This window comes from Cyclobacterium jeungdonense (assembly GCF_010994275.1).
GTDB lineage: Bacteria > Bacteroidota > Bacteroidia > Cytophagales > Cyclobacteriaceae > Cyclobacterium > Cyclobacterium jeungdonense.
This window is the reverse complement of the sequence record NZ_WMCD01000002.1, coordinates 345547-403217: the sequence shown is the minus strand read 5'-3', so window position 1 is coordinate 403217 and position 57671 is coordinate 345547. Positions and strand designations below refer to the sequence as shown.

43 protein-coding genes, 1 tRNA gene and 1 pseudogene (2 of these 45 only partly in view) are annotated in these 57671 nt (G+C 43.4%); 27 read left to right on the top strand and 18 right to left on the bottom strand.

Going from position 1 to position 57671, the window contains the following annotated elements; translation table 11 throughout:
- Together GKS34_RS06750 and GKS34_RS06745 are read left to right on the top strand one after the other, a co-directional pair.
- Positions 1-174 carry the 3' end of a glycosyltransferase family 4 protein gene (locus GKS34_RS06750; protein WP_163384046.1) on the top strand. It extends 972 nt beyond the left edge of the window, so only the last 174 of its 1146 coding nucleotides appear in the window; its start codon lies off the left edge, out of view; its stop codon occupies positions 172-174.
- Positions 175-192: 18 nt separating this feature from the next.
- Entirely contained in the window at positions 193-1350 is a 1158-nt protein-coding gene (locus tag GKS34_RS06745; RefSeq protein WP_163384045.1) for a DUF1972 domain-containing protein, read from the top strand.
- A gap of 24 nt (positions 1351-1374) precedes the next feature.
- Here the strand turns inward: GKS34_RS06745 and GKS34_RS06740 are convergent, their stop codons facing one another.
- Positions 1375-2055, bottom strand: coding sequence for a class I SAM-dependent methyltransferase (locus GKS34_RS06740; protein WP_163384044.1), 681 nt, complete (start codon positions 2053-2055; stop codon positions 1375-1377).
- Positions 2056-2320: 265 nt separating this feature from the next.
- Between GKS34_RS06740 and GKS34_RS06735 the strand changes: the two genes are divergently transcribed.
- Both GKS34_RS06735 and GKS34_RS06730 read left to right on the top strand, forming a co-directional pair.
- Positions 2321-3688, top strand: coding sequence for an exopolysaccharide biosynthesis polyprenyl glycosylphosphotransferase (locus tag GKS34_RS06735; protein WP_163384043.1), 1368 nt, complete (start codon positions 2321-2323; stop codon positions 3686-3688).
- Positions 3689-3735: 47 nt separating this feature from the next.
- Positions 3736-4608, top strand: coding sequence for a class I SAM-dependent methyltransferase (locus tag GKS34_RS06730; RefSeq protein ID WP_163384042.1), 873 nt, complete (start codon positions 3736-3738; stop codon positions 4606-4608).
- A gap of 27 nt (positions 4609-4635) precedes the next feature.
- On the opposite strand, the gene GKS34_RS06725 is transcribed toward GKS34_RS06730, so the two are convergent.
- Positions 4636-5547 carry a universal stress protein gene (locus tag GKS34_RS06725; RefSeq protein ID WP_163384041.1) on the bottom strand — a complete coding sequence of 304 codons (912 nt, stop codon included), beginning with the start codon at positions 5545-5547 and terminating at the stop codon, positions 4636-4638.
- A 164-nt stretch (positions 5548-5711) separates the two neighbouring features.
- On the opposite strand from GKS34_RS06725, the gene GKS34_RS06720 reads away from it, so the two are divergent.
- From GKS34_RS06720 to GKS34_RS06710, 3 genes are all read left to right on the top strand, one after another.
- On the top strand, positions 5712-6263 hold the full coding sequence (locus GKS34_RS06720; RefSeq protein WP_163384040.1) for a 2'-5' RNA ligase family protein: 552 nt from the start codon (positions 5712-5714) through the stop codon (positions 6261-6263).
- Positions 6264-6784: 521 nt separating this feature from the next.
- The gene (locus tag GKS34_RS06715) at positions 6785-9760 is read left to right on the top strand and encodes a SusC/RagA family TonB-linked outer membrane protein (RefSeq protein WP_240459216.1); all 2976 of its coding nucleotides are present in this window, start codon (positions 6785-6787) and stop codon (positions 9758-9760) included.
- 12 nt (positions 9761-9772) lie between these two features.
- Positions 9773-11191 carry a RagB/SusD family nutrient uptake outer membrane protein gene (locus GKS34_RS06710; protein ID WP_163384038.1) on the top strand — a complete coding sequence of 473 codons (1419 nt, stop codon included), beginning with the start codon at positions 9773-9775 and terminating at the stop codon, positions 11189-11191.
- 89 nt (positions 11192-11280) lie between these two features.
- Here the strand turns inward: GKS34_RS06710 and GKS34_RS06705 are convergent, their stop codons facing one another.
- A complete protein-coding gene (locus tag GKS34_RS06705; protein WP_163384037.1) occupies positions 11281-11775 on the bottom strand; it encodes a DUF6702 family protein in 495 nt (164 codons plus the stop codon).
- 88 nt (positions 11776-11863) lie between these two features.
- Here GKS34_RS06705 and GKS34_RS06700 point away from each other — a divergent pair, with 88 nt between their 5' ends.
- Both GKS34_RS06700 and GKS34_RS06695 read left to right on the top strand, forming a co-directional pair.
- Positions 11864-12445, top strand: coding sequence for a HupE/UreJ family protein (locus GKS34_RS06700; RefSeq protein ID WP_163384036.1), 582 nt, complete (start codon positions 11864-11866; stop codon positions 12443-12445).
- A 120-nt stretch (positions 12446-12565) separates the two neighbouring features.
- Complete coding sequence (locus tag GKS34_RS06695; protein ID WP_163384035.1) at positions 12566-14887, top strand: M1 family metallopeptidase; 2322 nt, start codon at positions 12566-12568, stop codon at positions 14885-14887.
- A gap of 179 nt (positions 14888-15066) precedes the next feature.
- On the opposite strand, the gene GKS34_RS06690 is transcribed toward GKS34_RS06695, so the two are convergent.
- Both GKS34_RS06690 and GKS34_RS06685 read right to left on the bottom strand, forming a co-directional pair.
- The gene (locus tag GKS34_RS06690) at positions 15067-16299 is read right to left on the bottom strand and encodes an ammonium transporter (protein ID WP_163384034.1); all 1233 of its coding nucleotides are present in this window, start codon (positions 16297-16299) and stop codon (positions 15067-15069) included.
- Positions 16300-16360: 61 nt separating this feature from the next.
- Positions 16361-16699 carry a P-II family nitrogen regulator gene (locus GKS34_RS06685; RefSeq protein WP_163384033.1) on the bottom strand — a complete coding sequence of 113 codons (339 nt, stop codon included), beginning with the start codon at positions 16697-16699 and terminating at the stop codon, positions 16361-16363.
- A 383-nt stretch (positions 16700-17082) separates the two neighbouring features.
- On the opposite strand from GKS34_RS06685, the gene GKS34_RS06680 reads away from it, so the two are divergent.
- The gene (locus GKS34_RS06680) at positions 17083-17982 is read left to right on the top strand and encodes a nucleotidyltransferase family protein (RefSeq protein WP_163384032.1); all 900 of its coding nucleotides are present in this window, start codon (positions 17083-17085) and stop codon (positions 17980-17982) included.
- A gap of 157 nt (positions 17983-18139) precedes the next feature.
- Positions 18140-18556, top strand: a complete 417-nt coding sequence (locus tag GKS34_RS06675) for a DoxX family protein (RefSeq protein WP_163384031.1) — start codon at positions 18140-18142, stop codon at positions 18554-18556.
- Here GKS34_RS06675 and recF read toward each other — a convergent pair.
- Positions 18553-19665, bottom strand: a complete 1113-nt coding sequence (gene recF, locus GKS34_RS06670; protein ID WP_163384030.1) for a DNA replication/repair protein RecF — start codon at positions 19663-19665, stop codon at positions 18553-18555. The two genes, GKS34_RS06675 and recF, sit on opposite strands and share 4 nt — an antisense overlap.
- A 104-nt stretch (positions 19666-19769) precedes the next feature.
- Here recF and pdhA point away from each other — a divergent pair, with 104 nt between their 5' ends.
- Positions 19770-20792, top strand: coding sequence for a pyruvate dehydrogenase (acetyl-transferring) E1 component subunit alpha (gene pdhA / locus GKS34_RS06665; RefSeq protein WP_163384029.1), 1023 nt, complete (start codon positions 19770-19772; stop codon positions 20790-20792).
- Between the two features lie 325 nt (positions 20793-21117).
- Here pdhA and GKS34_RS06660 read toward each other — a convergent pair whose 3' ends face one another.
- Positions 21118-23472: an alpha-L-fucosidase gene (locus GKS34_RS06660; protein WP_163384028.1), complete on the bottom strand. Its 2355-nt coding sequence runs from the start codon at positions 23470-23472 to the stop codon at positions 21118-21120.
- Positions 23473-24138: 666 nt separating this feature from the next.
- On the opposite strand from GKS34_RS06660, the gene GKS34_RS06655 reads away from it, so the two are divergent.
- The 6 genes from GKS34_RS06655 (at position 24139) to GKS34_RS06630 (ending at position 31210) form a co-directional block, all read left to right on the top strand.
- On the top strand, positions 24139-26847 hold the full coding sequence (locus GKS34_RS06655; protein WP_163384027.1) for a T9SS type A sorting domain-containing protein: 2709 nt from the start codon (positions 24139-24141) through the stop codon (positions 26845-26847).
- Between the two features lie 460 nt (positions 26848-27307).
- A complete protein-coding gene (locus GKS34_RS06650; protein WP_163384026.1) occupies positions 27308-28615 on the top strand; it encodes a hypothetical protein in 1308 nt (435 codons plus the stop codon).
- Positions 28616-29090: 475 nt separating this feature from the next.
- Complete coding sequence (locus GKS34_RS06645) at positions 29091-29318, top strand: response regulator (RefSeq protein WP_240459215.1); 228 nt, start codon at positions 29091-29093, stop codon at positions 29316-29318.
- Positions 29319-29396: 78 nt separating this feature from the next.
- Entirely contained in the window at positions 29397-29570 is a 174-nt protein-coding gene (locus GKS34_RS23725; protein WP_163384025.1) for an adenylate/guanylate cyclase domain-containing protein, read from the top strand.
- A gap of 160 nt (positions 29571-29730) precedes the next feature.
- The gene (locus GKS34_RS06635; RefSeq protein ID WP_163384024.1) at positions 29731-30618 is read left to right on the top strand and encodes a YitT family protein; all 888 of its coding nucleotides are present in this window, start codon (positions 29731-29733) and stop codon (positions 30616-30618) included.
- A gap of 1 nt (position 30619) precedes the next feature.
- Entirely contained in the window at positions 30620-31210 is a 591-nt protein-coding gene (locus GKS34_RS06630) for an HD domain-containing protein (protein ID WP_163384023.1), read from the top strand.
- Between the two features lie 204 nt (positions 31211-31414).
- Here the strand turns inward: GKS34_RS06630 and GKS34_RS06625 are convergent, their stop codons facing one another.
- On the bottom strand, positions 31415-36559 hold the full coding sequence (locus tag GKS34_RS06625; RefSeq protein WP_163384022.1) for an adenylate/guanylate cyclase domain-containing protein: 5145 nt from the start codon (positions 36557-36559) through the stop codon (positions 31415-31417).
- Between the two features lie 234 nt (positions 36560-36793).
- On the opposite strand from GKS34_RS06625, the gene GKS34_RS06620 reads away from it, so the two are divergent.
- Entirely contained in the window at positions 36794-38353 is a 1560-nt protein-coding gene (locus GKS34_RS06620) for an SRPBCC family protein (RefSeq protein ID WP_163384021.1), read from the top strand.
- A gap of 12 nt (positions 38354-38365) precedes the next feature.
- Here GKS34_RS06620 and GKS34_RS06615 read toward each other — a convergent pair whose 3' ends face one another.
- From GKS34_RS06615 to GKS34_RS23675, 5 genes and pseudogenes are all read right to left on the bottom strand, one after another.
- On the bottom strand, positions 38366-39820 hold the full coding sequence (locus tag GKS34_RS06615) for a Dyp-type peroxidase (protein ID WP_290227691.1): 1455 nt from the start codon (positions 39818-39820) through the stop codon (positions 38366-38368).
- A 9-nt stretch (positions 39821-39829) separates the two neighbouring features.
- Positions 39830-41089: a hypothetical protein gene (locus tag GKS34_RS06610; protein WP_163384019.1), complete on the bottom strand. Its 1260-nt coding sequence runs from the start codon at positions 41087-41089 to the stop codon at positions 39830-39832.
- Positions 41090-41612: 523 nt separating this feature from the next.
- Entirely contained in the window at positions 41613-43454 is a 1842-nt protein-coding gene (locus GKS34_RS06605; protein WP_240459214.1) for a metallophosphoesterase, read from the bottom strand.
- A gap of 21 nt (positions 43455-43475) precedes the next feature.
- Entirely contained in the window at positions 43476-43724 is a 249-nt protein-coding gene (locus tag GKS34_RS06600; RefSeq protein ID WP_163384018.1) for a hypothetical protein, read from the bottom strand.
- Positions 43721-44412: pseudogene (locus GKS34_RS23675) on the bottom strand (Ca2+-dependent phosphoinositide-specific phospholipase C). The gene GKS34_RS06600 and the pseudogene GKS34_RS23675 overlap by 4 nt, the downstream one beginning before the upstream one ends.
- A 736-nt stretch (positions 44413-45148) precedes the next feature.
- Between GKS34_RS23675 and GKS34_RS06585 the strand changes: the two are divergent.
- Positions 45149-45625, top strand: a complete 477-nt coding sequence (locus tag GKS34_RS06585; protein WP_163384015.1) for a c-type cytochrome — start codon at positions 45149-45151, stop codon at positions 45623-45625.
- Positions 45626-45859: 234 nt separating this feature from the next.
- Here GKS34_RS06585 and GKS34_RS06580 read toward each other — a convergent pair.
- Positions 45860-45932: transfer RNA gene (locus tag GKS34_RS06580), tRNA-Met, on the bottom strand.
- Between the two features lie 141 nt (positions 45933-46073).
- On the opposite strand from GKS34_RS06580, the gene era reads away from it, so the two are divergent.
- Genes era through GKS34_RS06565 form a run of 3 tightly spaced genes read left to right on the top strand, consistent with a single transcriptional unit; the run spans position 46074 to position 48826 of the window.
- Positions 46074-46964, top strand: a complete 891-nt coding sequence (gene era, locus GKS34_RS06575) for a GTPase Era (protein WP_163384014.1) — start codon at positions 46074-46076, stop codon at positions 46962-46964.
- A gap of 11 nt (positions 46965-46975) precedes the next feature.
- Positions 46976-48289 carry a ribosome biogenesis GTPase Der gene (gene der, locus GKS34_RS06570; protein ID WP_163384013.1) on the top strand — a complete coding sequence of 438 codons (1314 nt, stop codon included), beginning with the start codon at positions 46976-46978 and terminating at the stop codon, positions 48287-48289.
- Positions 48290-48292: 3 nt separating this feature from the next.
- Positions 48293-48826: a hypothetical protein gene (locus tag GKS34_RS06565; protein ID WP_163384012.1), complete on the top strand. Its 534-nt coding sequence runs from the start codon at positions 48293-48295 to the stop codon at positions 48824-48826.
- Positions 48827-49014: 188 nt separating this feature from the next.
- Here the strand turns inward: GKS34_RS06565 and rsmG are convergent, their stop codons facing one another.
- Genes rsmG through GKS34_RS06550 form a run of 3 tightly spaced genes read right to left on the bottom strand, consistent with a single transcriptional unit; the run spans position 49015 to position 51389 of the window.
- Positions 49015-49656 (bottom strand): 16S rRNA (guanine(527)-N(7))-methyltransferase RsmG, encoded by a 642-nt coding sequence (gene rsmG / locus GKS34_RS06560; RefSeq protein ID WP_163384011.1) that lies wholly within the window; start codon positions 49654-49656, stop codon positions 49015-49017.
- A 3-nt stretch (positions 49657-49659) separates the two neighbouring features.
- Positions 49660-50271, bottom strand: coding sequence for an RNA polymerase sigma factor (locus GKS34_RS06555; protein ID WP_163384010.1), 612 nt, complete (start codon positions 50269-50271; stop codon positions 49660-49662).
- Positions 50262-51389 carry a glycosyltransferase gene (locus GKS34_RS06550; protein WP_163384009.1) on the bottom strand — a complete coding sequence of 376 codons (1128 nt, stop codon included), beginning with the start codon at positions 51387-51389 and terminating at the stop codon, positions 50262-50264. The genes GKS34_RS06555 and GKS34_RS06550 overlap by 10 nt, the downstream gene beginning before the upstream one ends.
- Before the next feature lie 122 nt (positions 51390-51511).
- Between GKS34_RS06550 and tgt the strand changes: the two genes are divergently transcribed.
- The 3 genes from tgt to GKS34_RS06535 all read left to right on the top strand — a co-directional run bounded on the left by tgt (position 51512) and on the right by GKS34_RS06535 (position 54811).
- Positions 51512-52642 (top strand): tRNA guanosine(34) transglycosylase Tgt, encoded by a 1131-nt coding sequence (tgt, locus tag GKS34_RS06545; RefSeq protein ID WP_163384008.1) that lies wholly within the window; start codon positions 51512-51514, stop codon positions 52640-52642.
- Positions 52643-52812: 170 nt separating this feature from the next.
- Complete coding sequence (locus GKS34_RS06540; protein WP_163384007.1) at positions 52813-53892, top strand: LptF/LptG family permease; 1080 nt, start codon at positions 52813-52815, stop codon at positions 53890-53892.
- A gap of 1 nt (position 53893) precedes the next feature.
- Entirely contained in the window at positions 53894-54811 is a 918-nt protein-coding gene (locus GKS34_RS06535; protein WP_163384006.1) for a DMT family transporter, read from the top strand.
- 1 nt (position 54812) lies between these two features.
- Here the strand turns inward: GKS34_RS06535 and ispE are convergent, their stop codons facing one another.
- A complete protein-coding gene (gene ispE, locus GKS34_RS06530; RefSeq protein WP_163384005.1) occupies positions 54813-55622 on the bottom strand; it encodes a 4-(cytidine 5'-diphospho)-2-C-methyl-D-erythritol kinase in 810 nt (269 codons plus the stop codon).
- 546 nt (positions 55623-56168) lie between these two features.
- Here ispE and ilvD point away from each other — a divergent pair.
- Positions 56169-57671 carry the 5' portion of a dihydroxy-acid dehydratase gene (gene ilvD, locus GKS34_RS06525; RefSeq protein WP_163384004.1) on the top strand. The gene runs 180 nt beyond the window's last position, so only the first 1503 of its 1683 coding nucleotides appear in the window; it begins with the start codon at positions 56169-56171; its stop codon lies off the right edge, out of view.

Sequence of the window (57671 nt, the reverse complement as noted above, 5' to 3'; positions counted from 1 at the left end):
AAGACTGGATTTCATATTCCCTGGGACAATGCTCCTGAAGCAGCAGAAATAATAGGTGATCTTGTTAAAGACAAAAGCCAAAGAGAAGTTATCGGTTTAAATGCAAGGAATAGTGTTTTAGAGAATTTTTCATTACCGGCTTACGGTAGGAATATGGTAGAAATTTTTTCTTGATAAGTAAATAGGAACAGTATGTCAAAAAACAGCAAGCCGTTGCACGTGGCGATCGTAGGAACAAGGGGTTATCCTTATGTATACGGGGGATACGAAACTTTTGTAAAAGAAATGGGCGAGCGATTGGTTCAAAGGGGTATCGAGGTGACCGTTTATTGTCATGCCCCATTGTTTGAACAAAAGCCAAAAAAAGTGAATGGGATCAATTTGGTATACATTCCCTGTGTGGAGACCAAATCCCTGAGCCAATTGACTAATTCACTTCTTTCTATGATTCACGTTTGTTTTTCAAAGGTTGATGTGGTTTTTGTAGTCAATAGTGCCAATGGCCCTTTTGGAATTCTTACAAAAATTTTCGGAAAGCCTTCCGCGATTAATGTGGATGGATTGGAATGGTTACGTCCGAAATGGAAAGGGTTGGGAGCCAGGTATTACCTTTTTGCCTCCAGGTTGGCTACCAAACTTTACGATCAATTGATTACAGACTCTGATGAAATGGAAAAAATCTATTTGGAACAGTTCAATGCGCCATCTAAAATGATTGCCTATGGCGCCAATCCAAACCTGTCTTCCGATAGCACATTAATAGAGGAGTGGGACTTGCAAAAAGAATCGTATTTTTTGATTGTGGGTCGGCTGATTCCTGATAATAATGCAGACCTAATTGTGGATGGGTTTGTTAACTCCGACTCCAAACGTAAACTGGTGATTGTAGGAGACGTTCCTTACCACGACCGTTTTGCCCAAAAAATGAAAAGTATCCCAGACAAACGCCTTGTATTTACGGGTTACGTGAGGGATCAGGAGCAGTTAGCTGCTTTGTACCATAATTGTTACGCCTATTTTCACGGTCATGAATATGGAGGCACCAATCCTGCTATGCTTAAAGCACTGGGCTTTGGCTGTGCTATTTTGGCAATGGATACCCGATTTAACCAGGAAATGCTGCAAAAGGGTAAGTTTGGATGGTATTTTGATAAAAACTCAGGCTCTGTGGTGGAAATCATTAATAAGGCCGAGAGCTCCCCTGATAAAATGGATTTTTTAAGAAAGCACTCCAGAGAGGGGCTGACACAAAAATACAATTGGGATGCCGTTACCGATGAATATGAATCCCTATTTAAGACTCTCTGTAAACGGAAAATTAAAGAAAATCTGGTTGAGATCAACTATTGAAAAAGAGCCCGGTTATTCCGGGCTTTATTTTTTTTCCAGGGTATGAAAAACAAAAGACTTGTTCAATCCCAGTATTTTTTCATAATAGATATCGGATTCGGGAAAAAGATTTTTCATTTCACTTAATGATAGTAGTCTTATTTCATTTAGGTACCCTTTTGCAAAATCAGGATCCCACTTTTGCATTCTGCTGAATTTGGTTCGTGTCAGGATAAAAAAGGCAAGGGAGGAAGGAAAGAACTGGAAAAATGGAAGCGCATAATGGGGTTCAAGAAAGAAAAACTTATTGGGGGTTTGGACAAAATAATTTTTCCCGACTCTTCGGATTTCGTGGGCCATTTTTACCTGATTGGTATAGGTAAACAAGTGCTCGATAACCGAGTTGGAAAAAACCAGGTCAAAAGACTGGTCTTCAAACTGTGACAAATCGGTGGCTGTACCCGCCATACTTTGCACATGAGGGAGTTGGGTGGTTTCTTTCTCCAAGTTTAGCAAGGTGATACTGATCCGGTCAGGCTGGATAAACGCATGGTTGGCCCAGAAACTTTCGGTTCCACCCACATCCAAAATCTTAATTTTTTCCTGGTCGCCAAAAGTTTCCGTGAAGCACTGTTCAAAAAATTTAAAACGTCGTTGCCTGAATCTACCTCCAATGGAACGTGGCTCGTCAGAAGGAGCAAAAAGTGTTTTTATTTTTTGTTTCATTTTTCGTGTTTTCAGCCACCTAACCTTAGGTGGCTACCGGGTTTGGGAGGGTAATTCCGATGGCATTTTCCCAGGTAACTATGGCTGAATGGTAATAAATTTCTAATTTTACGACAAAGTTGTACACTTTGAGGTGAATATCAAAAAATTGACTCGACATAATTCAATAAATGCAGGTTTAACTGCGAAGGGAGACTGGATGAAAAAGCAAAACCATAAAGGGTTTCTGAAACTAGCACCTTTGGTTAGGATATGAAATTGGCCCATGGCAAAACGTTTTTATAAGTATTTCCCGGTTTTATTTGTGGTGGTGGAGCTCCTGTTCCTCTGGTTGATGCTTTTCCTGGGAATGATTCTGAATGGGTATCTGGGGTACTTTAGCCAATCGCTCCTTTGGGAAATGGGACTTTTTTCAGCCGTATGGGTTGCAGTGGTGCTTTTCCGAAAAGATTATAAGCTGGGTCGTACGTCTGTTTATTGGGATACGGTCCAACAATTCTGGATCTCCTTTACATGGGTAGTGTTATTTTTCTTTTTGCTACGGGAGCAGCTTCAGCTTACTTCCGGTCGGGAAATTGGGTTTCAATTGTATCCGCTATGTCTGGCATTTTTGTCGTTTTTTCGTGTAGGGGTGCATGGAGCCCTCCGAAGGTACCGGAGTAGGGGAAAGAACTACCGAAAGGCCGTGATCTTAGGAAAGGACGAATGGAGCATTGGATTGGCGCATACCTTACAGACAGACAGTGCTTTAGGGATTAAATTCATGGGTTTCTATGACGAGCGGAAGGAAGGAAAAGATGTTCTTGGTGGATTTGATCAATTCTTTTTGCTTCGGGAGACCAATGCTTTGGATTTGGTATACCTTAGTCAGCATATTTCAGGGGATCTGGTGCGGAAGATTGTAGCCCATGCAGATGCATATCATATAAAGGTTAAAATTATTCCGGGATCCCATTTGCAGTGGAATAAGGAAATGACCTTTAGCAGGTACGGCTCTTTTGTGGTGGTTAATCTAAATGAAATCCCGTTAGACAAAGCAGTCAACCGGGTTTTAAAACGGGTTTTTGATGCTTGTTTTTCCGTGTTTGTTATCCTTTTCGTATTAAGTTGGTTGATTCCCCTTTTGGCACTGCTGATCAAATGGGAAAGTAAAGGGCCTGTCTTTTTTTTCCAAAAGCGTACCGGAGTAAACAACCTGGAGTTTTGTTGTATAAAATTCAGAACGATGGTAGCTAACCCTTGGTCAGATACCTTGCAGGCCACCAAAAATGATCCGCGAGTGACCCGTGTAGGCGCATTTTTACGCCGGTTTTCCCTGGACGAATTGCCCCAGTTTTTCAATGTTCTAAAGGGGGACATGTCTGTGGTAGGACCCAGGCCGCATGCAGTGCCCATGAATATGGTATTTAAAAAGCAAATCGACTCTTATGACAACCGGCACCGGATCAAACCTGGAATAACCGGTTTGGCACAGGTGCTGGGCTATAGGGGTGAAATTTCCAATCACTGGCAAATTCGTTCCCGCGTGCGATTGGATCATTTTTACATCCGCAACTGGTCCTTTTTTCTGGATCTAACTATTGTATACAAAACCATGGGAAAAATGATCACCGGTAAAAACGAAGTCTATTGATGGAGGGCTATTCCTGTCTTGTCTGCTTCAATGATACACGGGGCCCCGTGTACCAGATAAAAGAGATGATGTTTGGCTCAGGAGAACAATTTGCCTATACCCAATGCCCTCAGTGCGGCACTATTCAGCAGCTGGACCCTCCTCCGAACATGAGTACCTATTACCCTAAAGGCTACTACTCATTTGCTGGCTTGTCCTTATCCAATGTGCAAGTGCGTTGGATGAAAAGACTTCGATTCTTTTGGTTTCGAAAATTTGGGCTTACCCTATTTCAGCCAGTGTATGGAAACTGGATACGTATATTGGATATTGGGAAGGATCAGGCGATTGCCGATATAGGGTGTGGTAATGGGCAATTGCTATACGAAATGTATTCCTCAGGTTTTCGGAATTTATCCGGCTTTGATCCGTTTATGGATGCATCCCGCTCCATCGCCAGGGGGCTAAAATTGTATAAAAAGGACCTGGATCAAATTCATGGCTCCTACCATGCGGTGATGCTGCATCATGCATTTGAGCACATGCCCAATCCAGATGCTTCTTTTGCCCAACTGGCTAGACTCCTGAAGCCGGGAGGCAAACTCCTGATCAGGGTGCCAGTTTCGGATGGAGAGGCTTGGACCATGTATCGCGAAAACTGGGTCCAGCTGGATGCCCCCAGGCATTATTTTATTCCCAGTGTAGCGGGTATGAGAATTTTGGCCAATAGACATGGATTGGAACTCTACCACACAGAATTTGATAGTACCTCCTTTCAATTTTGGGCTAGTCAGAAGTACCAAAAGGGGCGTTCCTTACACCAACCTGGTGAGGAAGTTAGCCCTTCGGCAGATATCCTCAGGGAATTCGAAAAAAAAGCAGCATCGCTGAACAGCATTCGAAAAGGAGATCAGGCGGCATTTTATTTTCGCAAGCCCTGATAATTGAGGGTAAGGGTTAAATCGAAATTATAATTTAAATAGAGCTTCAAAGAAACTCATGTTTTCACCCTGCTCTTTCATCACCAGCATGGGGATTTCATGATTGGTATTAACCAATTTTTCTGCCACACTTCCCAGTAGTACAGCAGCGGATTTGGTCCTCCCTCTGCTCCCAATGATCAACAGATCCGTTTCTGAAGTTTGGGCATATTTCATGATATTATCGGCTTCGTCTTTTTTATCTTTTAGGATAAATTCACAGGGTAATTCGGGTAATTTATTCTCTGAAAGAAATTTCGAAAAATCTTTTCTAGCATTTTCCAGCATGATGTCCGAAAATTCCTCGAACGATTTTCCGGTTTTGGTATAGCCTCGGGGAACCTCATATAGGTGGCAGCAATGTATTTTCCCTCCTGTTTTAGCTACAATCTCTCTGGCCAGTAAAATACTAACTTTTGAATGTCTGGAAAAATCTATAGGCAGTAATAGCTTTTGGAAGGTTTCCTGAGTACGACTTTCCGGTAGCAACAGGACGGGATGCGGGTATTTCTGGGAAAGGTTATTAACGAGAGAGTCAGAAGCGGATTTACTTTTTTTTCTTCCCATCACCAGAAGATCAATGTCTTTGATTTTACTCCACCGCAGCATGGTCTCCTGGGGATTTCCTTCCTTTACAATAATTTCATAGGGAATGTCAAGGGAGGGCTTTACATTTTCTATTTCATGCTCAATTTGGGATTCAATGGTTTCGTCTACAGGTGCGATTAAGTCAGGATATGCCTCAGATATCTCTTCAGGCAAAATCAGGTTTTTGGACACGTGGACAAAATACACCTTCTCAATCCCTAAAATTGGAGCAAAGGCCTTGATTTGGTTGATCAGAATTTCATCGATAGGGGACAGGTCCAACCCGACCATTGCTTTTTTGAAGTAATTCATTGGTATTTCCCTTTTTTTGGTAGCTTGAATTATTATAAAACTTGGATTTAAAGCATGAATTTAACCTTTTGAGTACTTTAATTAAAGGTTTTTTTATTGAATTTCCGTATATCAGGAAATTGACGGTAAAAATGGAAGCCAAGAAAAGGGTAAACAGAAAAAAAATGGCAAAATCGTTAAAGAAATATTTTATAGGGATCGTTCCTGATGAGCCTTTGCGCCGGGAAATTACTGAGTTGAAGCTAGCCATTCAGGAACGGTTTGGATACAAATTTGCCCTCAAATCCCCTCCGCATATAACATTGAAAATGCCGTTTTTATTTAACGAAAATAAAGAGGAGCAGCTGGAAAATAAATTGAGAAGGTTCTTTGGAGAAGAAAAAGGGTTTTCTTTGGAAATAGAAGGTGTTGGTAGTTTTAGGGAAAAAGTAGTTTTTTTGCGGGTGAAATACCCTCCTGAATTACCGGCATTGCAGCAGCGATTGGTTACCTATGGTAAAAGGCACCTGGGGCATCAAATTGAGTTAAGTGATTTGAATTATCATCCGCACCTGACCGTCGCCTTTCGGGATATAAAAAAGGGGCAATTTGGGGATTTAATGGCTTTTCTTCGACCGCGATTTGGAAAACAGCAGATGGCGGTTAGGCAGGTGTCTTTACTAAAAAAAGCATCCAATTCCTGGCAGATTCAAAATAATTTTGATCTAATGGAATGAAATTTTTTAAGACAGCGCAATCTAATGATTTCAATATCAGTAGGGTTGGGTTTTGTTACCTGATTTTTAAAAAAGCGTTAATTTTTTTTAATTTTGTAAAATGAAGAATAACATAGAATTAATTCTGTTTTTCTTTTTTAGAATTCAGATTTCCGGACCAATGTGTGGGTAAAATGCTTACTGTAGCAGTTTACAGCAGAATAAAATATTAATAATAAGAAAAATAAGGAATAAAATTACTATCCTATAATGTGATACTCTAGTCGAAAAGCCTTTTTTATTAAAAAAAATAAATAAATAATACACTATTTAAATTTAAATACGATAAAAAAACCATTTATTAAAAATAATTCTATTTACGGAAAGTCCTGATTTTTTAATAAATCTTATTTTAAGGTAAAATACAAAATTTTTCGGTTTTGCTATTGCACTATCTGCTATTGAATATTTTGGTATTATAAATAAATTAATGGAATTTTGCATTATAACTATTGTTAAAAAACCTTAATCTATTTACTAAAATGAAACGAGTTTTACTTAGCCTCGCATTTATGCTGTTGGCGGTAATCTCCTTACAGGCTCAAAGCAGGACCGTGACCGGAATGGTCACTTCTGAGGATGAGCCGGAGGGGATACCTGGCGTAAATGTAAGTATCAAAGGAACTATGGCGGGAACCATTACCGATATTGATGGTTCCTACTCCTTGACAGTTCCGGAAGGATCCAATGTACTAGTGTTTAGTTTCGTGGGTTTTATGACCCAGGAGAAAACGGTTGGCAATCAAAGCCGTATTGATGTGGTTATGGAGCCTGATGTGAAAACATTGGGGGAAGTAGTGGTGGTAGGGTACGGTACCCAATCTGCCAAATTATCCGTTCAGAGTATTTCCACCCTGGACAATTCTCAAATTGAACGAATGCCTATATTTACGGCTCAGGAGGCCTTACAAGGTCAGGCGGCAGGAGTTCAGCTTACCGGTACATCTGGAGTTGGGGGTGCCCAGCAAAATATTCGTATTCGCGGTGTTGCCTCTCTGACAGCCGGTGGCTCCCCGCTGTTTGTAGTAGACGGGGTTCCGCTAAACGATGGTAGCAGCGATGATTACTCTAACAGCTCAGGAGCTGTAGCCTTAAATCCGTTGATGGAAATCAATCCGAACGAAATTGAATCCATTTCGGTGCTGAAAGATGCTTCTGCTGTTGCGATCTATGGATCTCGTGGAGCAAATGGGGTAATTCTGATTGAAACAAAAAAAGGGAAAAGTGGACAGTCCAGAATCAATGTTGATTACTATCAAGGCATCCAAAATCCTACTACTCTAAGACCTTATATGTCCCTGCAGCAGTACAACCAGTATCGTTCATTAAGAACCGATACGCCTGCAGCTGATTTTCCTCAGCAGGGATTCGATTGGCCGGATGCAGTGATTCAGCAAGGGTCCATTTCGAACTTAAATTTAAGTGCATCCGGTGGAAGTGAAAGTACTACCTACTTTATTTCAGGAACGTATTTCAGTCAAGATACCTATGCACTTGGCAACGAGTTAGAGCGATTTAATGGTCGTCTGAACATGACCCACAAATTTTCTGAAAAAGCCCGGTTCGGTGCTAATATAGGCTTGGCCAAAACGTACAATGACAGGATTTACTCCGACAATAGTACGTATGCACCCATGACTTCGGCTTTTCTGCATTTGCCTTATAACAGACCCTATGACGACAACGGAAATTACACCCGTTTAGGATTTGTTCCCAATTTACTTGCGATAGAGGATTTGGCAATCACCGATTATATCACCAGAAGAACCACGGCCAATACCTTTTTTGAAGTGGACATTCTTCCCGACCTGACGTTTAAAACAGACTGGGGTATCGATCAGATCCAAACAGAGGAGACTTTCAGGTTTCCGGATATCATAGAGCCTACTGGTAGCGGATATAAGCGAATTATTCAGGACTACAAGTGGTTGTCCACCAATACTCTGAATTACGAGAAATATTTTGGCGACCATTTTGTAGGAGGTTTGCTGGGTTATTCTTACGAGCAGGCTGACTTTGCCAGCATTACAGTAGAAGGATCAGGGTTTGTAAGTGACAGACTTCCCAATGTAGCCTCTGCCGCTACACCTACGATTACCAGTGCTACGGGTACTAACTGGAGGCTGGCCTCTTATTTCGCCCGTGTAAATTACCGCTTTGATGACAAGTACCTGTTTGAAGGTAGTGCCAGAAGAGACGGGTCTTCCCGATTTGGAGCGGACAACAGGTATGGTAATTTCTGGGCGCTCTCCGGAGGATGGGTGATCTCAGAGGAAGGGTTTTTGCAGGATAATAGCCTCCTGGATTACCTGAAATTAAACGTTAGCTACGGTACTGCAGGTAACGACCGGATCAGTAATTTTGAATCACTTGGTCTCTATCAGGCTGGCACCTTAGGCGACTACGCAGGTAGTCCGGGTATATATCCCAGCCAGCCAGCCAACCCGCTTCTGGGATGGGAGGAATCGGCCCAGTTTGACTTTACTGTTAATGCCAGTCTTTTGAATAATCAGCTGGAGGTTGAAGCTTCTATTTGGAATAAAGACACCAAAGGACTTCTTTTAGATGTTCCCATACCCTACACCACAGGATATGCCAGCCTTACTCAAAATGCTGGTTCCATGAGGAACAGGGGAGTAGATTTGATGATCCAATCCACCAATATCCAAACGCCCAATTTCGAATGGAGAACCATTTTAAATGCTGGATTCCTAAAAAATGAGGTTTTGGAATTACCCGGGGCTTCTGAAGATAATGAGGGCAGGCGTTTTGTTGAGGGGTCTGCCAGTCAGCGAGCCATTGAAGGACATCCAGTAAATACTTTTTATCTGGTAAGGTATCATGGAATCAACCCGGAAACGGGGGAGGCAGAATGGTTGACCAAAGAGGGTGAAACCACCACTACCTATAGCGCAAACGATCGGGTAATTGTTGGTTCTGCCATCCCTAGGCTTTCAGGAGGATTAACGAATAGCTTTACCTACAAGGGTTTGGTGCTGTCAGCTTTGATTACTTTTGTGGAGGGAAACTACATCATGTATGATGATTTAAGATTCCTGAACAATCCGAACAACCTGGACTCGTTCAACCTGGATCCCCAGTTGCTGGACTACTGGACAGAAGACAACAGAAACAGTTTTGCCCCTAAATTAAATGGGGATACCCAGTCTACTTTTGCGCAACGTTCTACGCAGCAATTAAGAAAGGGAGACCATATCCGTTTGCGGAACTTGTCCCTTACATACACGATTCCTTCTTCTGTACTGGATAACACAAAAATTATCCGAAGCGCCCGAGTTTATGGTATGTTGCAAAACTTCCTGACCTTCTCCAGCCTTGAGGATGGCCTGGAACCTGAAGTGAATGACGGTGGAGGAAATAACCAGCGACAGGGAGAGTCCTTTTTTACTCCTGCCCAGGCGAAATCCGTAACGCTGGGGGTGTCTTTAGGATTTTAAAATAACATAGACATGAAAAATTTAAGAATTATAATTTGTTTGGGCTTGCTGGCAGGAAGTTTTTCTTCCTGTGAAGATTTGGAAATCGATCCGCAGCAATCCCTATCGACCGAGTTGGCCTTTGCTGATAAGCAGGCCGTGGAGGGCTCCCTTTTGGGCGTCTACTCTCTTTCACAAGAGTTTGAAGTATTTGGGTCATTACCCCAAGTAATTGCTGATTTTCAGTCTGATAACGTGGACTTTATTGGTTCGTTTCCAACCTTACAGGATGTTCGCCTGTATGCCACTCAATCAGATAATGCCACAATCAGAGATCTTTGGAGAAGGCACTACCAAGCGATTCTGGCAGCAAACGCAGTTATTCAGTTTACCCCTGAATCTCCCGATGAATCCCTGACCCAGGAGGAAAGAGCTCAATTTGTTGCGGAAGCTAAATTCATGCGGGCATTATTGATGTTTCAAATGGTGAACCTGTTTGCGCAGCCCATACAAGTTGGGGGTGAGACTGCTCCAGGTATTCCCATCGTAACCGAACCGTTTACCGGTGAAATCGTCGGGTACCCCAGAAGTACTGTAGGTGAAGTTCATGCGTTCATTTTGGATGACCTGACCTCTGCCGTGGACGATTTACCTGTCTCCTACGAAGCGGCGAACTTTACCCGGGGAAGGGCCACGCAGGGGGCGGCTAATGCCTTGCTTTCCAGAGTGTATCTCTACCGGGGAGAATGGCAGCTTGCTGCTGATCGAGCAGAAGACGTTCTAGAAAACGAATCGCTTTACGAGCTGGCTTCCAATTATAATTTCTGGGGTGAAAATAATTCAGAATACGTTTTCTCCATTCAAAACTCTGAAATTGATAATGGTAGAACCGGTTCCGGAGGGTGGGCTTCTTATTATAATCCTGCTGAGGACGGTGCCAGAGGAGACGCTCCCTTTTCCGTATACTTGCTGGATGCTTACGGTGCCAGTGACCGAAGGTTAACAGAACTTTCTAAAGAAGGAGACAATGAACGTATCTATACGACGAAATTTCCTGATCCCGTAAATCATTCCGATAATTCTCCCATCATAAGAACCACCGAGGTCGTGCTAAACAGAGCAGAGGCCCTGGCTCAATTAGATGGGGTAAACCAGGAATCACTGGATTTGGTAAATGATTTGAGAGTCAGAGCGGGGCTGGATGAAGTGGCTGCTGCCGATTTTTCAGGAAAAGAAGACTTTGTTGACTTCATTCTCGAGGAGCGGAGAAAGGAATTGGCTTTTGAAGGGCACCGAAGGATGGATTTGTTAAGGTACGGAAGGGCCTTACGTCCGCAGGGAGATGAACAATACGAAGCATCCCAGGCAGGTCAAAACAAAACCATTTTGCCCATTCCTCAAAGAGAGTTGGACATAAATCCTGAATTGGTTCAGAACGACGGGTACAATTAAACTTACTCAACCTATTATATAGAAAAAAGCCATTCTGAAGTTACAGAGTGGCTTTTTTCAGTTAGGAGTATGAGGATCCTTAAAGACCATTAGTCTTCCAGGATTAATACTCCCCCCGTCTTGCCCTTGCGGGTAAGCAGGCTTTTTGGTTTCCGGTTTTTATAGAAATTGATGATATTTTGTTGCTCCGGAAAATCATCGATCAAAATGCCGTTGTAAATAGTAATTTGTTTTGGAGATGGAACTTTTTCAGATTCCATGTAAAACCAGGCGGCCTCTCCTTCTACCTCGTGTCCCAGGTATTGGAGTCGGACCGTATCACCCTGAATCAGGATTTGGTTATGGGCAAGCAGGTAACGGGCTATCAAACTGTCCAATTTATCTGGTTGCTGGGGAGAAAGAAAATCTACAGAAGTCTCAGTTGCATTGGATAGTGCCACCTCCATATCATTCCAAAATATTTTTTGGGCGATTTCAATGGTCTGATGCTCTTCATTGTACACCATATCCGTCAGGCTAATGTAAAAAGGATGTACTAGCCACCAAAGGGAGAGAACGGCAGTGATTGGGTTAAATAGGGGCATTTATAGTTAGGAATTTTGTTTTATGTCTGAAATATGCATTAATATTACAACAAAATTTTCAAAGCAAAAGTATTAAATCACCTGTTGTATGAACCAATTTCAGTTGTATTTTAATCTTGGAATCCAACACATTTTAGACCTGAAAGGGTTTGATCATATTCTTTTTGTCATTGCGCTTGCGGTCATTTACATGATGCGGGACTGGGGTAAAATTGTTATTTTGGTTACTGCATTTACGATCGGACATTCACTGACCTTAGCCTTGGCCACCATTCAATTGGTTCGAATCAATACTGATTTGGTAGAATTCCTGATTCCGGTGACCATTGCGATAACAGCCGCGGCCAATATTCTTAAGCCCAGGCCCTCCGGAGGGAGAGGGGTACAGCTTAATTACCTGTTTGCCCTATTTTTTGGTTTGATCCATGGATTGGGTTTCTCCAATTATCTAAGATCCTTATTAGGAAGGGAACAATCCATATTTCAGCCTTTGCTTGCTTTTAACCTGGGCTTGGAAGTGGGGCAATTGGTAATTGTGATTGGATTTCTGGTAATTTCTTCTTTGATAGTGGGTATTTTCGGTGTGAATCGAAAAGAGTGGGTACTTGTCGTTTCATCCATCGTTCTTGGAATGGCTATCATGATGATGATAGATAGCCGCTATTGGTAAGAAAGGAATATTTTTAGTCAACATAAGGTATAGAAATAAGGTTATTTTGTTAAATTCCCTTTTAGTTTCAATTTAAGTGCTTAAATCAAGTCGCTTCTTGTAATAATTCACTCGGATTTTATGAAAAAGATACTCCTATTTTTATTCATTGGAATGGCATTCCAGTTGACTGCGTTAGCTCAGGTGGACGATCAGCGCCACGGTAACCGTTTTGAGCAATTGGGCAATATGCTTCGTTCACCCAATGTTTATCGCACCGCCTCCGGTGCGCCTGGTCATCAATATTGGCAGCAAAAAGCCGATTACGAAATTGAGGTGGAATTGAATGATGACAATCAATCCATACAGGGAAAAGAGAAGGTTACCTACTACAACGAATCTCCTGATCCGCTTGATTATTTATGGGTACAACTGGATCAAAATGAACGAGATAATGATTCCGACACTCCCAAAATGAACAGTAGCAGCATTCAACCCAAAATGGGCTTGGGACAACTTCAGCGGATCCTTTGGCACGACATGGATCTGGGGTTGAAAATCTACTCCGTAAAGGATTCCCGCGGGAATGACATCCCTTCCACAGTAAATCGGACCATGATGCGTCTGGACCTGGATAAGCCACTGTTGCCGGGTGATAGCTATGAGTTTCATATAGAATGGAGTTTCTCCATTCATGACCGAATGAGTTTTATTGGTGGGAGACCCGGGTATGAATATTTTGAAGAAGATGGAAATTATTTATACACCATGGCAGAGTGGTTTCCCCGCATGGCTGTTTATTCCGATTTCGAAGGATGGCAAAACAAGCAATTTGTAGGCAGAGGGGAATTCGCCCTGGTATTCGGAGATTACGAGGTGGCCATTACTGTACCCGCAGATCATATGGTAGGGGCAACGGGTGTTTTACAGAATCCGGGCGATGTTCTCAATGCTAAGGAAATGGAACGCTGGGAGCTGGCCAAAAGCACCTTTGATGCACCAGTAATTATCCGGACTCAGGCCGAAGCAGAAAAGCTGGAAGATGGAAAGTCCGGGGAAAAGAAAACCTGGATATACCATGCAGAGAACGTTAGGGATTTTGCCTGGACATCTTCCAGAAAATTTATTTGGGACGCCATGGCTGTATCCTTAGGTGGGAAAGATGTTATGGCTATGTCTTATTATGCCAAAGAAGCCAACCCATTATGGGAACAATATTCAACGCGGGTGGTAGCCCATACCCTGAAATCTTATTCCGCACGAACCTTTGACTATCCGTATCCAGTGGCTATTTCAGTGGAAGCAACCAACGGAATGGAATATCCCATGATTTGCTTCAATTACGGGCGACCCGATACCGATGGCACCTATTCGGAAGCCATAAAATATGGGATGATATCAGTAATTATTCACGAGGTGGGGCATAATTTTTTTCCCATGATCGTAAACTCCGATGAAAGGCAATGGACCTGGATGGATGAAGGATTGAATACCTTTATGCAATTTCTGGCGGAGCAGGAATGGGAGCGGGAATACCCCTCTCGACGAGGCCCTGCACACAAGATCGCTCCTTATATGAAGAGCGAGAAGCATCTGTTGGAACCTATCATGACCAATTCCGAAAATATCATCCAATTTGGACCTAATGCGTATGCAAAGCCTGCCACTGCCTTGAACATACTCAGGGAAACGGTCATGGGTAGGGAGCTTTTTGATTATTCTTTTAAAAAATATGCCCAACGTTGGAAGTTCAAGCATCCCACACCGGCTGACTTATTCCGAACGATGGAGGATGCATCTGCTGTCGACCTGGATTGGTTTTGGAGGGGTTGGTTTTATGGAACAGAACCTGTGGATATTGCTATTCAGGATGTTTCTTGGTATAAAATTGACAGTAAAAGGCCAGCAGAGGTAAAAGCCGACGAGAGGGAGGCCTACGAACGGGAAGAGAATTATATCTCCAGAATCAGAAACGCCAGCGACATTCCGGAGACGGTGGTGGAGAAAGACCCTGAAGCTGCGGATTTTTATAATAGCTACGATCGGTTTAGTGTAGGTCCCGATGATGAAAAAGCCTATCAGGAATTCCTCTCCAGTCTCAGTGCTGAGGAAAGGGCAATGCTGGAAAGCGGATTGAATTTTTATGAAATCAGCTTCGAAAATTTGGGAGGGCTCGTAATGCCCATTATTCTCGAATTTTATTATCGGGATGGCAGTTCCGAAATCGAACGAATTCCAGCCCAGATCTGGCGGATGGACGAGTATCAGGTGAGCAAAGTCTTTGCAAAGGAGAAGGAAGTCGTCCAAATTGTGCTTGACCCCTACCGGGAGACAGCGGATATCGATGAGGAAAATAATTATTGGCCCAGGCAATTTAAACCCTCCAAATTCGAACTATTTAAGCAGCGGGCTCCTGCCAGAGGAACCTCCACCGGGCCTAATCCCATGAAAAAGAAAAAGTAACCAAACGTTAAATTTCATTCATTATTTACGTTAAAAACCGTCGAGGTCCTGAAGACCTCAACGGTTTACCCCAACCTTTGAGGTTTCAAAAAATCCCGAAGGTCTTTTTTGTGATCAGATAAAAAAAGAGGCAGGTTTTTTCTGCCTCTTTTTTACTATATAGCTGTAGTCAAAAATCCTTATTCCTTTGTTGCGAAATCGGGATAGGCATGCATGCCATGCTCGTTGATATCGAGTCCTTCTGTTTCTTCTTGTTCGTCCACGCGGATACCTACGGTTTTTTTCAGCGTAAAGAATACGAGAAAACTAAAGAGTACACAAAAGGTTCCTATCGCACCAATCCCTATAAGTTGCGATAAAATTTGTCCTCCACCGGCAAGGTCACCAAATATGCCGACAGCCAGCGTGCCCCAAATACCACAAACCAGGTGAACAGAAATGGCACCTACTGGATCATCAATTTTAATTTTATCAAAGAAGACCACCCCGAATACAACCAAAATTCCGCCAATGAAGCCGATGATCACTGCCTCTGTAGGAGTCATCAAATCTGCACCGGCGGTAATACTTACTAGCCCGGCAAGGATGCCATTAAGTACCATGGTGATGTCATAGGCTTTGAATTTCAGGTAAGATGCGAGCAAGGCTCCAAAAGCACCAGCAGCAGCAGCCAGGGCAGTAGTTACAAAGACCAGAGAAACAGCTCCGGGATCCGCAGAAAGCACCGAGCCTCCATTAAATCCAAACCAGCCGAACCAAAGCAAAAATACACCAAAGGTGGCCAGGGGAATGTTGTGGCCCGGGATAGCATTCATTTTGCCGTCTTTGTACTTCCCAATTCTAGGTCCCAGCAAATAAGCACCGATCACTGCGCCCCATCCGCCCACCGAATGAACGATGGTAGAGCCAGCAAAATCGTAGAAAGGAGTAGATAGTGTGTCCAGAAATCCTCCACCCCATTTCCACATTCCTGCTATAGGGTAACAAATCCCTACGTAGAGTAGGGAAAAGAAAATAAAAGGCCCCAATTTTATTCGCTCCGCGACGGCTCCGGAAACGATGGTGGCGGCCGTAGCAGCAAACATGGCCTGAAAGATAAAATCGGTAAAAAAAGTGTACCCTTCAGAATAGGCAACGGTATCCCAGCCCTCTGGAAGACTGAGGCCAAAACCACTCAAACCAAAGACACCACCGGAGAATGCATCTCCCGGATACATCAGGTTAAATCCTACAAAAGCGTAGGTTATTAGCCCTAATGCAGGAATGATGGTGTTTTTAAAGAGAATGTTGACGGTATTTTTTGCACGGGTAAGGCCGGCTTCAAGGGCAGCAAATCCTAAGTGCATGATAAACACCAAAATGGTGGCAACCATGATCCAAAGGTTGTTTATAGTAAATAATTCCTGAGTCATTTTAGTTGATATTAAGTATAAGTTGGAGTAATATTTAGATAATTAATAGCAAGGAGAATAATTAAAGGGCTGCTTCTCCGGTGTCATCATTTCTTATTCTAAAGGCTTTGCCGACTTCGTATACGAAGATTTTACCATCTCCTACTTCGCCAGTCCTACCTTCTTTCAGGATGCATTGGATCACGTCTTCCTCTAAGTCGTTAGCTACCACGATTTCCAGTTTTGTCCTGGGAATGAAGGTAGGTTCATACGCTACACCACGGTAAGTCTGCATCCGGGCATGTTGTAATCCCATTCCTTTTACCTCGTAGAAGGTCAGAAATTTCACACCTAGATTGGATAGGCATTGATGAATTTCATCAAATTTCGAAGTTCTAATTAATGCTTCAATTTTTTTCATTTTCTTAACAGGGTTAGTAATTTGTTGCTAATTCTATTATTAAAAATTTTATTTTTTTCAAATTTAATAACCAAAACCGATTTAACAATTAAATCAGGTTAAAAAGTGCATAAAATTAAAAAAACAGAATGAAAATTCACTAAATAATCAAAAATATGCAGGCTATTAATAATAATACACTAAAAATATACCCTAAAAGGTTTCTATCTATGTCATAAATTGACAAAACAAGGTTTTTTGGGAACCATCATTAATCTACTTTTTTTGATTTGCTTTAGGTAAAAAAAGCAGCAAATTAAATCCATCGAAAGGGTAAAAAAATTACCTTTGCCGGTAATAAATTTTTCCTGGGTAAGGAATTTGACAACTATTTTAAGTCAGTTATGCATACACCAACACTTTTGATTTTGGCAGCCGGGATGGGCAGCCGGTATGGGGGGGACAAACAAATTGACGGGTTTGGACCTAATATGGAAACGATTCTGGAGTATTCCGTTTTTGATGCCATCCGGTCTGGATTTGGTAAGGTCGTTTTTATCGTAAGGCAGGAAATTCTGGAGGAGGCAAAAGCTATTTTTGTACCCAAATTTGGAGATAAAATTCAGGTTGAATTCGTCATTCAATCACTTGAAAGCATGGTTCCAGAAGCGTACCGTCAGCCGGAAAGAACAAAACCTTACGGCACGGCGCATGCGCTTTTGTGTGCAAAGGACGTGATCAAAGAGCCATTTGCTGTAATCAATGCAGATGACTTTTATGGTGTGGAGGCGTTTCGGATCCTAGCTGCATTTTTAAGCAAAGAGGTAACTCCCCAACTTCACTGCATGGTGGGTTATGCGTTGGAAAATGTTTTGTCCGATTATGGCACTGTGAGCAGAGGTGTTTGCGAATCTTCCCCCGAGGGGTTCCTGACAGGTATGATAGAGCGTACGGCAATTTCCAGAAAGGAAGGGGGGATTTTTCACGAGGAGGGCTCTGATAAAATTGAGATTTCTCCAGAAAACCCTGTTTCAATGAATTGTTGGGGATTTCATCCGGCTGTTTTCGAGCAGACAGAGAAGCTGTGGATTCCTTTTCTGGAAGAAAATCAGGATAATCTAAAGTCTGAATTTTACATTCCGAAAGTAGTAAATTCACTCATTCAGGAGGATATTGCCCGGATAAAAATCCTGGAAGGAGGAAAAATCTGGTTTGGCGTTACCTATTCCCAAGATCGGGAACACGTAGTTAAGGCCCTGCGAAAATTGCATGCTGCCGGGACCTATCCGGAAAAATTATGGTGAAAGATTTACGGCAGGTACAGGCGCAAGCAACGACTTTTGTTTCAAGGGGTCCAATGTGATACCGGTGTAACAAGCTTAAAGTCGTTTAAATGCTGTTATTCCCATTGAAATTTATATAACTTTAATTCTGTAAATTTTAAAAATTAATCAATCCAGAATGAAACGAATTGTTTTTTCACACTTTCCCATAGCAGCAGACCTGGCTTTGCTTTTTTTGAGAGTGGGAACCTCGCTCATGCTTTTGACCCACGGATGGTCAAAAATCACCAATTTTAGTGAACGTTTGACCAATTTTGCCGATCCCATTGGACTGGGGCCGGCAGTTTCTTTACAGTTGGTAATATTTGCCGAGTTTTTTTGCACCATCTTTCTCATGCTCGGCTTTATGAGCCGGGTCTTTTTAATTCCTTTGATTATCAATATGGCGGTGATCGCCTTTATCGTCCATGGGGACGATCCGTTCAACCGGCAGGAGCTTTCGCTAATGTATTTATTAGTGTTTGTTGTATTGTTGTTGACAGGACCGGGAAAATTGTCACTGGATGGTCAAATCCTGAAAAGACGAAGGTATTAATCCAACCTTTCCTCGGAAAGGTTTCCATCTTTAATGGTAAAAAAGGTTGCTTTAGCCCGGATGGTTTTTAAAATTTCCCGTGATCTTTCGGGGCGGGCATCTGTGATAAAAAGCTGGCCAAATTCCTTTTTTGCAACCTGAGACATTAAATGAAAGATCCGCTGATCATCTAGTTTATCAAAGATATCGTCCAGCAGTAGGATCGGTTTGGTTCCTTTGAGGGTTTTGAAAATGAAAAATTGAGCCAGCTTAAGACTGATTAAAAACGATTTCTTCTGTCCCTGAGATCCGTATTTTTTAATCGAAAATCCGTCCAATTGAAAATCAAAATCATCTTTGTGGATACCGAAGCTGGTTCTTTTCCGAAGGAGGTCCTGGTCCAGGGATGCTTCAAAGTTTTTGGCAAAATCAGCCTGACTCACCTGGCTTTTATAGTGGATGGTTACTTTTTCTTTCTGGCCGGAAATGGCTGCATAGTGGTCGAGAAAATAGGGCGAGAAATCCTTCAGGAAAAGGCTTCGAATTTCGTGTATTTCTCCTGATAGCTGAATAAGCTTTTGGTCGTAAGGGCTTAGCTGGAGCAGGTCCCTTCGTCTTTCTTCAGCAAGTCGTTTTAGTAGTGCATTTCGCTGTTTTAAATAGTGTTGGTACTGGATAAGGAGTTGTAGGTAATGATTATCCGTTTGGCTAATCATGCCATCGAAAAATTTCCTTCTTTCTTCGCTGCCCCCGGTGATAATTTGGGTGTCGTCCGGGGCAATCATAACCAGTGGCAGCAAACCAATGTGCTCACTCAGCCGGTGATAGGCCTTTCCATTTACTTCAAGCCGTTTTTTTTTATTGCTCTCAAATACGCAGGACAAGGCAAGGGTTTTATTTTCTAACTCAAAAGTTCCTTTCAGCGTAAAGAAGGTTTGACCATGTCGGATATGCTGGCTATCCACTGGCAGAAAAGCGCTTTTGGTCAGGCATAGGTAATGGATGGCGTCCAGGAGATTGGTTTTCCCAGCCCCGTTTTCACCGAAAAAGCAATTGACCTCTGAGTCGAACTCCAACTGTTGCCGTACGTAATTTTTAAATTGGATCAGCTCTAAGTTTTTCAGGTACATGGGGGGATCAATAGATGTTTTTCACTATTTTCGCAAAAGAGCTCAAAATTGCTGTGATTTCATTATATTTGGGGCCAAAGTTAGCATATTTTATACAATACGGTATGGCAAAGAAGAGTACTAGTACGAGTAAATCTAAAACAAAATATTCCAAAGAAACCTACACTTATTGGTTTGAAAGCATGTTGCTCATGAGGCGTTTTGAAGAGAAGGCCGGGCAACTTTACGGGCAGCAAAAGATCCGGGGATTTTGTCACCTCTACATCGGGCAGGAAGCATGCGCTTCGGGTGCCATCACCGCACTGGAAAAAGAAGATAAATGGATCACCGCCTACAGGTGTCATGCCCATCCCCTGGGATTAGGTACCGATCCAGGTGCAGTAATGGCTGAACTTTTCGGTAAGGAAACCGGAACAACCAAAGGAAAAGGTGGCTCCATGCATATTTTTGACAAATCCAAGAATTTTGCGGGTGGACATGCCATTGTAGGTGCTCAGATTCCTATGGGACTGGGGATAGGTTTTGCTGAAAAGTACAAGGGTACCAAAAACCTTTGCATCTGTTACCTGGGCGATGGCGCGGTCCGACAAGGGGCTTTTCACGAAGCACTAAACCTGGCCATGCTTTATAAAACTCCCGTCATATTTGTAATCGAAAATAATGGGTATGCCATGGGTACATCTGTAAAACGTTCTTCGAATGTAGATGAGTTGTACACACTGGGTGAATCGTATGACATCCCTTCCTTTCCGGTAGACGCCATGAACGTAGAAGAAGTACACGAAGCTGTAAAAGAGGCAGCAGATCGTGCCCGTAAAGGAGACGGCCCGACCTTGCTGGAATTCAGGACGTATCGCTACAAGGGGCACTCCATGTCAGACCCTCAAAAATACCGAACAAAAGAAGAAGTAGAAGAATACAAGCAACGCGATCCGGTGGAGCAGGTCAAAAAAACAATCTTGGACAATAAGATTCTCAGCGAAGACGAGATCAAAGAAATCGAAGCAAAGGTCAAAAAGCAAGTTGCCGATGCGGTGAAGTTTGCAGAGGAGTCTCCCTGGCCAAAAGGAGAGGATGCCTTCAAGGACGTGTACGCCGAAGATGATTATCCTTTTGTACGGGAATAGCCTGGCCTACGAAAGATAAAGCAAAGCCATTCGGGATTCCCCGGATGGCTTTTTTTATTGCATGGGCGGGTAAGGTGGTCGGTTGGAGTGGATTATCGCGATACTACGGGAAACCCGGCCTTACCTGTGTCCAAAAGGCGGTGGTTTTAATTGGCCTTTCTGACAGGAGGGTAGGCGACGTGATGGACGAAATAGCCGAGAAAATCGGGTTTTATTTTTCCTATCAGAGCTCAACGACTGGGTGGCAAAACAGCAGGACGCGTGTAGCACCCAAAAAGCGAACACAGATTTGTGACAGATGAAACTTATACACGCCGGTATTTGCTCAAAGCGCCGAGCCATACACGGCAAAACGCTCCAGTTCCATATCCGGGCCGTCTCCCGAAATACGAAGGCGCAGTCGGTCCGTGATGACCGGATCGAAGTACTGGATGCGTTTTCGCCCGATGGTCTCTCCGCTGGCGACGGGCTGCCACTGCCCTTCTACCCATGCTTCCAGCGTATATTGCCGGACATGCTGTCCCTTTTCCAGCACTTCTTCCAATACCAGCAAGTTGACGCGATGGTTTTGGGGCAAGGGTAATGATAATTCGGTGGACGGTTGGTTTTTTGAGGAGGTGATTCCGACAGGATGGGCGAAGGTGCTGCGGATGGAATGGCCGAAATTCTCCAGCAGGTTTACTTCTGCTTGTGGGATGAGGCCCGTGCTGTCCGGGGTCATGTTTACCAACAAATTGGCCCCTCTGCCTATTGACTCCAGGTAGGCCTTCATTAGAAAAGAGGAATCTTTTAGCGTTGGGTCCGAATCGGGTTTCCAAAACCAGGAGGAGCGGGTGTGCAGGTTGGCCTCTGCTGGAATGTAGCCTGCATTTTGGGGACCTACCCACTTCGCAAGCCCCTCTCCGGTTTTTACCACATTTTCCAGGGGATAGGGAGCCCAGCCTTGCTCGCTTCCCGACCAGCGTACATCCGGTTTAGTACCTCCCATAATGACGGCTTCGGGTTGCAAATGCCGGACCATGGCCTGAATGGCGTCGCCATAGGAAGTGCCCAGCGGAATCCCGGTATCCGGGTCCATTACGTCCCAGCCGAAGGGATCGTAGGCACCATCAAACCAGAGGTAAGAAATTTCCCCATACTCAGTCAACAGTTCGCGCAATTGTTCCAGAAAAACCGGGAAATAGCGGTGAACATCCCCCCTGATCGTTCGTTCCCCCTGGGGATCCGGGCTACTGGTGCAACCAAAATGGGTGTCGCCTCCTGAGAGGTAAAGCCCGACTTTCATATCGTATTTTCTGCAGGCATTCACAAATTCGGCAACCACATCGCCGGTACCCTCTTTCCAGGGACTGTTTTTGACGGAATAGTCGGTGGTTTTTGTCGGCCAGAGGCAAAACCCATTGTGGTGTTTGGCGGTGAGTACGATATGTTTGGCACCAAAGGATTTGGCTGTTGTCACCCATTGTTCGGCATCCAGTTGTGAGGGATTGAAGAGGGCAGCCTCTGGTACGGCCATCATGTCTGCTTTCGCATAGGTAGCGAGCCCAAAATGGATAAAGGCACCCAACTGCCTTTCCTGAAAGGCCAATTGTTGGGGAGTAGGGGTAGTTCGCAGTGTTTTGGAATAGGGAGCAAATTCGTCGGCTTGTTGTTCCGGAGGAATCAATACCGGCGCCCAGTTGCCCTGATGTTTCGGAGGATCCTCGATACGCTCGCCAGAATTCTTGAAAAAATACTCGAATAGTTGTTGGGGTGTACCCGGAAAAGTGGCCCGTTGCAAATCGCCCGCGGTGGTCTGGTCGCTACCCGTGAAATACAGAACAGTCTGCCCCTTGAAATAGCACAATTCCACATCAGAGGCATTGCTTTCTGCGATGGAGGGGTCGATTAAGGGAATGTTTTTGTGGCTGGGATCAAAGCTAACAAAGGGCCGGTCTTCCGGTGCATCTTTCCAATTTACCAGGTCCCGGGACCGGGTAATGTGCGTTTCGTAGCCAGGGTTCAGGGATTTGAGGTACAGGGTATAGTACCATCCGTTTTCGTAGTACAGGGCAGGCCCGCCTACGTACTTATCTGTGCCATAAATGGCTTCCGGAATTTCCTGCCAGTTTTTCAGGTCTGCGGACCTGACATAGCGAAAGGTAAAGGGAGTCCATTGGGGATCGCTGGTTTCGTAGAGGAGGATGAAGTCGTCCTTTCCCCGGCAGACGGCCGTGTTGAAAAAATATTCCTCCGGATTTGCCCGAAGGATGGTCTCGGGTTTGGTCCATTCTTTCAGGTCGGCCGAACTGGTGACAACAATTTCCGTGATCTTCCGCCAGGGTTTGTTTTCTCCGTAGTAGCCGGCAAACACATACACCCGGTCCTTCCAGGTCAGCACGGTTCCGAAGGCATGGTTTTTCAGAGGCACGGAAACGATTTCGTTGGAGGAAAGGTCCCTGATGCGGATTTCGTCTTCCGGGAAATGGTCTCCGGGTTTGGCCCCGGCGATGTCCCAAAAGCGCTGGTTGTTTTCCAGCAGGTACAGCTTGTCCTTAAATACGAAGGGCGAGGTTTCCACCAGGGGAGATCCAAGCCGTTCTTGCTTTTGGATGGGGTTTTGCCAGTTGGTTTGTGCCGAAAGGCTCGAAGGATGTATATAAAGTACGATACAGACGATAGTGATGAGAAGAGTACGCATGGATACTGGAGGAGTTTGTGTTGATCGCCGACCATTAAATATACAAAAAACGGCTTATACAGCAGTGTTCGGAAGGTGAGGAATGAAGGAGATTGTTTTTTGCTGTAATTGATAGTTATGCCACCTGGAAAATACTCCTGAATGGTTTAATAATCCGATCTTTTTTCCGTAATGTCAAAAAATATGATCTAAATCATTGATCTTTAGTCAGTAACTGAATAATTTTAATTGTGATTTCCTAGCCGACTTTTGGAAACCGCGTAAAGTCTTTTCTCCATATTTTTTAGTTTTCCCAGTTGTGCCCCAGCTTCCCCATAAGGGTCGCCGGCAACAATTCGAGAAGTTAGTTAAGCGCTTTACGTTGGCCTCCCCTGATGCATTGTATCAGGAGCGTGTATCATTTAAATCATCATGTTAAACAGCAAAAGCCATGGATTTATTGGCGAATTCTACAACAGCTTATTTGGTACATGCCCGCCTTGAATGGCTGCATGTGGAAAGCCCGTAAACGGCTTAATCAAATTTATTTTCCAGCGGATAAGGGGGTGTTTTTTTTTAGAAGAAAGACGCCCTTCCATCCTTTCCTGCCCGGTAGTACACCGCTTTTAAAAACGAGCAGGTACTACTAGAATTATAAGTATTAAATAAACCCCTACACTTATCACTATGAAAAATTTTATAAAAACCAACGGATTTGCGCTGCTTTTGGGAATTCTTTTAAGTGGTGGCCTGTACTTCTTTTCTAATACTTCTTTTGCACAACCCACTGTTCAGTGGGACAAAACCTTCGGCGGGAGTAGCGATGACTATCTTCTCAGTACCACCCCCTGCCCCGATGGAGGTTATTTGCTGGCAGGTTATTCGGAATCCCCTGTATCAGGGAATAAAACCGCGAATAGTAATGGTTTTACTGATTTCTGGATCGTCAAAACGGATGGCAACGGCAAAAAAGTCTGGGACAAAACCTTCGGGGCGAATCTATGGGATGTTTTTGGCAGTACCATCCCCACTTCTGATGGAGGCTATTTATTGGCAGGGTATTCCTACTCCCCTGCATCAGGGGATAAAAGCGAGGACAGTAAAGGCGAATGGGACTATTGGGTAGTAAAAATAGACGCCAACGGCAATAAAGTCTGGGACAATACCTTCGGGGGGAGTGATTATGACCTTCTTTCCAGTACCAGCCCCGGCCCTGATGGGGGCTTTTTACTGGCAGGTTATTCTGACTCCCCTGCATCAGGGGATAAAAGTGAGGACAGTAAAGGTAGCAGGGACTACTGGGTAGTCAAAACGGATGGTAACGGCAACAAAGTCTGGGACAAAACTTTAGGGGGAAGTGGTGATGACGTTCTTCACGTCACCATTCCCACCTCTGATGGGGGCTATTTGCTGGCAGGTGAATCTAACTCTCCTGCTTCATGCGACAAAAGTGAGAATAGGAAAGGTGGCATCGACTACTGGGTTGTCAAAATAGACGGCAACGGTAACAAGGTCTGGGACAAAACCCTGGGAGGAAGTAATGATGACCGCCTTTTCTGTGCCACTCATAGCCCTGACGGGGGCTATTTGCTGGCAGGTGAATCTGACTCCCCTGCTTCAGGGGACAAAAGTGGGAACAAAAAAGGTTTCTCCGACTACTGGGTTGTCAAAATAGATGGACTAGGTAACAAAGTTTGGGATAAAACCATCGGCGGGAGTAGCGGTGACGGTCCTAAAAGTTTCATCCCCACTCCTGATGGAGGCTTTCTACTGGCAGGCGATTCTTGGTCTGATGCAACAGGGGATAAAAGTGAGGACAATATAGGTTCTGCTGACTACTGGGTTGTCAAAATAGACGGCAGTGGCAACAAAGTCTGGGACAAAACCATAGGTGGCAGCAGCTATGACTATCTTTACAGTACGAACGCCAGTCCTGATGGAGGTTACTTGCTGGCAGGTTCTTCTGACTCCCCTGCATCAGGGAATAAAAGTGAAGACAGTAAAGGTGGCTTGGACTATTGGGTAGTTAAACTACAGGAGGTGGTGGAAGACAATGAAGCTCCGGTTATTGAGGCAATAGCCCCCATTACAGTAACAACCGATGCGGGAACCTGTACTGCATCTGTAGCATTTTCTGCAGAAGTAACAGACAATTACGATGCTTCCGTCTCTCCTGTATTCAGTATCCTATTGGATGGTGCAAGCACCGAAATCTGTTCCCCCTATACTTTTCCTCTAGGGGAGACATTGGTTTTTGTAAATGCCACCGACGCGGCCGGCAATTGCGCAGATGAGCAGACTTTTACAGTAACAGTAACGAATAATGCACCTATGATTATTGGTGCCTTAAAAGCCCTTGTTGGCTCCATTCCTGTGGGAACCACGGTAACCGTAAGTGATGTAGTAACGGACAATAATCTCGCTGCTGCTTCATGGCACTGGAGTGATGGATCAGTAAGCCCGGCAACCTTAGTTTTTGATAGTACCACGGAGACCTACCTGGTCAGGGGAGAGCGCACATTTGAAAATTCCGGCACCTATACGGTGGAACTTCGGGTGGCGGACCTCTGTGGAGTGACGGCAGCCCACTCCTATCAGCATATATTTATGGTAGATGGATCCGACAGGGGCAAGGTTATCGGCGTGGGTTCTATATATTCTCCCCGGGGAGCCTATACAGCAGATGCCTCCCTGACCGGCAGCGCCCGGTTTTTAGTATCTTTCCACAACCACAACAAAAGCAAACCCATCGGCTCGGTGCTGTTTAGGTTTGGCCGGGCGAACCTGAATTTCTGGGCATGGGATCTGGATTGGATGAGTATTGAAGGTGCCGCTGTGCAGTTAAGGGGGGAAGGCAGGATCAACGGCCGGGGAAGGTACGGGTTTTTTCTTTCCCTGGTGGATGCAGCCATGCAGAAAGGTGGAAGGGACAGGTTGAGGATCAAAATTTGGGAACGCTATTCCGGCCGGGTGGTTTATGACAATGAAATCGGGTCGCCTGAAAATGCAATACCGGGAAGGGCTTTGTCCTGGGGCGGAATTGGGGTCTATCAAAGTAAAACCGGGCCCGGCTTCAGGTTTGGAATGCCTGAGACAGAGGCCACTATTCCACATGAGGAAACAGGGGAGCTGTCAGCAAGCGAGATCCGGGTTTACCCCAACCCCGTGGGAGAAGTGCTGTACATCGATACGGAAAGTGACTATACAGAAACGGTAACCCTCAGTATCCATGACATGGCGGGCAGAACGTTGCATAAGGAAAGCAGGATCATCCACAAAGGGCCAAACCAAATCGTGATGGATGCCAGGGACTGGAATGCCAATACCGGGCAGCTTTTGTTGCGATTGATGTCTCCATCTACAGGGTTCCATCATTTTATTCTTCTCAAGCCATAGTCATTCTGAATAAATGGAAAGAACCCGCTTCTAACGAGAGAGGCGGGTTCTTTTATAGCTAACAGGCGCTATTTATATTTATGTAGAAGCGAATACTAATTTATTGAGTATTTATAAGCTTGAATTTGATAGAATGAATTGATGTCAAAAGCCGTGGATGGATCTTCAACCTGTCCATATATAGTATTTACTTACACGCTACATAGTGTAGTAAGGGTTTTTTGAACAAGAATTCCCGTCAATTAGCTCAGATTCTATTTGCGGCCTATTTGTTATGCATTATTACTATATAAATTTTAAATGTCATTAAAATGACTGTTAAAATAATTATATTATAAGTTTCGAATTAATTTTATTTTTTTGTAAATTTCTTCTATAGACTACCGATAAAAACCTGTTTGACGAATTTCTCTTTCTACATTTTCTTAATAGTATATTTTCCACCATTTAGTCTAAAGTCATGAAAACAAAAAAAAATCCATTATTAAAATCCTGGCGGATGGCCCCTCTATGGGTAATCTTTACCTTTGTTTTTGTCGTTTCCTGTCACGAGAGGGCGTTTTGGGATCCGGAAACCAAAAATCCGCATACCTTGAGTTACGAAGAGACTGCACCTGGAACCTTTGTAGGAGAATATAGAGGAGCCAAGTGGCAACTAAGTTTGCCCAATTCAGTTATTTGGAATTCCTTACCCCAAAAGTATTTGTTGTTGTATGCCCATGGAATTGTTGATCCGGTACCTTATGAGCCTGTAAAATTGCCGGATGATGCGATAGAAGGGACGTCCGTGGAAGACATTTTAAAGGGCAACGGATTTGGATATGCAAGCACCAGTTACAGGGACAATGGGCTTGTGGTGTTGGAAGCGGTGGAGGATATGAAGAATTTGGCAGATCTTACCAGGCTTTTTTTTAGGGTTCATCCCGATTATTCCGCACCGGATTTTCTTTTTATCGGTGGTCCCTCCGAAGGAGGGTTAGTGACAATAAAAACTATTGAGAAATACCCCAGTCTATTTGATGGAGCTATTTCCATTTGTGCCCCTATTGGCGATTTTCAGAAGCAATTGCAGTACAATGGGGATTTTCATGTCTTGTTCAACTACTTTTTCGGAGCAGATCTGTTGGCGGCTGGTTTTGATTTGGGCAACCCCAAAGATGGGGTGGATCCTGCTATTATGGGAAAATGGAAGGAAGGAAAAGAAGGAGACCTGCAAAAAAAGATTATTTCGCTAATGACGGACCACCCTGAACGGGTCTTTCAGTTGTTGAACACGGTGAAGGCAACCGTGGATTTCTATAACCCAATCGCTGTGGGAACCGCTGTACTTGAACTGCTAAGGTTTAACATCATGATGACCAATGACGTGCGCATTAGGATGAAAGGAGTCCCCTACAACAATAAAAACACCGTTTACTCTGGGTCTCTCGATGATGAAACGCTTAATGCCGAGGTACAACGGATTGATGAACCGGATTATCATCAGGTGAGAAATTCTATCAGGAAATATGAAACCTCCGGGAAGCTGATAAATATGCCCTTGGTAACCATTCATACTACAGGAGATTATATAATTCCCTATTGGCATGACAACTTATACGCTTCAAAAATCTTTCCTGCAAAGAACAGCTATTTGCACAAACGTATTGAGGTAGACAATTTTGGACATTCTACCATTTTTTTGGAGAACATTGCGGAAGCCTTGCTTTTCCTCATTGGAAGTGTGAATTCCGTCAGCGAAGTTCAAATGGATGAAATGGAGTATTAAAATTGTGTGAAAACAGGAGGTAAAAGCCTGCAGTACATCTACTGCAGGCTTTCTTTTGAGATTATGCACCGCAGTAACTATAAGATGTAAGGGCAGCCGGGGTGGTTTTTAAGGTTCAATTAAAGCAATTAAGGCCGGTATATTTAAAAAAGTAAAAAAAGTCCATTGCCTCCAGCTCAAACAAAAAACTGATAAGTAATTAGCAGAATTATTTTCCGATCTTGGAAAAGAGCCGTAAGATAGGAGCTCAGGTTTCCACCAGTGGGGAGCCCAGCCGCCCCTGTTTTTGGATGGGGTTTGCCAGGTGGGTTGCGCGGAAAGGCTGGAAGGAAGTATCAATATAAAGATACAAACGGTGGTGATGAGAAGAGTACGCGTGGGAGCTGGTATTTGCCTTTTCCGGTTATGAGGCATTGGACCTTTTGGATGCATCCCATCCGCCAAAAGTGGTATATGTTTTTTTTCCGATATCTATATGTCGGGGATCACTGGCTTGCTTCTTTTGGAAAAAATCAAGCAGAAATACCCCCAAATAACCGTAAGTATATTCTCTGCCTATGGGGATGTGGAAAACCACCAAAGAGCCATAGAATCCGGGGTAAAGGAGTTTTTTACCAAACCCATTGATTTTAAAGACCTGGAAATTACCATTGTTAAGACCCTCTCCCATGTCTTGCAATTGAGGCAAACTTTACAAGCATAACAAGAGAATAATATTCTTCGCTTGTATGTGGACGAAACAGTCCTGAATTTTATGTGAGGTATAGAGTTTGAGCAAGCTTTGCTTCAAAACGAGACGGTAGAGGGGTCGGTTGCATTTATTGATATATGTGGTTTTACGGCTATCAGCGAAACACAACCTGCAGATCAGGTTGTTAGCATGTTGAACGACTATTTCGATATCATGGTGAAGAATAAACAAAAGCCACTAACTGTCTATGAAGTTCTTGGGTAGGCCCTTGCTGATTCTCCTACTTATCAATGTCTGATGTTAATCTATCTCTTTAACCAGGTATTTTTTAGAATGCTATAATTAGTGGGCTTTCGGCCAGGGTAAATTTTTTTGACATTATTATTTTAAGTATTTTGGAGGTTTAAGTTGAATAATAGAAAATATGAGTAAAACAGACAGTATCAAATGGAAATCCATTTTTTCTTTTAGGTCGATTTCATTTATGGTGCTGGGGGTGTTCTTTGCGGTCATTGGACTTCAGGGATTTATGGTTCCCAATAATTTTTTGGATGGGGGCGTTACTGGAATTTCCATTTTGGTTACAGGTTTTGCAAACATCCCTATCAGTATATTGCTCATCGTTTTTAACATCCCATTTCTTATTGTGGGGTATCGGAAAATCGGAAAGACATTTAGTCTGCAAGCATTAATTGCCATTTTACTGTTGGCAGCTGGGATGTATTTTATTGAAATCCCCGCCTTTACTACCGATAAGGTGCTGATTGCTGTTTTTGGAGGCTTTTTTATCGGATTGGGGATTGGGTTTGTGATCCGTGGAGGTGGTGTGATTGATGGGCTGGAAGTCATCGGGTACTATACCCAAAAAAAATCGAGTCTGACGTCGGGGGAAATAATTCTGGCTCTAAACAGCCTTATCATTATTGGGGCGGCGTTTAAATTTGGAATTGAAACAGGGATGTATTCGATTTTGGTTTATTATACCGCCATGAAAACCTCCGACTACGTGGTAAATGGATTTGAAGAATATACTGCTTTGACGATTATTTCTGCCAACTATCCAAAGGTTAAGGAGCTTATTGTGGAGGATTTCGGAAAAGCCGTTACGGTTTACAAAGGTGAAAGGGGATATTTGCCTGGAACAATCGACGATGTGCATGATGTGGATATCATTATGACAGTGGTCACCAGGCTGGAAATTCACCGCCTCAAAGAGGCAATAAGTGAAATTGACCCCAAAGCTTTTTTATATGTGCAGAGTATTAAGGAAGTAAAAGGAGGATTAATCAAGAAAAAAAGTGGACACGGATAATATGGAGAGATTTAATGTACTTTTTGACAACCTGATGTGTAGATTTAAGAAACAACTTCCTGAATACCTCACATATCACAATGCTTCACATACCAGGTATGTTTTGGACAAAGCGGTTCTCATTTCTCAGGAGGAAAGAATAGACGCAGATCAATTGGACTTAGTGAAGGTGGCCGCACTATATCACGACAGTGGATTTTTGAAAGGAATGATTGAGCATGAGCAGGAAAGCTGTGAAATTGTAAAAGCCGACCTAACTACCTACGATTTTAGTGAAGAACAAACCCAGCAAATATGCCAAATGATTATGGCCACTAAAATTCCCCAAAAACCTCAAGACCTTTTGGGTAAAATTGTCGCAGATGCGGACCTGGAATATCTCGGGACGGATTTGTTTGATATCGGATCTCAACGATTGTTTGATGAACTGAGGCATTTTAATGCTGGACTGACACGCACCGAGTGGGTCAAAACACAAATACGGTTCCTGGAATCCCATCAATACCATACCGTCTATTGTAAACAATTCCGGCAACCGAAGAAACTGGAACATCTCGCAAAACTTAAGGACGAACTGCTCGAAAACAGTTAGTCCTAGGAGCATCAGTTGCCCCATCAATTCAGTGATTGCTGCCCCCCTTATTCGGAATCATTTTAATGCGGAGAGAGCAGTACTGTTGCCACATCTGTTTGGGTCAGCCTTTAAGCTGCTAAATCCAATGTTTTATAAAAGGAGTATTCCGAAAGACTGGCTAATCCTGCTAAAGTTGCAAGTTGATTTGTTCTACCGCTGGATTCACTTTAATGAGTCGCTGGGATTTTTTACTCCTTCGACAAAATACATGTCTACCTGGCCTTTATTTTTGGCAAGAATCTTTCCCCGATGGATGCATGTAAATTTGTCTTTGACAAGCGCATAGGTAGTACCAGAAATATTGATCTTTCCCGGTTCGCTACTGCTTTCCATCCGGGCGGCAACGTTTACTGTATCTCCCCAAATGTCGTAGGCAAACTTTCTAAGACCTACGATACCCGCTACCACATTACCGGTATGGATACCGATACGCACCTCAAAAATCTGTTTGCCAAGCTGGATATTTTTCTGTTTGTGTTTCTCGATGAAGTCCCTAATCTCCAGGGCCGCGGTTAAGACATCGGAGGCATGTGTCTGATTTTTGACGGGAAGACCGCCGACCGCCATGTAAGCATCTCCGATCGTTTTTATTTTTTCTATGCCGTGCCGTTGGATAATCCGGTCAAATTCCTTGAAGCAATAATCGATCTCTGAAACGAGTTCAGCGGCGTCCATCTTTTCGGCAATTAGGGAAAAGCCCTTGAAGTCAGTGAATAAAACACTTACGCTTTCAAATTTTTTGGCTTGCGCAGCTCCATTTTCCTTGAGCTCTTTTGCGATATCTACGGGTAAGATATTCAACAAGAGTTCGTCTGATTTTTCTTTTTCTATCTGAAGGTCTAAGGTGCGCTCATTCACCTTGAATTCTAGATTGGCGTTGTATTCCTCTAACCGTTTCTCATTGATCCTGAGGTTTTCTTCAACAGATTTCCGTACTTCTACCTCTTGAACAAGCTCTGCATTCAGGTGTGTGGTTTTTTCCAAAAGCATGGCATTCTGAAGCGCAATCGCTGTTTGTGTTGCCATCACTTGAAGTATCTCTATTCGTTCCCGGGAGAATGCTCCGGTTAAAAATCTGTTTTCCAGGTACAGGTAGGCAAATTCAACGGCAGCATGTTTCAAGGGCAGACAGACGACGGATTTGATTCCATTTTCCAATATATATTCGTCGTTGGAGAAAGGTAATTTACTGCTTGCGTCTTCCAACACAAGTGTTTCACCGGTTCTTACCACATAATTGATTACCGAATGGCTGATATCCTTAAACTGGTCGTAAGGGATATCCTGCATCACGTTGATCTCATTACCGGAAATATCTACCGATGCCTTGACGACTTTGCTTCCATTTTCAGAAGTTACCAAAAATGCCCTTTCCGCACCTGCGTTTTCAATGACCAGATTCATTAAACCCATAAGAATCCTTTCCAATTTAATCTCACCGGAGATTAGGTTGATCGTCTTCAAAATCGTATCCAAGTCAAGATTGTTCGAGTTCTCCCGGATTTCTTCAGCGGATATCAATGCGGCATATTGTTTTTTCAATTGGAGCAATTTGGCTTTTGCACCCCACTTGGAATAAGCCTTGTAAGCATTGGTAATGTAAAACTGCGCCGCTTCAGGTTGGTTTTGGGACTTAAAAAAGACAGCTGCACGTTCCCAGGTGATGGCTTCATCCTGAATGTATTTGTGAAGCCGTGCATGCCTTATTGCGTAGGTATATGCCTTTATGGCCTTATCGAAGTCATTCATTAGGGAATGGTATTCGGCATTCATTAGTTCGTACCTATGGCTGAAATTAACTTCCGAATACGGCAACAATTCTTTAATCAATCGGAGGTTTTTTCTGCAAACTTTAAGCAATTGCCTCTGTTCTTCCTTCGATCGCGAGGCAAAAATCGGGGTAATGCATAGATTCTCATAAAAATAAAAAAGCATCTCCGTCACCGAGCCTTTTACAGGTATCAGGTATTCCTTTTCGCGTAAGCAAAATTTCCAGGCCGTCTCCGGCTGATTGAATACGATCGCAAGTAATTTTTTCTGGGCATACAGGTTGTGAAAATACAGGCCAAATGCCGGTTCATCGGGGAAATCCACCTTTGTTTCGTCAAAGATCTCACCTTGCAACAGGTCAAAATTCTCTACGCCTTCCACAAGGCCAACGACGGATTGCCTAAACAGTTCGATCCGTCTGATTTGCATGATCTGATTGAGTGGAGCGACCTGCATGCTCAGTGCTTCGCCCCTTTTTAACACCTTCTCAATTGGCTCGCCACCATACAGGTTCCAGTAGATAATCAGCTGACCGATGATCGAAGTAAATTCGAATTCGCCCGTTTCAAGGCCTTTTTTCAATGCTGACTCCAGATCGGGTATGGTTTGTGACAGGTGCATCAGCCAATGCGAAATAAACATGACATACACTTGCTTGAGCGAAACCAGCTGCTCCTCATTGTTTAGAATATCACCCAATTTATTACCCAATTGGCCCATTTTAAGCCCTTTTTCCATCTTGCCCATAAAGGCGATATTGATATATCCGAAGACCACAAATGCAAAGGGTGATTTAGGTCCTAAGCCGAATTTCAAGGTCAATCTGATTAACTTAAACATAATCAGTGGAACCATATTTGGCTCAATGAAATAAGCTGCCAATGACATATGGTGCATGATTGACATGCTTAGAATTAGTTCAGGGTTAGCTATTTTCGGCAGGTTTTCTATTTTTTTATCATCATAAAAAGCCAGTCTTCCGCTTATTTTGAGATACCCCAAAAGTACATCCATCTGAGACGGATGGCGCTTCAAATGGATATCGGTAAAACGCAGTGCTTCCAGACCGATTTCAATCACTTTATTTTGGTCGTTCTTGACATTGGCATTTTGGATTTTGAGATCTGCCAGTTTGAGTTTGTCAAGGGTCCTCACCACATGGGTATCCAATAGCTTGGTGAGTTCATTGAAGCGTGTCTGTTTATTACACTGATAGGCCGCAACAGCTCCAAGAAAATGAACCTTAAACGTAAAATCCGGCTCTTTTGACCAGGAATCACGCTCCAAAAACTGTAGTGCGTTTTCAAAATATTGAAGGGCCAGCCCATAAGCGGTGGCATTTTGAGACCTTTGGCCTGCAAGGATATTCAGTTGACACAGTTTACGGGACTCTTTTGGATCCGTGACAAGTTCCTTTGAAAAATTAAATTGATTGACGATATCAAAAATAAATTCCCTAATGTTTTTGTCAGGCGAATTTTCGAGCAATAGCCTTCCGATTTTCAGATGGAATTCGCTTTTCTCCTTATCGGCATTGAGTGAATAAATGGCCTGTTGTACCCGGTCATGGACGAAATAGATGTAGCCATTCCCACCTTCAATGATTAGATCCAGATCAATTGCAGGTTTTAATACTGGATAGAGCTTCTTTTTTTCTTTTTTTGTGATAACGGAGAGCTCCGTCAAACCAAACTTATTTCCTATGCAGGAGGCGAGTTTGAGCAATGCGATGGTCTCGGCGGGAAGTTTATTAATGGTTTGGAGGAATAGATTCACAATATCACCCTCTACATTGTAGCCCATTATCTTTTCTGTATCCCAGGTCCAACTGGATAGCGCATTTTCAAAAACCAGCATGGCATTGGTATAAATAGCTTTCAAAAACTGGTTGACAAATAGGGCATTGCCTCCTGATTTCTTTTCGATAATTTTAACCAATTCGTCCAATGGGCGCTTGGATTTTCCTAGCGCATCAGAGACCAATCTATATATATCTGGATAGCGAAGGTTTTCTACGTAAATTTCTTCCGGATATATGCCTAATTCTTCAATCTCCATTTTAAACTGGAGGAACAAATGGCCAGTGGTGATCTCGTTATCTCTGTACGCTCCAATAATAAGAATATTCTTTAGGTCCTTATTAATCAGGATATTTCGCAGTAAGTTGAAAGACGATGCGTCGCTCCATTGGAGGTCATCAATAAAAATCACCAATGGTTTGCCCGAATCAGACAGCGCTTGAAAGAACTTACTGAGGGCATAATTGAACCTCAATTGGGCCTCCACTCCGTTCAGCTGCGGCAATTCGGGTTGATCTTCAAGTAATTTGTCAAGACCGGGTATAATGTCGTATAAAACGCGGCCAATAGGATGAAGAGCGCGGTGGAATTCAACCTTCCAATGAGCAAGGTCTTTTTCGTTTAGTAACAATAATTGGTACACCAGGTTGCCAAAAATCTGCGAAAATGCAAAATAGGGGACATCTGTTTTTAGTTGATCAAACTTACCTGAGATGAAAAATCCGCCTGCCTGGACGACCGGGCGGTAAAGTTGCTCTACCAATACTGATTTGCCGACGCCAGAGTTGCCAAAAACAAGCAGGAACGTCTTTTGAAATTCCAAAACCCGCTGCAGGGCCTCTTTTAATTTTGCGATTTGTGAATCCCGCCCGTACAACCGGGTAGATAATCTCAACACCCCAGAGAAATCATTTGTGCCCAACTCGATGTGCTCCGTATCCCCATTCTGCCGGAGAGCATTTGCGATTAGGTTTAAATCAAACAAAACCCCCGCAGCTGAATGGTACCTGTTTTGGATGTCCTTATCGAGCATCTTCATAATCAGCCTGGATATTGGGTTGGGACAGTCAGAAATTTCGTCTGGACTCTTGGGGGATATTGCGATATGAGCATGTATTTTGGAAGATCCTTCCTTGTGTTCAAATGGGAAAATACCGGTAAATACCCAATAGAAAACCACACCCAACGAATAAATGTCGGTGTGATATCCGATGTCAGTATTTATTCTTCCGGTTTGTTCCGGTGCTATAAAATCAAGGTTTGCCTCTGAAAAAATCAGCCTGTTTTGTTCAGTTATTTTTTTTTGTATCCGGGTGGCCAACCCGAGACTGATAAAATACACATCGCCGGTGGCTTCCTCGATGAGAATATGATCTGGGTTGAGGTTGAGGTGGACTATCTGCTGGAGGTGGACTTCAGCAAGTCTTTTTGTAATGGAGATACATCGTGTAATTTTCTCAGCAACGGGCAATTTGGTTGGGTTTTGCTCGCTCAGACTGCTCCCTTCAATAAATTGAAGCTTCAGGTTAATTTCCGTGTTGTTATTTTCACTGGACAATACTTTTCGAAACCCGTCAATTGATTCTCCGGCAAAGGAGGCTTCGTTCAACGTTTTTAATAAAGCACTCTGAGGAAGGGGGGAAAGAGCAGCCCTTTTTATTACATGGTTTTGATCAACTGCAGATGTTGACTTGAGAATTGAATGTATTTTACTCAAGTACAAAACGTTCTCTTTCATCACAACATAATTTTTCGTGTCATTTAAGCTGTTTGAAATTAAAACTGTCTTGTATAACGCTTAAATTAGTCGATTTAACGGTGATTTCTTAAATCGTGACATCTTAAATATAATACATTTCCACCTATTTGAAATGCATATTATTATTTTGTTTTGAAGAAACTTTAGCCTATTTTTATTCCTTCTGATGCCATCTCCTCAATAATCTTTCAAATCACCGAAACGCCCGAATTTATGTCAGCACCCATAACCAAGAAAGAAATTGGCCATGAATATGTTGATGCCGACGAAGATAGTATCGCAGCCAAAATGGTAGATGAGTTTGAGGCGCAGGTGACCAGGATGTACAAGGATAAAAAAATGCTCCGTCAGGTGCATACCAAAATGCATGGTTGTGTCAAGGCTACCTTTACTGTAGAAAAGGAGTTGCCAAAAGAACTAAAAGTCGGTGTATTCAAAGAAGGACGAACTTACCAGGCCTGGGTGCGTTTTTCAAACGGAAATACAAAACCTCAAAAAGATAAGAAAAAAGATATCCGTGGAGTCGCCATTAAACTTCTTGGGGTTCACGGGGAGAAAATTCTGCATGACGGACAATTTTTGGAGTCGCAGGATTTTTTGCTGATGAGCAGCGAGACTTTTTTTGCCAAATCCATCAAAGAGTTAAGTAAATTGTTGTCGGCACTGACTGCGGCCAGTAAGTTGAAACGGCTGTTTTATTTCCTAAATCCGTTGCATTTACCTACGCTAATGCGAATCAGAAAAAGTCTGGTAAGTTGTGACAATCCACTCAATATCCCTTATTGGAGCACGCAACCCTATCAGTTTGGAACGATTGAAAAGGCGGTCAAATACCTCCTAAGCCCTTCGCCGGACAACAATATTGTTATTGAGAATACAACAGACTATAATTTTCTCAGGCACAACCTTGCCCAAACGCTTAACGACAACGAAGCCAAGTTTGACTTTTACATACAATTTCAGACCGATGCGGACATCATGCCCATCGAAGACCCAAGCATCCCCTGGACTTCTCAGTTTATTAAGGTGGCCACCTTGATCATCTATCCTCAGGTTTTTGATTCCAATGCCCAAATGGAGTTTGGCGAAAACCTGTCCTTCAATCCCTGGCATTCCCTTCTCGAACACCGCCCGTTGGGAAGCTTTAACAGGGTCCGTAAACGGGTATACGACACCATGTCTGCATTCAGGCATGAGAAAAACAAAATACCGGTTTTTGAACCCAAACCATCCGATGATTTTCTCCAGGGTATCCTCAATATTAGCAGCAGGAAAACAAAGGATCAACAGGTGCCTTCCAAAAAAATTCTTCAGACTACAGCTGAAGTTCTTATAAACTGTAGCAAAAAAAAGGCCTACGAATACGTGTCCAGTGTCAAAGAATTGCCAAATTGGTTGCTGAAAGCCGGACCAATCTATGGCATCATCAATGTGACGACCTTGAGAGGCAACTGGGAAAAGGTAGGGGACAACCGGTTGGTGAAAAGAGGTGACGGCGCCACCTTGGTGGAGGAACTGATTTCTGTCCATCATTATTCCCACTATGCGTATCAGACGACGGATTTCAGCGATGTCTTTAGGCACCTCACCCGTAAAACTTACGGACAAATGTGGATTGACACCGTAGATGATAAAACCAGGTTGCGGTGGGTGTATACGTTTACCTACAGGAATATTTTTGCAAAGCTATTTCTGATGCTTTTCGTGCCCCTGTTTTTGAAAAAATACCTTCAAAATGGATTAAATAATGCCAAAGCCTATTTGGAAGACTAATATTCCTTTTTCTTAAATTGTGGACAAAAACCGCAACACACTGATCGAAGGAAAGAAGAAATATCCGCCCCCTTTGACGGTAATAACCCTTGGCAAGTCTTTAATTGTTCGGCTTACGGGCAAGTCCTGCACGGTAAAATTCTGTTGCTCGGCGGCGGATGGTTTTTCTGAAACACCGATGATGGGATCTGGATCGTTATAGAGTTCTTTAGTTTTTGGCAGGTTGGACCAAGTATATTGGAGAAATTCAAATTGTCGGCTGATGTCGGCATTGAAGCAGCAAAATAGCAATCCTACCTCTCCTTTCGGGGTATTGTTAGTTGGTGATCCCTCAAAGATTTCCCCATAGAGGCGGGCGCGCCGCATGATCCGGTGCTGATTGCTGAGCTTTAGCGATTCCTTTACCCCATGGTCATCGACACTGTCTCTTGGATTGTTCCTTCTAAGGTGAGATCCAAATGGGCATTTTAGGCCGTCTTTGTCGAACTTTGAGTAGCCAAAACCATTTATATCACTCATGATTCCGGGATCTTTGTCCGGGAACAAGGTAATTGGTGCACCGCTTTGCCACCTGCCCATTATTTTTGCGGCAAGTTTGAGGCTTTCAGCTTCATTGATGCTGCCGTCTTCATTTTTTGTTTGATCATTAATATAAGACCAAAACGTGTTCACATGCTGCTCCAGTTGCCGCATTACCATAAATGTTCCATTTCGACCAATATCTTTGAGCCCGCTTCCTTCGGCATCGGGTGGAAGAAGATTTAGATTTCCCTGTTCCGCTTTTATCAACGGAGTATCCGGATACACACCAAAACCATTTTTGTAACCAAAAATAAATTCCCCCGCCTTGATGACATCATCCTTAGACCCAATTCTGCCTGAACCCTCTATAATAGGCTGGGAAATCCCATCCCTAAATCCAAAATGTTCTTTGTTTTCAGGTTGGGTTTGCCCATCGATATAAAGTACCTCTTCCAGTCCATTTTCAGCAAATTGGGCCCTCAGTTCTTCGTAATAGTTGACGCAGACAATTTTATCTTTTTTGATATCATCAGTGCTTTCTTTGTCATTCCCAAAGACCATCAGGCAAAGGTGTATCGGCGTATTGCCGGGACCTCCCCATTTCCATTTTTCAGGGGCGCTATTTTCGAAATCACCGAGTAGCCTGGTTCTATGCGGCGAAACCATCCCCTGTCTGAACTCACGGGAAAATGTTCCCAGCGTGGCGGGTTTCAAGCCAAGCTTCTTTAAACCATCGTATGTGAATGCGATATTCAAATGGGTGCCGGAGATTTCTGATTTCTTCGGAATATACGCTGCGGTGGTCATTGTTTTCCAAGATTTACCAAGCCATTTTTTTGCTGCCTTTGCGTCGCTTATCTGTAAATACACAAAACGTGAATACATCATGTGCGCGTAGCCGCGAATTAAATAGCCTTGAATATCGTCGAGTTCTAAAGAGAGCATAAGGATTTTCTAAATGAGTTTGAGAAATTTGGCAGCCTGGCGTTCTGATAGGGCTTTCATCAGCTGAATGCGGATTTTTGTGTTGTTGTTTACATTTTTGATGGATAGATCGGGATAGGAAGCGTACCAGACATTGGTGACAAGCTCTGAATTTCTGCTCCAGGCGAGAAAACGCTCCTCGTCATAAGCACCACCGGTCATCAGGAAGTTGGTTTTTGGAAACACCTTTGTATTTGAGAAAATTCCCGTCAATCCCCATCCGCTATTATCGATAAAGTCTCCCAGGTATTGTTGCCAACTGCCATCAAAATTACTAAAAAACAGCACCCTTTTATTGTTATCAAACAACACCCATTTGGCAAAGTGTATCGTAGGTATCCCCATCAGCTTTCCTTGAACAAAGACAAACCTGATCAAACTTCTGGACAATAAAAACATGCCTCTAATAGTTATCAGACGTGCATTGCCCTCCTTCATGTCCACGAGCTGAGTGAATTGGTTCTGGTTTTTGAAATCTTCGTATTTTTCCAACTCCGTCATAAACTCGTCGTCCAGTTGACTCCTTTTCCGCGTAAAATTTTCGTCTTTTCTTTCATAGAAGAAATGAATAAACAAAACCCACACAAGGATCAATGGCAGCAAAACCAAAAGTACCAATCCAAGAAAAACAAGTCCCAACCAATTGATTCCGGGCATTTTGGTTTTCTCATTCAGAAACAAAAACGCTTCCTTTGAGAGCACCTCTTTTTTGATTTCCTGATGGATTGCCTGTGCGGAAAGATTGTCCCAGGTTTTTGAATCAAGGTGTGCTCTGATAAAATTCCTTAGGTTTCGTTCCTCTTTGATTTGCTGAACCGTTCTTCCCGGAGCGCCAATGTAGACTGCAGCGTCTTTGATGGTGTGGTTGGCCAGGTAAGTCAGCCGCGACGCCGGATTTCTTTTTTCACTGATGGGAAAATGTTCGCATAAACTGTATACCTTATCCAGGAGGTTGGCAGCATCTGTACCTAATCGCTGGAGCAGATCAGTCTCACTCCCATCGTAATCTATGACAAAAAGTAATTTGGGTGTACGCTCATCTGGATCATCGATCCATGATTTACCATGGTCAATGACCACCCATCTGGCATAGTGAATGATATTCAATTCCTCAAACTGGGGAAGGTTTCCCTGTTCAAGATCGTCCTTGATTTCTGCAAGAAGGTCCAATAAATCCTGAGCCTTATTCTTGATTACCGGGACAAGGATAGTGGTTGAATTTTGGCCCATAAATAATAAGTTAACTTATATTCTAATATTCTAAAATCTACATGATTTTAGTTTGGTGATTTTATGCTATTAAATATAAGAAATCATTTTATTGATTGCAGATTGTTTTGCTAAGTTATTGTCTGTTTTGTGGCTTAATATTCGATCCTTGTTTTTTAGTTGAGATTCCGGCTCTGGTTACCGTCATTTTGGATGAAAAAGGCAACTAATTCCAATGCATTTCCGGTTCATTAGTCATCGGTTCCAGGAATCTTGCCGGGGATATCGTCGCCAAATAGCAGTTGTACCCCTCTTTTTAGGCTGACCGCACCCTTACCTGAATCGATTTCCCCACCGCTTGCTTTAAGAGACCAATATTTCGGGCCCCAGTTAAGATGTAGTTAAAACCGGGAACGCTTTATCGGACAAGCGATGAAACGGAATTCTCCCGGAGGCGATGTTAAAAAATAGCGGATAAAAAAAGCCGGAAGTTAAACGCCGGCTTCAATCTGAGAAAAAATATTGGTTTAGTAAACTATCGGAACTAGTCTTCTACCCTATCGACCCGCTTGACCTCACCCTTCTGAAGATCGATTAAAAAGTGGTCGGAGGGCAGGGAATGATAAAGTTTTTCGAAAATGCGGAAAAACCGGACCAATTGGGTATCCAGGGCCTGACTGTCCGATAATGGCTTTTGGAGCAATTTTAAGAAAAGAGCTTCATAGAAATGTCGCCTATCCGATGGAATTAGTTTTTTTCCCAGCTCATCCCCATTTTTAAGTAAATAGAAGTCCTCAATAAGCTTTCCCTGAAGACCATCAGTTTGCTCTATGTCCTTTGAATTGTTCAGCTTTTCCATTAAAAACATTCCTCCTTCTTCAGCATCCATACCTGCCCAGTGTTCCAATTCCTTTTGGCTGAGCAATTGCAAGGCATATGCAAGGTTTTCCGGCCAATCGGTAGGGATAAACCGCGACCTGGTAAGTTCCATAAGGTGCATTTGGGTGTAATCCCGATAGTTTTTTGCATGCAAAATGGTGCTATCCCAACGTTGGGGATCCTGATGTTCAAGGAGCCATTGCTGCTCTATCCGATACAGGTCAAAAAACTCATCCATTCGATCTACAGTTTGGAGTTGAATCGTCGAAATTTCTAAGGTTTCCGGCTCCGGAATGGTAAGGATTTTAAACGCTGGAGGAAATGCGGCCAGGGAAGGAACCTGTACATTGACGAGTGTTTTTCCGCTTTCGGCATCTGTAAAAATTCCGGTATCGTTGATGTGCATGTGTCCGGCAAAATGGATGCGTATGCCCGCTTTGGCATATTCACTGCTGGTCTCCCGGGAGGGCACTCTAGGCAATTGAAATTTTTGTTCTCCGAATAGTGATTTCATCTCATCCGACGCGCTATCGTGGAAATCTACCAAGGGATAGTGGCTAAAGGAAATCAGGGTTTTCCCCCTTTTTTCGGCCTCCAGGACTACTTTATTAATCCAGTCCAGCTGGTGTTTCTTTACTTTTACTGCCTGATTAAAACCCACGGAAGAGCCGCTCCAATCTTCTCCGGAATGAGTGTAGACATTGCCATCCAGTGCCAAAAGCCAAATCCCGGCAACCGGTTCGACCACATAGCTGGCATCCGGCAATAGCCTTTCGGAATTTAGGGTCCTGTACAGCCGCTGATCCAGGCGGGAATTTTCCACCGCTTGGTGAAAGTCATATCCGTCTACATTCAATTCCTGAAAGGGATGTGCCCAAAATAGATCTTGCTCAGATGGGAAAAAGCCAAAGTCGGAAAGTGTATAGGTTATTTCTTCATATCCCCAATAATTGATCTGACTTGAAACGGCCACTTCTCCGGATGGAAAAAAATCAGCATCCCCTGCAATGGCTTGTTCGGACCCATCCGCTGCCAGAAAATCTTTCTTACCTCCAATTCCTCCAAATGGTTTTACCGGATCATGGTTTCCGGTAGTTAAAAAAAACCGCATCCCGTATTCACGTGAATAGATTTCTAAAATTTTCTTTAGGGCCAGTACATTCATAGGCTGTCCATCATCGGTAAAGTCACCTGGGAGGACAATCAGTTGTATGCCTTTGCTCTTTAGGTCCTCTAAGGCCTGGATAAAGGCAAAATAGTTTTCATTGAAGAGCCGTGTGGAGTTCAATTGGCTTTTCATGCTGCGGATGGTTGCATACTTGCCCGTTTTGGGATTGAATACCCCCTTGAAGTCCGGTGAATGCAATGCGGCATAGACATCCTGTAAATGGATGTCGGAAAGAAAAGCAAATTCAATATCCTGGGATTGCGCAAACGAGGCTGAGTGGATGCTTGGCAGCTGCCATAGGGTACTCAATAGGAGTAAGGTGAAATATGTCTTTTTCAATTTAGCTGATAATTAAGGATCTCAAACAATAATGAGGGCTGCCCTTTTGAAGCCCCAGTGTTTGAAACTTACAGGATAGCTGTACCGGAGGTAGCTGGGTAGACAACAGTAATCCGCAGAAAGCTTCCGTTCCTCTGTAGCCTTCAAATCGGGGTTTTTATCCATTCGCGATTCGCGGATATTCCAATTCTCATAAGCACTAATTACCCCTCCTTTTCGGACCAATTGCTGAATGTACGTATTTTTTTGATCGGGCCCTTGATGATTCAAAAAACCGCCCTGGGAATTTTTTCTTTTTTGTTGACAAAGAGTACGGCTACTTTTAATACAGGCTTGATCCTAAGGTAACGATCGATTTTCTCCTCGATCTCGTCCAAAACAAACAGGAAATTTCCCTTCATCGCTTCCAACAGCGGCCAGTTCCCCGCCAAAACGGCCGCTTCTAAATGGGTGAACTCACCACGGACTAAATCCGGAGTGATGTTTTTTTTCATTCCCAAATGGGTCCGGATTTCCAAATCGATGCTATCCAGCGCGGTAGCAGTAAAGGGCAACGTTGGCCGCGTACCGGGAAGGGTGCTGTTCTTCGCATTAATTAAAATGAAGACAGGTGAATGTTCGGGGTGCGCTTCACACCATGCATTCAGCGCCCGCAGTGCATCCGCAAATAGCAAGTAATGGGATTAAAATCTAAATCCTGCACGTGCAAAAGTTTTAATCTGGGTTTATATAGGGGTTTTTCGGAATCAAAGCCAGGAAGACTCCCTACGTTAGACTTAATTATTTCCAACCCCCTCGGATTGGCATAATTCCCGCCGAGGGGGTCGTGAAATACATCCAACTCCAGATTTCTCAACCCCATGTCCAACTGGGCTTCCAGAGAAATATGCGCATATTCCAGACTTTTAGAGGAACCTGGGTTGATACCCGAGAGGTATTCCAATATTTCCGGCGCCATGGCGCTTTTGTAGCTATTATGACTACCGATGACTTGTATCTCATTTAGATTTAGACCTTTGGCCGATAGAAGTAGGGGAAAGAGAAGGGATAAAGCCGTCAGGATGATCGAAGAAGCTAGTATCATCGAATAGAGTTTAGCTGGCAATGCCCCCACTTTTTTGCGTTACTTCCTGAAGCGAAAGATCGCTTTTTTGTTACGATTACATTATGAATAATTGGATAGGCAAACAAGGCAACGACTTTAAGTAGATTGCACGCTTTCCAGCCCATCGCTTGTCTGGGTACGGTTTTGCCGCTTTTGAATGGCAAAGGCACCCGGTAATTAAATCCTGACAGCCCTAAAAAATGGACGGATATCCAGAAACGGAGCTGGAAAGGGCAACGGTAATTGTGAAGCTGGATTTGTCCAGAGATGGAAAGCCGGATGCTTTTAATTTACTACTTCAAACGATGCCTCCCGTATAAAAAGCATTTTTTCAATAGTACCAATTTAGGAAATGGGTAAAAGCCCTATGTTCAATTTCAGGAAGGAGGTAATAAAAATGCGCTCCCCATATTTCAAGAAACTGGTGAAGACCTCTCCCGCAGGTAGTGGATTGCCATTTGCGAAGTAACTTAATGAGTAAAATCAACGACAGGTCTGATTTAAATCATTGTTGTTCTGTTACTTAGACGCTACCTTCATTTTTATTAGACATTGGGATGTATCAAATCTTTCATTAAAACAATCGTATATGTTTCGTATAAAGAAAAAGAAAACCGTAAGCACTGCATCAAGTAGTTTTTTGCTCTTTATCGCAGTATGTGGGGGATTATTTGTGAGTAGTTGTAACACGCAGGAGCGTGGTTTTGCGCTACCTGAGGGTGACATTGAACTTGGAAAAGCGACCTATACGAGATTGGCTTGTAATGCATGCCATAGTATTTCAGGGATTGAGTGGCAGGGAGAAAATGATGGTCTTAGAATACAGCTCGGCGGTGAAGTAAGCACACAAAAATCCTATGGAGAATTAGTCACTTCGGTCATCAACCCTTCCCATAAAATTGCGTGGATATACAAAGAAGATGCCAGCACCGCAGAAGGTCTTTCCAAGATGAAGAATTACAACGAGGTCATGACGGTACAGGAACTGATTGATTTGGTTGCTTTTCTTCAATCGGAGTATAAGGTGACTGCACCCGCAACAGATTACCACCCTTATCTGTATTGATGGGAAGCATTGGGAGTGAAAAAAAGTTGAATGGGTAAAAACAGAATTTAAGTATGGCTGAGAGAATTTCAACTGAGCTACCTGGTAAATGCCCTATACACCTGGCTAACTAAACGAAGGCTAAATCTTTACTTTTAACACAACAAAAAGACAAAAAAAAAGGAATCCATCTGCAGCAAACAGCCCCCTAAAAAAGAAAAAACCCCAAATACGTACTGTATAAGGGGTTTTGTGTAGCGGGAACAGGACTCGAACCTGTGACCTTTGGGTTATGAGCCCAACGAGCTACCAACTGCTCCATCCCGCGATATATTTTTAAAATATTTGTAATCGCTTTTCGGTATTTTATACGGAAACAAACGTTTTTCGTTGCCCTATCCGTTATTGTGATACAAAGGTAAGGACATATTCTCAAAAATCAAGTACCTTTGTAAAAAAAATTGAGTCCATGTCCGAAAGCAACCATAAAGCAGGCTTTGTCAATATCATAGGAAAACCTAACGTGGGAAAGTCTACCTTGATGAATGCCCTCTTGGGTGAAAAGCTCTCCATCATTTCCTCAAAAGCACAGACCACCCGCCACCGGATTTTGGGAATCATGAACGAACCCGAATACCAGATCGTCTTTTCGGATACCCCCGGAATGCTGAAACCCAAGTACGAATTGCACAAAAGCATGATGAGCTTCGTGAACCTTTCCCTGGAAGATGCAGACGTGATTGTGTTCGTGACGGATTTGTTTGAAGACGATACGGATATTGAGGAAATCATTCAGAAAATTAATGGTTCCGGGGTTCCGGTATTATTGGTAATCAATAAGATAGACCTCAATAAAGAGGAGAAGCTGCAGGAAGTAACCGCTTACTGGCAGGAAAGAATAAAGGCAGCGGAAACCATCCCGGTGTCTGCCCTTGAGAATTTCAATTTGCAAAAAATCTTACAGGAAATCCTGGATAGAATGCCGGTACACCCGCCATTTTATGACAAAGAAGAACTAAGTGATCGTCCGGAACGTTTTTTTGCTTCTGAAATCATTCGTGAAAAAATCTTCACCCAATACAAAAAGGAAATTCCCTACAGTACGGAAGTACGGGTGGAGGAATTTGATGAAACGGATAAACTCATCCGGATGCGGGCATTGATCTATGTGGAGAGGGAGAGCCAGAAAGGAATCATCATCGGGGATAAGGGAAAAGCACTGAAAAGGGTGGGAACAAAAGCCCGGGAAGAAATGGAGAAATTTTTTGGAAAGAAAGTTTTTCTTGAAACCTATGTTAAGGTAGAGGAAAACTGGCGAACAAATAAAAACAAACTTAGAAAATTTGGTTACGACCAATAAATCAGCAGAATATGGCTAATATAGTAGCAATTGTAGGGAGACCTAACGTGGGAAAATCCACGCTTTTTAACCGGCTCGTTGAAGAGCGGAAAGCCATCGAAGATAATCTTAGTGGGGTGACACGAGACAGGCATTACGGCCATGCACAGTGGGGAGGAAAGTTCTTTTCTGTTATCGATACCGGAGGGTATGTCACGGGTTCGGATGATATTTTTGAAAAGGAAATCCGGAAACAGGTACGCCTGGCCATTGATGAGGCCTCGGTGATTCTTTTTGTGGTAGACTGTCTGGATGGCCTGACGGATTTGGATACAGAATTCGCCAAAGAACTCAGGGGCACGGACAAACCGCTGTTTATGGTGGCCAACAAGGCGGATAATTTGGATAAAATGCTGACGGCTAATGAATTTTACGCGCTGGGCATTGGCGAAGAAACCATTTTCCCTATTTCTTCTTCCAGCGGGAGTGGAATTGGTGACCTGCTGGATGAGGTGATCCAAAAGTTTCCGGACGAAGGAGAAGAAGACCCTGATGAGGGAGTTCCCAAAATATCCATTTTAGGAAGGCCTAATGTGGGTAAATCTTCTTTTCTTAACGCACTGATTGGAAAAGAACGATCTATTGTTACCGATGAAGCAGGAACTACCCGGGATGCCATCCATACCCGGTATCAGTTGTATGGGAAGGATTACATCCTTACCGACACGGCTGGAATTCGAAAAAAAGCGAAGGTAAAAGAGGACATTGAATTTTATTCCGTCATGCGTTCCCTGCGAACGCTGGAAGATTCGGATGTGGTCATCGTCATGGTTGATGCTTCCCGTGGGCTGGAGGCCCAGGATGTCAACCTGATATCCCTTGCCATCAAGAACAATAAGGGAATTATGATCATGGTCAATAAATGGGATTTGATCGAAAAAGACCACAAGACCATGCAAACCTTTAAGGATGACATGACCCATAAGCTGGGAGAAAATAAGTGGATTCCGATCATCTTTATCTCAGCATTGACCAAGCAGCGGATTTTTCAGGCCATGGAACTGGCAATGAGGGTATATGAAAACAAACACCGGAAAGTCCCGACTTCCAAGTTGAACGAGCTATTACTTCCGGAAATAGAAAAATACCCACCACCGGCAAACAAGGGGAAATACATCAAAATCAAGTACATTACCCAACTTCCTACAAAAAACCCTGTGTTTGCCTTTTTCTGTAATTTGCCACAATACATTAAGTCTCCTTACACCCGATTCCTGGAGAACAGATTGCGGGAGAATTTTGATTTTGAAGGGGTTCCCATCAAAATTACTTACAAAAAGAAATAAATTATGAAAAGACTACTATCATTTTCACTCTTAGGGTTGTTTCTGTTATTTGGGTGTGAACCGACAGAGGAAACCCCGGAGCAGGCTCAATTGGCCGGTGGTGTTTGGACCCTTCAGGAGGCCAACGTACAGGCTTCTGGCAGTGCAGTGATTCCCGGCACGCAAAATGCTGTTCCTGTCTCCCTTACCGGAACAGGCGAAGATTACCAAATGACCGTAGATTTTGGGGAGACCCCCCAGTCTGTACAGGCTGAGGGAGGATTTGTTTTATTTGTAGAAATAAGTGCTGCAGGCTTGCCACTTGGGAATGAACGATTTCCCATCCGGGGAGATGAAAATTTTGCCGGCACATGGGAAATAAAAGACGGGCAACTGCTGATGGAAGACCAGGACGATACCATTGTAATGGATATCCTGGAATTTTCAGACAATCGGCTCCGGGTGGCTACCATTCCTGATGTTTCGGACTTTGAAGAATTCGATATGGAAGGAGTTACGGTAGGTGAGGCAAGTGCGGAATTTCTATTGGTCCGGTAAACGGATTGTCCGTTCCAAAAGAAAGAACTACGGATTCAGTGCTTTTGAAGCCATCTCTAAACGGGAGATGGCTGAAATACGAAGCTTCTCAGCCGCAAGATTTTACGTCTAATCGGACAAAATTTTTTGGCTATAGCCAGCTACGCTTTAAAATAAAAATCACTATTCGGCCGCTAAATGGGCGTTTATCACCTTTTTCCCTCGTAGGGAAGGTAAATCACTTTTTTGGTTTCAAAGAAGGGCTCTTTAAAATAATCTTCCAGAAAATAAGGAACGTAATTCAGGTCCAATGCCTCCAACTCTTCATCTACTTCTCCTCCTTTGAGGTAAAATACCCCATTGGCAAAGTCTTTATGGACATCTTCCTTCCTGAATTTGCGCTGCACCCAGGGGTAGAATTTTTCCATTTGGGTAACGGCTCTACTGACGATAAAATGATAGGTACGGTTTAAGCTCTCTGCCCTTGCCTGCTGGGCTTCTACGTTTTTTAATCCGAGTTTCTTGACTACGTCTTTGACCACTATTATTTTTTTCCCAATAGAATCTACCAGATGGAAGTGGGCTTCGGGAAACAAAATGGCCAGTGGGATGCCTGGAAAACCCCCTCCGGTACCAATGTCGAGAACTTTGGTCCCAGGAGTAAACTGGATGACTTTGGCAATACCAAGGGAGTGCAATACGTGATGGACATAGAAGTGATCCATGTCCTTTCTGCTGATCACATTGATTTTGCTGTTCCAATCCTGATACAAGGCCCCTAATTGCTCAAACAGCTCCACCTGATGGGGACTCAGGTTTGGGAAATAAGACTGAATAGGGTCTGGATTCATGGCTCAGATATGCTTGTTTTTGCCTTGAGCGATTTCAAAAAGTAACTCCCTGGACCGGTGCAATTGGGCCTTCACCGTACCCAGAGGTTTCCCCAGTTCCGCTGCAATTTCGTCATAGGAAAGCTCATCAAAATACCTCAATTTTACCAATTTTCGGTATTTCGCGGGTAATTTGGATACGAATAGGCGCACCATTTCCTTTCGTTGGGATTTGATGTATTCATCCTGAGGATTGTTGTCATCATCTTCAATATCGATGGTAACGGAATTGCCGCCGTCATCCGTCATGGTATTGTTTAGGCTCATGGTTTTGAGCTTCTTTTTCCGGATAAAATCGATGGTATTATTAGTAGCAATGCGAAAAAGCCAGGTGCTAAACGTATAGTCTTTTTTGAATTTATGCAAGTTCCGGAATGCTTTGGCAAATGCTTCCATAGTAAGATCCTCCGCATCATCCGCATCGCGGATCATTTTTAGGATCATAAAATAAACGGCTTTTTTATAGCGCTTCATCAGCGAGGCATAGGCCTGCTGATCTTTGTCCCGGACCGCCTTGTCGATCAGTTCAAAATCTTCTAATGCCTTGTCTGAAAATCCTCTTTCGTTTATTTCCATTTAACCGTTTTTGACAGGTAGCCTTGCATACCCAGGACCCAATAATTAACCATGTACATCAAATCGAAAAACAGGGTCCAAATTACTTTTCCTTTGCCTTCCAATTTTTTTCTGGCTTCCCCAATGATAACATATTGAAGCAAGGCTCTTGCCAAAACTAACCCCAATACCAAGGCAATTGGTTCCCAGGAGGCGTCAAGAATAACAATCCCGATGCCTGCAAACCAAAACACTAAATGACTTAACGTATACAAGCCTAACTTTAGTTTGTCTTTGGCCTGGTAATATTTCCCTGCATGAAAATGCCGTTTTTTTTGCATAAAGTATTCTTTGAAACTGGTTTTGGGCTCCGATACGGTGATGCTTTCCGGGTGAGCTACAACAGCTGTATTTTTTGAATTTGCGTGCCGGTTTACAAACAAATCATCGTCCCCTCCTTCGATATGCCAGAGGGATTTGAAGGCCTTTTTCTCGATAAAAAAATCCTTGCGGTAACAAAGATTTCTTCCCACACCCATGAATGGGGATTTCCAATAGCCGAATGAAAAATAATAAATAGCGGTCATCAGAGTTTCAAACTGAATGATTTTATTCAGCAAACCTGGTAAGGCCAGGTAGGAGCCGTGTCCCAGCACAAAGGTCATTTGATCATTTCGTATGGGAGCCGACATACGTTTGATCCAATTCGACGAAACGGGCCGGCAATCGGCATCCGTGAGTAACACGGTGTCGTATGCGGATACTTTTATCCCCAGCGTTAGGGCATATTTTTTTGAAGTCAGGTGAGCCGGTGTGTAGCGGATAGTTACGGATCTGAGATTGGTATACTCCTTTGATAAGGTAGCTAATAATTCCTCTGATCCGTCTGTAGAACGATCGTTTACAACGACGATCTCGAATTTAGGATAATTCTGGTTCATCAACAGAGGAATAAGGTCCTTAAGATGCGTTGCTTCATTTTTTGCAGCGATGATAATGGATACCCCACTTGTATTCAAATCGAGGTTTTGCTCTCCTTTATCTTTATAGAAAAAGGCAAACCTGCCAAAAACAAAAAGCAAATAGGTAAACTGAATCCCTGCAGCCAAAAAAAACAGCCCCCATATTATCATATCCATAGTATTCCGCTAAGTAGGTAGCCTAAGATTAAATCAAAAATTTCGTTTCTTTTGCAGAAATGCCCCTATTTTTGTGCTCAAATATAAGGAGTAAATGGTGGATTTTTCAATGAAAGGCAGGAATGAAATTTAAACTTATACAAAAGGATCGGGCCACAAAAGCCAGAGCAGGGAAAATCCTGACCGACCATGGAGAAATCGAAACTCCCATTTTTATGCCAGTGGGTACTGCCGGGTCAGTCAAAGCAGTCCACCAGCGTGAATTGACCTACGATGTGAAGGCTCAGATCATATTGGGCAACACCTATCATCTATACCTTCGGCCCGGGCTGGAGGTATTGGAAACTGCCGGAGGCTTGCATAAATTTATGGGCTGGTCCGGTCCTATTCTTACCGATAGTGGCGGATATCAGGTGTTTTCGCTTGCCGAAAGCCGTAAAATAACCGAAGAAGGTGTTTTGTTTCAATCTCACATCGATGGGTCCAGGCACCATTTTACTCCTGAATCGGTCATGGATGTCCAACGAACCATTGGGGCAGATATCGTCATGGCTTTTGATGAATGCACACCTTACCCCTGCGAGCGGAGTTATGCCAAAACTTCCATGGAACTGACCCACCGTTGGTTGAAGCGATGCATGGAACGATTTGATGCGACCTCGTGCAAATACGGATATCAACAAGCGCTTTTCCCCATTATCCAGGGGAGCACTTATAAAGACCTGAGAAAAGACGCGGCCCGTTTTGTGGCCGATCAGGACAGGGAGGGCAATGCCATAGGTGGACTCTCGGTAGGGGAACCGGCCGAAATGATGTATGAAATGACAGATTTGGTAACGGAACTCTTGCCTGAAGAAAAACCCCGGTACCTGATGGGCGTCGGGACACCTGCCAATATATTGGAGGGGATAGCGCTGGGTATCGATATGTTTGACTGCGTGATGCCCACCCGAAATGCCAGAAACGGCATGCTGTTCACCACGGAAGGTATTATCAATATCCGGAATGAAAAATGGAAAATGGATTTCGCGCCGCTAGATACAGGTTTTCAATCCTACGTGAGTAATTTCTACACCAAAAGCTACCTGCGACACCTGACCATTAGCAAGGAAATGCTGGCCGCTCAGATTGCAAGCATTCACAATTTATCCTTTTACCTTTGGCTTACGGAGCAGGCGAGGAAACATATCCAGGCCGGGGACTTCTTGTCCTGGAAAACGGAGATGGTAGAAAAAGTAAGCAGGCGATTATAAACTTAGCGCGGATTTATCCGTTTTTTCTCAAAAACAGTATGAAATCGGGCATGTCGCAAGCGACATACGGAGGGATGATTATCCAACAGGCGAGATTCTCCCGATTTCGTATTGGGACAGGCAATGTGACCACTAAAAGACAATTATAAACCCATGAAAGACCCTTTAGAATGAAGCTACTGGACAAACTCATCGTCAGAGATTTTCTCAAAACCTATCTTTTCGTGGTTTTGATGTTGATCCTGATTGTGCTGGTGCTGGACTTCACTGAAAAAAACGATACCTACATCCGGAATAATGTGCCCACCAAAGAGGTGCTTCAGTACATGATGAACTACGGATTGTACCTTAATAATCTGCTTACCCCGATAACCGTTTTCATTTCAGTGATTTTTATCACTTCCAAAATGGCGGGCAGAACGGAGATCATCGCGATTTTGAGTAGCGGAGTAAGTTTTCTTCGCATGTTGGTGCCATTTTTATTTTCGGCTTTATTGATTGCGGTAGTAAGCTTTTTTCTTAATGGATGGGTATTGCCTGTAGCGACGGCAGGGGTCTCGGAGTTTAAGGAGGAATACCTGGATAAGCAATACCAATCCAGTCAGCAAAATATTCATATAAAAGTGGCTTCGGATCCGGAGGTATATGCCTACATTTCAAGGTACTATACTTCGGTTAATACAGGACATGATTTCACCTTGGAGCGCATTGATTCCGGAAGATTGATATCCAAGTTTTCAGCGGACCGAATCGTATGGGATACTGCCAAAAATACCTGGAGCGCAAAAAATTGGAAATTGCGCGAATTGGAGGAAATGAAAGAAAATTGGTCTACTGGAGATGCCATAGATACTACGTTGTCCATTACACCGGATGATTTCGATCTTCCGCTAAATCACCACGAGACCCTTACCCTTCCCCAATTGACGAATCAGATTGAAATTCTGGAAGCAAGGGGTGCTGACAATATCAGTTTTTACCGGATTGAGAAATACGTTCGCTTTATGTCTCCCTTTGCTGCCATCCTGCTTACTTTTATCGGAGTGATCGTTTCGGCAAAAAAAACCAGGGGAGGGTCGGGGTTTAAGATTGCCCTTGGGTTTCTATTGGCCTTTGTATACATCATTCTTTTTTTACTTTCCCGAACTTTTGCAGAGGCGGGGACCGCCTATCCCGTATTGGCAGTCTGGATACCCAATATCGTATTTGGACTCACCGGACTGGTTTTATATAAAACCGTTCCCCGGTAATATGAATCAAGGTCTGATAAAAGATTACCTCTGGCTTCATTTGGTGGTACTTATATGGGGATTTACCGCTGTTTTGGGATTGCTTATAAGTATTTCACCGGTGGAGATCGTGCTATACCGCACTTTTCTTGCCAGCGCAGGTCTGGCAATTCTCATCCGGTTGAAAGGAAGGGTGCTGCGCGTTCGGATGAAAGATGCAGTACAATTCTTAGGAACCGGGGCATTGATAGGCCTTCACTGGACGCTGTTTTTCTGGTCTGCCCAGCTTTCGACAGCTTCGGTTTGCCTGGCGGGGATGGCTACCTGCTCGCTTTGGACAGCTTTAATTGAACCGTTGGCTAACAGACAGGCTATTAAATGGTATGAGGTGGTTTTAGGGCTGGTAGTAATTATCGGATTGATTGTCATTTTTAAATTTGAGTCCGGCTATTGGTTGGGGCTAGGAATGGCTGTGTTTTCTGCGATGATAGGCGCCGTGTTTACCGTGATTAATGGAAAACTGACTCGTAGCCACAGTCCATTTATTATTTCCTTCTACGAAATGGGAGGAGCCTTTTTATTGTCTTTGGGTTTTTTACCGCTTTATTATTACTTTTTTTCTGACACGGCATTTACTGGATTTCCCAGCAAATCGGATTGGTTTTGGTTACTTGTACTCTCTCAGCTATGTACCGTTTTTGCCTTTACCGTGTCAGTGGAATTGATGAAAAGACTGACGGCATTTACTATCAATCTGACCATAAATATGGAGCCGGTGTACGGGATTTTACTAGCGGTATTGGTTTTTGGGAATGAAGAAAAAATGACTCCTGAATTTTACTGGGGTACTGGAATTATTTTGGCCTCGGTGTGCATGTACCCAGTCATCCAGTTTGTTCTCCGGCAAAAAAGAGTGCGCCAATTACGGCGAATTCAGTAGATCAGGATAACGGACGAGAAAAGCAAAAATATTTTTTGGGAAAAGCCAGATTTTTTGGTTCATTTTCAAACAGACCAAATACAGCTGAACCGGAGCCAGACATCGCAGCATACCAGGCGCCTGCCTGGTTAAGCGTATGCTTGATAGCTGCGATTTCGGTATGGTTGGAGAAAATACTTTTTTCAAAATCATTATGCAGATCTGATTGCCAGGATAAGGGAGTGGCAAGTACGTCAGCGAGTTTTTTTTCTGCAGGTCCTGGTTTTACGCCAGCATAAGCTTCCCGGGTACTTACGTGAATGCCCGGATGTATTAGTATCAGCCAGTTCCCTGCAAGGTCGAGTTGTACTTTTTCAAGCAGTTCACCCCTTCCACTCGCCAATTGAGGTTCGTTACGGATAAAAAAGGGACAGTCGCTGCCCAATTTTCCCGCATAATCCATCAATTTTTGATCATTCAGATCCAAATTAAAGATTTCATTGAGCATTTTTAATGCAAATGCGGCATTTGAAGACCCGCCTCCGAGGCCAGCGCCGATGGGGATGCATTTGTGCAAATGAGCAGCAATGGGTGAGATATCAGGAAAATCGGCAGCAATCAAATGGTAGGCTTTCAGAATCAGGTTATCGGTGTTATTTCCTGGGATGGTGATTCCGCTACTGCTAAACGAAGTGGAAGTGGATGGAATTATTTCCAGGGCATCGGTAAGGGGAATCGGGAACAGGCAGCTTTGGATTTCATGAAATCCGTCACTCCTTTTATTAAGGATATGCAGGCCTAGATTGATTTTGGCATTTGGAAAAGAAATCATGATGAAATGGAATTTAAATCCAAAAGTAAAAGAAAGAGTTGGAATAGTGTCAAACTGCTGGTAAATACGAAAATTTGGAAATGAACCATTGGGCCATCAACGTCGGGTCTACCAGGTAAATGCGGTGGTTTTGAGTAAAAAAAACAGCAATTAATTGCATCAGAATAATATTTTGAAAATTTTTACATTAATAAAATTTAAAAAATTAAATTTCCTAATTTATATAATTATAAACTATAATTTCTATTTTAATTTCAATTACATAATTTTCTTTATTTAAAGAAATTAAAAAAAGAAATAAAATATTGTAAGTGTGGAATATGGGTTTTAATATTGCATTATAAATAGATGTTTTAAAGTTATCAAAACCTTCAACAGGTAAAGAAATATGTTTGTTTTGGTCAGCCTCGTCGTCTTAATTGTCATTATCATTTAGTAAGTGATGAAGCGCTGATCTATTACCGATAGAAAGAATCAATAAAGTGCTTCATTTGAGTGAAGCACTTTTTTTTATAAGCCAGTCCTTAAAAAAACCAATACAAAATAATGAGTAATTCGAAGAAACACAGTTGGGAGGTAAGTGATAATCAGGAGAATCCTGCTTCCATGGCCATGTTGTACGCCACCGGTCTTTCAGATGAGAAAATGAAACAACCATTTGTGGGCGTGGCAAGTTGTGGTTATGAAAGTAATCCTTGTAACATGCATCTCAATGATTTTGCAAGGGCGATTAAGGCCTCAACCGTGGAATCGAAACTCACTGGCATGGTTTTCAATACCATTGGTATTAGTGATGGCATTTCCATGGGAACTGCCGGCATGCGGTATAGTTTGCCATCCCGAGAGATCATTGCAGATTCCATCGAGTCATTTATTTTAGGGCATTCTTTTGATGGGATCGTTGCGGTAGCAGGCTGTGACAAAAACATGCCGGGAGCTATCATGGGCATGCTGCGGGTCAATCGCCCCAGCATCATGGTCTACGGAGGAACGATCCGTTCGGGGAAATACAAAGGAGAAAAGCTTAACATCGTATCTGCTTTTGAAGCCTATGGAAAGCGACTCAAAAATGAGATAAACGATGAGGATTATATGGGTGTGATTAAAAACGCCTGTCCGGGTGCGGGTGCTTGCGGTGGCATGTACACTGCAAATACCATGTCATCAGCCATTGAGGCCATGGGATTGTCTCTTCCTTACAGTGCTTCCAATCCCGCCAATTCAAAGGAAAAAGCGGCAGAATGTGAAGCAGCGGGAGAGTATATCTCCAACCTGCTGGCTATGGACCTGAAGCCCAAGGATATCCTGACCCGAAAGAGTCTGGAGAATGCTGTCCGAGTAGTGGTTGCACTTGCAGGGAGTACCAATGCGGTATTGCACTTATTGGCGATTGCAAAAACAGCAAATATTGACTTCGGTCTGGAAGACTTCAAAAAGATTAATGCCACGACGCCGGTTTTGGGAGATTTCAAACCCAGCGGAAAATACTTGATGGAAGACTTGCACGAGCAGGGGGGCTTGCCAGCTTTCATGAAGTATTTGTTAGACAACGGACTGCTCCATGGAGATTGCATGACCGTTACCGGGAAGACCTTGGCTGAAAATCTGGCCAACATTGCCCCAGTGAAGGCCGAAAAAGGGAATGTCATCCATCCTCTGGAAGACCCCATCAAACCGACAGGTCACCTGTGTATTTTGAATGGGAATTTGGCACCGGAAGGGGCGGTTGCGAAAATTTCAGGAAAAGAGGGAGTCTCCTTTACCGGTCCGGCGAAGGTATATAACTCGGAGCAGGAGGCCAATGATGCCATGAAAAACCAGGAAGTTCAAAAAGGGGATGTGGTGGTGATCCGGTATGTGGGGCCTAAAGGTGGACCCGGTATGCCGGAAATGCTAAAGCCCACCTCCATTATCATAGGATCGGGATTGGGGTCCGATGTGGCCTTGATCACAGATGGTCGCTTCTCTGGGGGTACCCATGGCTTTGTGGTAGGTCACGTAACGCCTGAAGCTTATACTGGAGGACCCATTGGTCTGTTGAAAAACGGG

Excerpts from the sequence above, each read along its gene's own strand:
- GKS34_RS06625 (WP_163384022.1), bottom strand. The coding sequence starts at position 36,559 with ATGAAAGAGAACGTTTTGTACTTGAGTAAAATACATTCAATTCTCAAG.
- GKS34_RS06585 (WP_163384015.1), top strand. The coding sequence starts at position 45,149 with ATGTTTCGTATAAAGAAAAAGAAAACCGTAAGCACTGCATCAAGTAGT.
- GKS34_RS06540 (WP_163384007.1), top strand. The coding sequence starts at position 52,813 with ATGAAGCTACTGGACAAACTCATCGTCAGAGATTTTCTCAAAACCTAT.
- recF (WP_163384030.1), bottom strand. The coding sequence starts at position 19,665 with ATGTACCTGAAAAACTTAGAGCTGATCCAATTTAAAAATTACGTACGG.
- ispE (WP_163384005.1), bottom strand. The coding sequence starts at position 55,622 with ATGATTTCTTTTCCAAATGCCAAAATCAATCTAGGCCTGCATATCCTT.
- GKS34_RS06700 (WP_163384036.1), top strand. The coding sequence starts at position 11,864 with ATGAACCAATTTCAGTTGTATTTTAATCTTGGAATCCAACACATTTTA.
- GKS34_RS06645 (WP_240459215.1), top strand. The coding sequence starts at position 29,091 with ATGTCGGGGATCACTGGCTTGCTTCTTTTGGAAAAAATCAAGCAGAAA.
- GKS34_RS06655 (WP_163384027.1), top strand. The coding sequence starts at position 24,139 with ATGAAAAATTTTATAAAAACCAACGGATTTGCGCTGCTTTTGGGAATT.
- GKS34_RS06735 (WP_163384043.1), top strand. The coding sequence starts at position 2,321 with ATGGCAAAACGTTTTTATAAGTATTTCCCGGTTTTATTTGTGGTGGTG.
- GKS34_RS06715 (WP_240459216.1), top strand. The coding sequence starts at position 6,785 with ATGAAACGAGTTTTACTTAGCCTCGCATTTATGCTGTTGGCGGTAATC.
- GKS34_RS06705 (WP_163384037.1), bottom strand. The coding sequence starts at position 11,775 with ATGCCCCTATTTAACCCAATCACTGCCGTTCTCTCCCTTTGGTGGCTA.
- GKS34_RS06725 (WP_163384041.1), bottom strand. The coding sequence starts at position 5,547 with ATGAATTACTTCAAAAAAGCAATGGTCGGGTTGGACCTGTCCCCTATC.
- GKS34_RS06615 (WP_290227691.1), bottom strand. The coding sequence starts at position 39,820 with ATGCTCTCTTTAGAACTCGACGATATTCAAGGCTATTTAATTCGCGGC.
- pdhA (WP_163384029.1), top strand. The coding sequence starts at position 19,770 with ATGGCAAAGAAGAGTACTAGTACGAGTAAATCTAAAACAAAATATTCC.
- GKS34_RS06635 (WP_163384024.1), top strand. The coding sequence starts at position 29,731 with ATGAGTAAAACAGACAGTATCAAATGGAAATCCATTTTTTCTTTTAGG.
- tgt (WP_163384008.1), top strand. The coding sequence starts at position 51,512 with ATGAAATTTAAACTTATACAAAAGGATCGGGCCACAAAAGCCAGAGCA.
- GKS34_RS06650 (WP_163384026.1), top strand. The coding sequence starts at position 27,308 with ATGAAAACAAAAAAAAATCCATTATTAAAATCCTGGCGGATGGCCCCT.
- GKS34_RS06610 (WP_163384019.1), bottom strand. The coding sequence starts at position 41,089 with ATGGGCCAAAATTCAACCACTATCCTTGTCCCGGTAATCAAGAATAAG.
- GKS34_RS06745 (WP_163384045.1), top strand. The coding sequence starts at position 193 with ATGTCAAAAAACAGCAAGCCGTTGCACGTGGCGATCGTAGGAACAAGG.
- rsmG (WP_163384011.1), bottom strand. The coding sequence starts at position 49,656 with ATGAATCCAGACCCTATTCAGTCTTATTTCCCAAACCTGAGTCCCCAT.
- GKS34_RS06550 (WP_163384009.1), bottom strand. The coding sequence starts at position 51,389 with ATGGATATGATAATATGGGGGCTGTTTTTTTTGGCTGCAGGGATTCAG.
- GKS34_RS06620 (WP_163384021.1), top strand. The coding sequence starts at position 36,794 with ATGTCAGCACCCATAACCAAGAAAGAAATTGGCCATGAATATGTTGAT.
- GKS34_RS06555 (WP_163384010.1), bottom strand. The coding sequence starts at position 50,271 with ATGGAAATAAACGAAAGAGGATTTTCAGACAAGGCATTAGAAGATTTT.
- GKS34_RS06675 (WP_163384031.1), top strand. The coding sequence starts at position 18,140 with ATGAAACGAATTGTTTTTTCACACTTTCCCATAGCAGCAGACCTGGCT.
- GKS34_RS06720 (WP_163384040.1), top strand. The coding sequence starts at position 5,712 with ATGGCAAAATCGTTAAAGAAATATTTTATAGGGATCGTTCCTGATGAG.
- GKS34_RS06630 (WP_163384023.1), top strand. The coding sequence starts at position 30,620 with ATGGAGAGATTTAATGTACTTTTTGACAACCTGATGTGTAGATTTAAG.
- GKS34_RS06660 (WP_163384028.1), bottom strand. The coding sequence starts at position 23,472 with ATGCGTACTCTTCTCATCACTATCGTCTGTATCGTACTTTATATACAT.
- der (WP_163384013.1), top strand. The coding sequence starts at position 46,976 with ATGGCTAATATAGTAGCAATTGTAGGGAGACCTAACGTGGGAAAATCC.
- GKS34_RS06695 (WP_163384035.1), top strand. The coding sequence starts at position 12,566 with ATGAAAAAGATACTCCTATTTTTATTCATTGGAATGGCATTCCAGTTG.
- GKS34_RS06690 (WP_163384034.1), bottom strand. The coding sequence starts at position 16,299 with ATGACTCAGGAATTATTTACTATAAACAACCTTTGGATCATGGTTGCC.
- GKS34_RS06565 (WP_163384012.1), top strand. The coding sequence starts at position 48,293 with ATGAAAAGACTACTATCATTTTCACTCTTAGGGTTGTTTCTGTTATTT.
- era (WP_163384014.1), top strand. The coding sequence starts at position 46,074 with ATGTCCGAAAGCAACCATAAAGCAGGCTTTGTCAATATCATAGGAAAA.
- GKS34_RS06535 (WP_163384006.1), top strand. The coding sequence starts at position 53,894 with ATGAATCAAGGTCTGATAAAAGATTACCTCTGGCTTCATTTGGTGGTA.
- GKS34_RS06685 (WP_163384033.1), bottom strand. The coding sequence starts at position 16,699 with ATGAAAAAAATTGAAGCATTAATTAGAACTTCGAAATTTGATGAAATT.
- GKS34_RS06740 (WP_163384044.1), bottom strand. The coding sequence starts at position 2,055 with ATGAAACAAAAAATAAAAACACTTTTTGCTCCTTCTGACGAGCCACGT.
- GKS34_RS06680 (WP_163384032.1), top strand. The coding sequence starts at position 17,083 with ATGCATACACCAACACTTTTGATTTTGGCAGCCGGGATGGGCAGCCGG.
- GKS34_RS06710 (WP_163384038.1), top strand. The coding sequence starts at position 9,773 with ATGAAAAATTTAAGAATTATAATTTGTTTGGGCTTGCTGGCAGGAAGT.